We start from the raw sequence: 56,086 nt of genomic DNA, 5'->3' as shown, positions 1-56,086 counted from the left end.
ATCCCCTTCGCGGCCAGAGCGGCCGCGAGCAGCGGATACGCTCCGGCGAGGGTGAGGGAGAACACGAGCAGACGCTCCAGAGGGCCGATCAGGCGGCCGCCACGGAACACCTCGTCGACGCGTTCCGGCTCTGACGCCGGTGCGGCCCGCCTGGCCCGGATGCCCCATCGCCGGCGCGGCTCGGGGACAAGCGCCGGAGCCCACTGCTCGTCCGGCTCTTCCATGGCCCCGCGCAATGCAGCGCGCACCACCACGTTGCCGGATTCCAGCAGGAACAGGACGCCGCCGACGACCAGCACCGCCACCGGGAGACCGATCTCGCCGAACGGAGACGGCAACCGCCATCCCGCTCCCAGGATGCCGCCGTCGCCGCCGGTCCACGGGGCGACGGCCGGGCTCATCACCGCGATGCCGCAGACGACCGCGAGCACGATGATCGGCCAGAATCCCACCCGTGCCGGATCGTCCCGGGGGAAGAGCGCGATCCATGCCGCCGCAACAGCGAGCGCGATGAGGGCGGGGACGATCGCGTCCGACAGTGCGCCGACGGCCAGTATCGCGAGCGCCGCAGCGACGAAGAGCGGGAGTCGCATCGACCGTGCAGCGAACTGCCGGACGAGATCGGCCAGGCCGATCGCGGCAAGAGTCAACCCGGCGAGGATCATCTGGCCTCACCCCGCAGCAGCTGCCAGCCCTCCACGATCGCCGCGGATCCCGCCCCGGCGAGCGCCTGCGAGACGGCAGACTGCGTGATGCCCTCCTCCTCGGCCAACGCGCGCTGCGACCGGCCGAGACAGCGGCCGTAGGTGAGGCGTCGCTCGCGGTCGCTCATCACCGTGACCAGGCGGTCCCGCGCGAGAAGGTAGGCGTTCGCCATACGGATGATGTCCCCCATACCGGCATTCTGCTCTCCTCCCCCGACATCGCCGGGGTCCGCCACGACGACCCAGGACCGGATGCCCGGAATCGCACGTTGCTGCCGCTCGTGGACGTGATCGATCGCCTCCCGCGCCGCCCACCACCCCGGCCCGTCGGGAATCGGGCCGCCCACGGAGGGCACATGCCCGACCGCGCCGACACCGATGCCGAATCGGCACTCGATCGGATCGGGCAGGGCAAGCTGCAGCAGCAGCAGCGATGCGAGAGCCGCGTCGAGCGACGGGTAGACGCCCTGCAGCTCATCGCCCACCGTCGCCCGCAGCGACTCGTCGGCGAGCGGCATGTCACGCTCGATCCGGGAAACGGCATTCTCGATCGCCTCCTGCGCCTCGCCACGACGTGGCAGACGCCGGGATCCGACGATATCGGCGATCACCGCAGCGGTCATGAGATAAGTGTATGGCTTATATTCGCAAGTTATAAGCGTTTACCTCATATTTTTTCGAGGAATTACTCGATGCCGAGGGCCCGGGCGGCCTGCTGCGCGCGTTCGACGAGCTCGGCACGCTGCTCGGCCACCCGTACCGGTGCCGTTCCGCCTGTGCCGGTGCGGCTCGCCACCGACCCGTCGACCGTGAGCACCGTACGCACTTCCGGCGTGAGGTGCGCCGATACCCCAGCGAGCAGCGCATCGTCGGCGTCCTCCAGACCGATGCCCCGTTCCTCGCACGCACGCACGAGGGCGCCGGAGATCTCGTGCGCATCGCGGAAAGGCACCCGCCGCTTGACGAGCCACTCCGCGACGTCCGTGGCGAGAGAGAACCCTTCGGGGGCGAGCGCGCGCATCCGCTCGGTGTCGAAACGCAGCGTGGCGACCATCCCGGTGAACGCCGGCAGCACGACCTCCAGGGTCTGCACCGAGTCGAACACCGGCTCCTTGTCTTCCTGAAGGTCGCGATTGTAGGCCAGCGGCAAGCCCTTGAGCGTGGCCAGGAGGCCGGTGAGGTTGCCGATGAGGCGGCCGGACTTGCCCCGCGCGAGCTCCGCGATGTCGGGGTTCTTCTTCTGCGGCATGATGCTCGAACCCGTCGAGTACGCGTCGTCGAGCGTGACGAAGCCGAACTCCCGCGTGTTCCAGAGGATGATCTCCTCGCTGAATCGCGACAGGTCGACGCCGATCATCGCCGTGATGAACGCGAACTCCGCCACGACGTCACGCGCCGCCGTGCCGTCCAGGGAGTTCTCTGCCGGGCGGTCGAGGCCGAGCTCGCGGGCGACGAGGTCGGGATCCAGGCCCAGGGTCGAACCGGCGAGGGCTCCGCCGCCATATGGCGAGACGCCGGCGCGGACGCGCCAGTCGACCAGGCGCTCGAGTTCGCGAACGAGCGGCCAGGCATGAGCCTGCAGGTGGTGTGCCAGCAGCACCGGCTGCGCGTGCTGCAAATGGGTGCGCCCCGGCAGGACCGCATCGGGATGAGCCTCGGCCTGGGCGACGAGAGCGTCGATGAGCCGGAGGATGCCGCGGGCGATCACCCGCGCATGGTCGATGAGATACATCCGGACGAGCGTGGCGATCTGGTCGTTCCTGCTGCGGCCGGCGCGCAGGCGCCCGCCGAGCTCGGGACCGAGTTCGGCGATGAGCGCCGCTTCGAGCGCGCCGTGCACGTCTTCGTCACTCGGCGACGGCAGCAGGGTGCCATCCGCAGCGGCACGGGCGACCGCATCAAGACCCTCGTGCATGCGCTCGAGCTCAGCGGGCTCGAGATAGCCGGCCGCGGCGAGGGCCGTGGCGTGGGCATGGGAACCCGCAATGTCATAGGGCGCGAGAATCCAGTCGAAGTGCGTGGAACGGCTCAGCTCCGCCAGCTCCGGCGACGGGCCCCCCGCGAAACGGGCGCCCCACAGCGCGCCCTCGTTGGTCCCACGTGCTCCGCTGCCCTCGGCGTTCGTCTCGCTCACCGCACCAGCCTATCGAGGGGCGCGGGGCTGCTTCGCCTCACATCGCCCTGCACCCTGCGGTCGGTCGCCGTCGCAAGCGCCCCCTTCCCACGCCCGGGCCCGCCCACGAAAACGCATCCGTCCCTCCCGTGCCGAGCCTGGTGGCCCCGCACGGGAGGGACGGATGATGTCTGCGGCGTGCGGTGATCAGGGCTGGCGCAGAAGCCAGACCAGCAGCGCCTTCTGCGCGTGCAGACGGTTCTCCGCCTCATCCCAGACCACGCTCTGGGCGCCGTCGATCACCTCGGAGTCGACCTCATAGCCCCGATCGGCGGGCAGGCAGTGGATGAAAATCGCCTCGGGGTCGGCCAGCGCCATCGTGTCCGTCGTGACCTTGTAGCCGCCCAGCTCGCGGAGACGCTGGATCTTCTCCTCTTCCTTGCCCATCGACACCCAGGTGTCGGTGACGATCACATCGGCACCAGCGGCGGCCTCCGCCGGATCGGTCACGATGACGATCGACCCGCCGGTCTCCGCGGCACGACGACGGGCGTCTTCGACGACGTCGGGACGCGGCGCGTAGGCCTTCGGGGAGGCGATGCGCACGTGCATGCCCGCGGTCACCCCGGCCAGCGCATAGGAATGCGCCATGTTGCTGCGGCCGTCACCGAAGAATGACAGCGTGAGCCCCTTCAGCTCGCCCTTGTGCTCGCGGATCGTGAGCAGGTCCGCCAGCAGCTGACACGGGTGGAAGTCGTCGGAGAGGGCGTTGACGACCGGGACACGGGTGCCCTCAGCCATCTCTTCCAGGCCCCGCTGCGCATAGGTGCGCCACACGATCGCCGCCACCTGCCGCTCCAGCACGCGCGCGGTGTCTGCGGGGGTCTCCTTGCCGCCGAGCTGGCTACTGGCAGTCGAGATGATCAGCGGAGACCCGCCGAGATCGGCGATGCCGACGGCGAAGGACACCCGCGTCCTGGTGGAGGACTTGTCGAAGATCACCGCGACGGTCTGCGGGCCCGCGAGGCTCTTGTCGGCGAAGCGATCCTTCTTCAGCTCGACGGCGAGATCGAGGATCTCGGCCTGTTCGGCCGGGGTCAGGTCGTCGTCGCGCAGCAGATGGCGGGTCACTCGGGGGCCTCCTGGGTCGGGTTCTGGTCGTTCCGGGTTGCAGCGACCGCGGCCAGCGACGCCGCGAACAGCTCCGTGAAGGCCGCCACCTCGTCATCGCCGATCGTGTACGCCGGCGCGATGCGCACCACGTCGTCGGTCGGTGCATTGACGATGAGTCCGCGGCGATGGGCCTCGGCCCGCACCTGCGCGGCGACCGGTGCGGTCAGCACGACGCCGATGAGCAGGCCCGCTCCCCGCGTGCCCGCGACGAGCGGCATCTGCTCGATGGCCGCACGCAGTTCCGCGCCGCGCGCGGTGACATTGCGCAGCAGGCCGCCGCCGGCGACCTCGCGGATCACCGCGGACGCGACAGCGGTGGCCAGCGGATTGCCGCCGAATGTGGAGTTATGGGTTCCCGGGCTGAACAGCGCGCTCGCCCCGCCGAAGGTCACCAGAGCACCGAGCGGGAAGCCCGCGGCGATGCCCTTCGCCAGGGTCACGGCGTCCGGCACGATGCCATCGCGCTGGAAGGCGAACCACTCCCCCGTCCGCCCGACACCGGTCTGCACCTCGTCGAGGATCAGCAGCGCATCGTGGGCGGCGGTGAGCTCGCGGGCCCGGACCAAGAAGCCCTCCGGCAGTTCGACCACACCGGCCTCACCCTGGATCGGCTCGGCGATCACCGCCGCGATCCGGTCGCCCTCCGCCGCGAACACGGCCTCAAGCGCATCGAGAGTCGCATCGATCGCGCGCACACCGGGCAGCAGCGGCTGGAACGGCTCCTGATAGGCCTGCTTCGGCGTGACCGACAGCGCACCGATGGTGCGGCCATGGAACGCGCCGTTCAGGCACACGATGAGATCGCGACCGCGAGGGTTGCCGTGGAGACGCGCGAGCTTGAGCGCCGCCTCGTTCGCCTCGGTGCCGGAGTTCGCGAAGAACACCCGCCCCTCGTCCCCGGTGCCGGCGAGCTCCTTGAGAGTCGCCGCGAGCTCGAGCTGCTGCGGGGTGGCGAAGTAGTTCGACACGTGCGCGAGGCGGCCCGCCTGCTCAGACACCGCCGCGACGAAAACCGGGTGCGCGTGGCCCAGGCAGTTCACCGCGATGCCGCCGAGGAAGTCGAGGTACTTCGTGTCCTCGTCGTCCCACACCCACGAGCCCTCGCCACGGGTGAGCAGCGCCAGGCGTCCGCCCAGTCCCATCAGGTCGCGGCCGGCGTCATCCTGCCAGGTCGGAGTCTCCACGTTCATCCCTTCACAACCTCCGTGCCGATCCCCTCGGTGGTGAACAGCTCGACGAGCACCGAGTGCGGCACCCGGCCGTCGATGATCGCCGCCGCGTCCACGCCGGACTCGACGGCGTCGAGGCAGGCCTTCATCTTCGGAATCATTCCCGACTGGAGTTTCGGCAGCAGACCGCTGAGCTCGGTGGTGGTGAGATGCGAGATCAGCGAGTCGCGGTTCGGCCAGTCTGCGTACATTCCCGGCACATCGGTGAGCACGACGAGCTTCGCCGCGCCGAGCGCCGTGGCCAGAGCGGATGCCGCGGCATCCGCGTTGACGTTGAGCGAGTGCCCCGGATGGTCGAGGTCCGGGGCGATGCTCGACACGACCGGCACACGGCCGGCGGCGAGCTGATCGAGCACGGGCTGCGGATCCACCTCGACGACGTCGCCCACGCGGCCGAGATCGACTTCCTCGCCGTCGACGAGGACGCCCCGACGGCGTCCGCCGAAGAGCCCGGCATCCTCCCCGCTCAGCCCGGTCGCGATCGGGCCGTGCGAGTTGATCTTCGCCACGAGCGACGGATTGACCTGCCCGGTGAGCACCATGCGGACGACACTGATCGCCTCGGTACTGGTGACGCGGTAGCCGCCGCGGAACTCGCTGGGGATGTCGAGCCGGTCCAGCATCTGCGAGATCTGCGGTCCGCCGCCGTGCACCACCACCGGCTGAACGCCGACGTAGCGGAGGTACGCGATGTCCTGGGCGAACGCGTCCTGCAGCTCTTCGGACACCATCGCGTTTCCGCCGTACTTGACGACGACGATGCGATCACGGAACCGCTGCAGCCAGGGCAGGGAATCGATGAGGGTCTGTGCCCGCTGGGCGGCGATCGTGGGCTCCGGCGCGTGATATTCGGTCATGAGGCGTAGGCGCTGTTCTCGTGCACGTAGTCGTGGGTGAGGTCGTTGGTGAGGATCGTCGCCGTCGCCTCGCCGACCTTCAGGTCGATCAGCAGGTGTGTGGCGCGCGGGGTGAGGTCGACCTCGTCGCGCGGGCGATCCGGGCCGCCCGCCGTACACACGCGCACCCCGTTCATCCACACATCGACGTCGTAGGGGTCGAACTGCGCCGTCGTCGTGCCGATCGCCGCGAGCACCCGCCCCCAGTTGGGATCGTTGCCGAAGATCGCCGCCTTGAACAGGTTGTTGCGGGCGACGGACCGGCCGACGTCGACGGCCTCGTCCTCGGAGGCGGCGTGGGAGACCTCGATGGTGATGTCGTGGCTGGCTCCCTCGGCGTCCGCCTGCAGTTTGCGTGCGAGCTCCTCGCAGACCTCCGCGAGCGTCTCGGCGAAGACGTCCAGATCGGGGCGGATGCCGCTCGCGCCGTTGGCGAGGAGAGTGACCTGGTCGTTGGTCGACATGCAGCCGTCGGAGTCGAGACGGTCGAAGCTGACCCTGGTCGCACGCCGGAGCACAGCGTCGGCCTCCGCCGGGTCCAGGTCCGCATCGGTCGTCAGCACGACGAGCATCGTGGCCAGGCCAGGAGCCAGCATTCCCGCCCCCTTGGCCATGCCACCGATCGTCCAGCCGTCCCGGCTGATCGACACGGTCTTCGCAACGGTGTCGGTGGTCATGATGGCCTCCGCGGCGAGCTGTCCTGCCTCATCGGAGAGGACCGAGACGGCCTGCTCGACCCCCGCGAGGACCCTCCCCCGGAAGACCTCGTCTCCGGTGCCGATGAGCCCGGTCGAGCACACCAGCACGTCGCCCGCGCTCACGCCGAGGAGCTCGGCGAGCCGTTCGGCCGTCTGGTGGGAGGTCTGGAAGCCGAAGGAGCCGGTGAAGCAGTTCGCTCCGCCGGAGTTGAGCACGATCGCCTCGACGTTGCCGTCCTTGATGACCTCCTGCGACCACAGGATCGGGTTGGCCTTGGCCCGGTTGGAGGTGAACACTGCGGCCCCCACCTTGCGCGGGCCGCGATTGACCACGACGGCGACGTCGGGCTTGCCGGTGCTCTTGAGGCCGGCTGCGACGCCGGCCGCCTCGAATCCCTGGGGGGCGGTGACGCTCACGGCGCTACTCCGTTCGTGGTGAGGCCGGTGGTCTCGGGGAGGCCGAGGGCGAGGTTCATCGATTGGATCGCGGCACCCGCGGTGCCCTTGACGAGGTTGTCGACCGCCGCGACGACCACGACGCGGTTCGCGGACCGGTCGATCGCGAGGCCGAGGAGGGCGGTGTTGGCGCCGAGCACGTCGGCGGTTCGCGGCACCTGCCCCTCCGGCAGCAGCTGCACGAATGGCTCGTCCGCGTATGCCCGCTCCCACGCCTCGCGAATCTCCGCGTCCGTCGCATCGCCCGCGATCGGCGCGGTCGATGTGGCGAGGATTCCGCGTGCCATCGGCACGATCACCGGCGTGAAGGAGATCCGGATGCCCGGATCGGCCGGATCGGTTCCCTGGGCGGCGGCGAGCGCCTGCCGGATCTCCGGGATGTGCCGGTGGGTGCCGCCGACGGCGTAGGGGTTCGCGGTGCCGAGGATCTCACTGCCGAGGAGGTGCGTCTTCGCGCTCTTGCCTGCGCCCGAGGGACCGACGGCGAGGACGCTGACGATGTCACCGGGATCGATGACACCGGCGGCGACCCCGGGCGCGAGACTCAGCGCCACGGTGGAGGCATTGCAGCCGGGGGCGGCGATGCGCGTCGCGCTGCGCAGATCGTCGCGCAGCTTCCCGCCATCGGAGACGAGCTCGGGCACGCCGTAGGACCACGGCTCGTGGAAGGCGCCGCCGTAGAAGGCGTCCCAGGCGCTCTCCGAGACGAGCCGGTGATCCGCACCCGCATCGATCACGAGCGGTGCATCCCCGAGCGCCGTGGTGTACTGCCCCGACTGCCCGTGGGGCAGGGCGAGGAAGACCACATCGTGTCCGGCGAGGATCTCGGGGGTGGTGTCCTCGAGGACGAGGTGCTGCAGCGAGCGCAGGTGCGGCTGGTGCTGGATGAGCGGCTGGCCGGCGTTGGAGTGCGCCGTGACGGTGCGGATCTCGACGTCCGGGTGGCTGGCGAGCAGGCGCAGGATTTCGCCGCCCGCGTAGCCGGATGCGCCGGAGACGGCGACGGAATACGACATGGGTTCTAGCCTAACGGTCAGGGGTCGGTGAGCCGGGGCGGCGACACCGCTGTCCTCCTGCCGCACGGCAGCGAACGCGGGGTCGCCTAGAGTCGGCGGCCGCCCTGACGGCGTCGGCGCGCGGGAGCGACGCTCGGGACGAGCGAGGCGATGAGCGCGGACGACGGCATGTCGCGACGATATCGGCCACCCCCCGCCCTCCGCAAGTCCGCCCCTGACCTCGCTGGGCGCACGCACGGGGCGGACCCGGCGATGGCGGAGAGACGGTTAGCGGTGGCGCCAGCGGGTGATGACAAGCGGCGAGCCGGACTCGGGATCCGGGATGATGCGGGCATCCAGCCCGAACACGTCGGCGACGAGTTCCTCGGTGATCACCTCATGCGGACTCCCGGCCGCCACGATCCGGCCCTCCTTCATCGCCACGATGTGGTCGCCGTACCGGGCGGCCTGGTTGAGGTCGTGGAGCACCGCGACCAGGGTGTGACCCTGCTCGCGGTTGAGACCGCGGCACAGCTCGAGCAGCTCGATCTGATGGCTCACGTCGAGATAGGTCGTCGGTTCGTCCAGGAGCAGGATCGGGGTCTGCTGGGCGAGGGCGACCGCCATCCACACGCGCTGGCGCTGCCCGCCGGAGAGCTCATCGACCAGCCGGCCGGAGAGGTCGCCGATCCCGGTGGCCGCCATCGCCTGCGCGACGATGCGTTCGTCCTCCGGAGACCACGGTTGGAACAGCCGCTGGTGGGGATAGCGCCCCCGCGACACCAGATCGACGACCCGAATGCCGTCGGGCGCCGTCGGCCCCTGCGGCAGGAGGCCGACGTTGCGGGCGACCTGCCGGGTGGGCAGCTCATGCAGGGCCCTCCCGTCGAGCAGGACCGACCCTGCGCTGGGCGTGATGAGGCGGGTGAGGCTCTTCAGCAGCGTCGATTTGCCGCACGCGTTGGGCCCGACGATGACCGTGAACCGGCCGTCGGGGATCTCCAGGCTCACCCCCGAGCAGATCGTGCGGTCCGGGTAGCCGAGATCGGCGTTGTCCACCGCGAGTCTGGTCATGAGCGTCGGCCTTCCCTGAACAGCAGCCACAAGAAGTAGAGCCCTCCGATCGACACCGTGACGATACCGACGGGGAGCGGGGAGTCCGGGTTGATGCGCTGAGCGACCACGTCGGCCAGCAGCAGGAGGAACGCACCGGTCGCCGCCGTGGGCAGCAGGGCGAGGCCGTCGGTGCGCGCCAGCCGACGGGCGATCTGCGGAGCGGCGAGCGCGATGAACGAGATCGGTCCTGCCGTGGATGTGGCCAGCGCCGTGAGCCCCACACCGACGACGATCGCGCAGATCTGGACGGTGCGCACCGTGAGCCCGAGCCCGGTGGCGAACGGCACGCCGATCTGGAGCACCCGCATCGGCCGGGCCAGCATTCCCGCCGCGACCAGCAGCACCGCCAGGAACGGGAGGATGAACAGCAGCGTCTCCCCCTGGGTGCCGGAGAGGTTGCCGGCACCCCACAGGCTCGCCATGATGGCGTCCTCCACGGTCGAGGTCAGGAGGATCCAGACGTTGACGGAAGCGAGCATCGCGCTCACCCCGATCCCCACGATGATCAGCCGCACACCCCGCGCGACGCCCCGGCGCGATGCCAGGAAGAACACCAGGAAGGCCGTGACGATCCCCCCGACCAGCGCGCCGAGCATCGTCTCCGCCGAACCGCCTCTGAGCAGCAGCATCACCACGATCGCCCCGGTGTATGAGCCGGTCTGGAAGCCGATCACATCCGGGGAGCCGAGCGGGTTGGCGGTGAGATTCTGGAAGATGGCGCCGCTGAGGGCGAGCGCGATCCCCAGCAGGACGGCCATCACCAGGCGGGGCAGGCGCCACTCCACCACGATCATCGTGGTGAAGTCGTCTCCGCGTCCGAGGAGCGCGGCAATGGTCTCGGCGGCGGTGACGTCGGCCGAGCCGTCGAAGATGCCGTAGACCAGCAGGCCGACGGTGAGGAGCGCGAACGCCCCGGAGACCAGAAGCGCGCGCAGGTCGAGCATCGCCAGCGGGCGCCCGGCGGGACCGACGCGAAGGACCCTGCGGCCGAAGTCGATCCCCGGGAGCGCGGCCGTGCTGTCTGTGTGCATGCGGTATCAGACCTCGGAGACGCGGAAGCGGCGGACCATCGCGATGAGCAGCGGCGCGCCGACGAACGCCGTGACGACGCCGACGGGCACCTCGCCGGCGGTGATCACGCGGCCCAGCACATCGCTGAACCCGAGGATCGCGGGGGCCGCCAGGATCGAGTACGCCATGATCCAGCCCTGGTGCGGGCCGACCAGCATGCGCGACAGGTGCGGCGCGAGCAGCCCGATGAAGCCGATCGGGCCGGCGGCCGCTGTCGCCCCTCCCGCGAGGAGGGCGATGGCCACCAACGCGATCATCCGGGTGCGGTTGGGGTTGGCCCCCAGCGCCACGGCCGATGCCTCGCCGAGGGAGAGCACATCGAGGGCCCGGGTGCTGGCGAGCGCGATCACCAGCCCCACCAGGATGAAGGGCGCGATCGCCAGCGCGGCGTCCAACGGCTGGGAAGCGGTGGTCCCGGCCGACCAGCCGCGCATGCGCTCGAACACGCTCGAATGGGTGAGCAGAACGGCGGCGGTGAAGCCCGAGAGCACCGCCCCCAGTGCGACCCCGGAGAGCGTCATCCGCACCGGATTGCCGCGCATCGGTCCGCTGTTGCCCAGCGCAAAGACCACCAGCGATGTCACCACAGCCCCGGCGAAGGACCACCACATGTACTCCCGGATGCCCACGACCCCGAAGAACGCCAGCCCGAGCACAACGGCCAGGGATGCTCCGGCGTTGACACCGAGGATCCCCGGGTCGGTCATCGGGTTGCGCGTGACCGCCTGCATCAGACCGCCGGCGACGCCGAGACCCGCCCCGCAGAGGAGCACCAGCACGGTCCGGGGCACCCGCGACTGCCACACCACCTGCGAGACGGCGTCGTCCGGGTCGGGGCGGAGCAGGAAGTGGAGGACGTCGGCCGGCGGGATCGTCCGTGAGCCCACCAGCATGCTCAGCGTCAGGGCGGCGAGGCACACCACCGCGAGGGGCAGCAGCCCCGCCGCCCTGAGCGATGCCCGGGGGCGGGCCCGCTCGGCGGCGTGGGTGACGGTCATGGGTGGGTCAGGAGAGCTTCTGTGCCTTCTCGACCACCGTGGTGACGCTGTCGAGCCAGTCCGCGTAGGAGCGGGCGGTCATCGCGCCCTTGGAGTACCAGGCGCCGATCTGGCCTGCCGAGACGGCGGGGAGGGAGTCCCAGAGCTCGGTCGTGAAGGCGTTCTCCGGGTGGGCGGCGTCGTAGCCCTCGACGAGGAACACGTCGGCCGGATAGGTCGACGCCTCCTCCCAGGCGATCTGCCCCCAGGGGTTGCCCTGCTCGGGCTTCGGTGCTCCCACGATGGTCGCACCGAGCTCCTCCAGGAGGTCGGCCTGCGCGAAACCGACCGCCGAGTACAGCATCTCCTTCACCGGGCTGACGAGCATGAAGCGAAGGTCCTTGCCGGCGATGGCGGCCCGGAACGCCTCTTCCGCGGCAGCGAGGTCGGCATCAGCAGCCGCGATGGCGTCTGACGAGGTCTCTCCGCCGAGGAACGCGGCGATCGCTCGCGTGTCCGCGATGCCCTGCGCGATGGTGTCGCCGGACGGCAGCGGGATGAACGGGGCGACCCGCGTGAGCTGGCCGTTGACATCCTCGTCGAACCACGACCAGCCCTCGGCCGAACCGTGCCCGACGATCGCGTCCGGCCGGATCTCGGCGAGCTTCTCGACGTTGATCTCACCGTCCGTTCCGACGAACGTGATGCCAGAGGTGTCGACGTCGCCCATCACGTTGGGGTTCTCGCAGTCATACCCGAACAGGGCCGCCGGCTTCACGGCATAGTCGGCGAGCGAGCTGTAGGCGTAGCAGTCCATCACGATGACCTCGGGCTGGGCGTCGAAGTCGATCGTCAGGCCGTCGATCGAGGGATGGGTCAGGCTCACCGCACCGGACGACGCACCGTCATGGGCTGGCGCGTCCCCCGCGGTCTCGGAGTCTGCGCCCGGAGAGCACGCGGACAGCAGCAGGACGGCAGAGAGGGCGGCGGGGACGAGGATACGGCGAGTCACGGATGCTCCTGGTTCGTGGTCGGACAGCGAGTCGAAGTTAGGCGAGGGTAACCTAATTTGTCAACCACGCATGCTTCCTCACCGACGCTCAGGATGCGGCGGGCATAATGGATGAGGCCTGCCTCGTCATTCGTGCCGAGAGGTCGGAGAGATCGGTCCCCGAGCGTGCCGATGGGGAGCGTGCACCGCTCTCCCCGCTCGATACGGCGCGGGGTCCCCACCTCACTGCGGGGACTCTCAACACGGAGGAGAAGACATGACCGAGGCCGGCGAAACCCGGCACGGTGCACGCGCGGCGTGCGCCGGCTCCAGCGCGACCTCCGGCGCGGCGACCGGCTCCTCCGCGCCCGCTCTTTCGCGTTCCTCCCGTCCGTCCTTCCCCCGGCACGCGTCGACGGCGTGACGACCACCGTGCCGGGCCTGATCGGCCCCTCCGACCCCGCGCGTGCCAGCGGCGCCGGTCGCGCACACGCCAAGGCGATCCTGTTCGGCGAGCACGCCGTGGTCTACGGTGCACCGGCGATCGCCCTGCCGGTGCACGCTCTCACCGCCGATGCGACGGCGACGCAGCACCCGCGCGGAGTGCACATCGACAGCGTCCTGTACTCCGGTCCGCACGAGGACGCCCCGCAGCGCCTCCTCCCGGTGATCGAGGCCGTTCATGCGTCTCTCCGCCACGCCGGAGCACCCGATGCCGGCGTGCGCGTCCGGGTGAGCAGCACGATCCCGCCGGAGCGCGGGCTCGGGTCGAGCGCGGCCGTGGCCGCTGCCATCGCGGAAGCCGTCACCGACCTGCTGGGGCTGCGGCTGGACGCGTCGGCACGGCACGAGATCGTACAGGCGGCGGAGGGCATCGCCCACGGCACGCCGTCCGGCCTCGACGCGCATGCCGTCGTCGCAGACCAGCCGCTGCTGTTCGCGCCGGGCTCTTTTCCGCTTCCCGTGCCGATCGGCGCCCCGCTGTTCTTCGTGGTCGCAGACTCTGGCACGGCCGGATCCACGGCCGAAGCCGTCGGCGGAGTCCGCGCGCGACGCGCGACGCATCCTGCCGACACCGATGCGCTCATCGAGGGACTCGCGGCGTGCGCCGACGACGCACTCCCCCTGCTGGCTCGGGGTGACCGCACCGGCATCGGAGCACAGATGCGGCGAGCGCACAGCCTCCTCACAGACCTCGGTGTGAGCACACGGCAGCTGAATACGCTCGTCGCAGCCGCCGAGGCCGCCGGCGCCCACGGCGCGAAGCTGACCGGCGGCGGTCTCGGCGGCTGCGTGATCGCCCTCGCAGACTCGGGCGAGCACGCCGAGCACCTGGCGGTGGCCCTCACCGCTGCCGGCGCACCCCGCACCTGGACCACGACGACGGGAGTCGCATGACCTTGGCAACAGCAATGGCCCACCCCAACATCGCCCTGGTGAAGTACTGGGGCAAGAAGGATGAGGCCCTGATGCTGCCCGTGGCGGGGAGCATGTCGATGACCCTCGACGTCTTCCCCACCACCACCACGGTCACGATCGACCCCGAGGCCACCGCCGACGTCTTCGCGTTGAACGGCGCCGCCGCCGCGCCGGAACAGCTGCGGCGGGTCACGCGCTTCCTCGACATTGTGCGCACGATGGCCGGTTCGCCGGCGTATGCGCATGTCCGCTCGCACAACGAGGCTCCCACCGGCGCGGGCCTTGCCTCCTCGGCGGCGGGCTTCGCCGCCCTCGCGGTCGCCGCTTCCGCCGCGTACGGGCTGGACCTCGATGCCCGCGGGCTCAGCAGGCTCGCCCGGCGCGGGTCGGGTTCCGCCGCGCGCTCGATCGTGCCGGGCTACGCGGTGTGGCGGGCGGGCGACGATGAGGGCTCGGTCGCCGAGCCCGTCGCCGCACCGGAGGCGCGGCTGGTGGTCGTCTCGGTCGACGACGGCCAGAAGGCCGTCTCGAGCCGGGAGGCGATGCGGCGCACCGCGCTGACGTCCCCGTTCTACAGCGCCTGGATCTCCTCGACGGAGCAGAGCCTGGAGGCGATGCTGGAGGCCTGCGCCGCAGACGACTTCACCCGGATGGGCAGGATCACCGAGTCGCACGCCCTGCGGATGCACGCGGTCATCCAGTCCTGCGACCCGCCGATCCGCTACCTGAGCCCCGCCAGCGTCGCCGTCTTCGACGCCGTGGCTGCGCTGCGCGACAGCGGCGTCGAGGCCTATGCCACCGCCGATGCCGGCCCCAACGTGACCGTGCTCGTTCGTCCGGACGACGCTGAGGCCGTCGCGACGGCCCTCGCTCCGCTGGGCCGCACGCGGATCGCGGGACCAGGACCGGGCGCCGCTCTGCTCACCCCCGCGGAGGCGCTCCGGTGATCGAGACCCGCGCCCCCGGCAAGCTCTTCATCGTGGGCGAATACGCCGTCGTCGAGCCGGGCCAGCCGGCCGTGCTCGTGGCGGTCGACCGGTATCTCACGGTGCGCCTCACGGAGAGCGCCGATGTGGGCCGGGTGCACTCCAGCGAGTACGGGCGTCTCCCGCTGGTCTGGACCCGCGACGGCGAGGGGATCGTGCTCGATCACGCGCCCTACGATTTCGTGATGTCGGCCATCGCCGCGGTCGAGCAGCTGCGTGCCGCGCTGCGGTTGCCGCCGCGCTACTTCGACCTGCACATCTCGAGCGAGCTCGACGACGCGAGCGGCCGTAAGTTCGGTCTCGGCTCGTCGGCGGCTGTGACGGTCGCCGTCATCGCCGCTCTGGACGAGTTCTATGGCTTGGGGCTGACGCGGGCCGAGCGCTTCCGTCTGGCACTGCTCGCCACCATCGAGGTCGCACCGACCGCGTCGTGCGGCGATGTCGCCGCCAGCACCTTCGGCGGCTGGATCCGTTACACCGCCCCCGACCGCGGAGCCCTGCGCACCCATCGGGCCGTGCACGGGGTGGCCGCCACCCTGACCGACGGCCCGTGGGGGCCGTGCAGCGTGCGGAGACTCCCCCAGCCGGAGCGGCTGCAGCTGCTGGTGGGCTGGACCGGTTCCCCCGCATCGACCGAGCGGCTCGTCGAGCGTGTGCGACACTCCGGGCATCCCATCCAGCCCGCGTACGACGCTTTCCTCGATGAGAGCCGCGCGTGCGTCGACGCATTCGTGGATCTGCTGGAACAGGACGGCGACGATGCACTCCCGGTTGTCCGTCGCGCACGCCACCTGCTGCAGCGACTGGGCGACACCACCGGCAACCTCATCGAGACCGAGCAGCTGCGGGCACTGTGCGACATCGCAGAGCGGCACGGCGCGGCCGCGAAGCCGTCCGGTGCGGGCGGCGGTGACTGCGGCATCGTGCTGGCAGGGCCTGACTCGGAGATCCCGGCGATCCTGCGCGCGTGGGAGGCCCATGACATCCGGCGCCTGAGCCTGTCCATCCATCCCCCGGAGGGGAGCACCGATGGCCTCTGAGCGGATGACCGATGCCGGGATGCGAGGGTCGCGCAAGGACGACCACGTCCGCCTGGCGACGCAGCAGAACGCCGAGCGTGCCGCGCGCACCGAGTTCGACGACCTGGAGTTCCTCCACCATGCCCTCGACGGGACCGATGCGGCGGCGGTCGATCTCGCCGTCACGGTCGACGAGTGGTCCTGGCAGACTCCGCTCTACATCAACGGCATGACGGGCGGCACGGAGCGCACCACCCGGATCAACCGGGACCTCGCGATCACCGCCAGGGAGACGGGGCTGCCGATCGCCACCGGCTCGGTGTCGATCGCCCTCGACGATCCTGCGACGGCTGCGGGGTTCTCCGTGATCCGCGAGGAGAACCCGGACGGGTTCGTGATCGCCAACATCGGCGCCGGTCGCAGCGCGGACGACGCGGTGCGCGCGGTCGAGCTGCTCAGCGCCGACGCGCTCCACGTGCACCTCAATGCCGTGCAGGAGACGGCGATGGCCGAGGGAACCCGCGACTTCTCCCGCTGGCCCCGGTCGATCGAGCGCATCGTCGCCGCCAGTCCGGTGCCGGTGATCGTCAAGGAAGTGGGCTTCGGCCTGAGCCGGCGCACCCTCTCGCGCCTCGCCGACATCGGTGTGCGCGTCGCCGACGTGAGCGGACGCGGAGGCACCGACTTCCTGCGCATCGAGAACGACCGGCGCCCGGACGGCGGATATCCCTATCTGACGGGCTTCGGGCAGAGCGCGCCGGCATGCCTGCTCGATGCTCCCCCGCGTCGTCCGGCGCTCCTGGCCTCCGGAGGCGTGCGCCATCCGCTCGATGTCGTCAAAGCGCTCGCCCTCGGTGCACAGGCCGTCGGAGTCGCCGGCTCCTTCCTGCCGACCGTCATCGATGGCGGGGCAGACGCGCTCGTGCCGGTCGTACGCGGTTGGCTCGACGAGATCCGTGCGCTGCTGGCTCTGCTCGGCGCGACCACGCCGGCCGGGCTCGCCGGAACGGATCTGCTCGTGCGCGGCCGGCTGCGCGAGTTCTGCGATCTGCGCGGCATCGACGCGGCGGCCCTCGCACGGCGATCCGAGCAGACCCCGCATCACGAAGACGACACCGCCGGGCGCCCGCCGGCCCTTCCCCGGAGGACACCATGAGCCACACCGAGACCACCCCGATCCCCACCAGCTGGGTCGGCCCGATCCGCGTCACCGGCGCCTCCGGCGAGGAAGAGATCTCGGTGCCGCTCGCGACCTATGAGACGCCGCTGTGGCCGTCTGTGGGCCGCGGCGCACGCGTGAGCCGGATGGTGCCCGGCGGCATCCGCACGGTCGTCGTCGGCGAACGCATGACGCGCTCCGTGCTGTTCACCGCCCCGGGAGCGGTCGCCGCGCATCGGGCTGCCCTGACGATCGAGGAACGCCTCGGCGAGCTGCGCGAGGTGGTCTCCGCCGGCAGCAGGCACGCTGCGCTCATCGAGGCCCACACCGAGATCGTCGGCGATCTGCTGTTCGTCCGCTTCGCATTCACCACCGGCGACGCCTCGGGGCACAACATGGTCACCAACGCCTCTGATGCCCTGATGGAGCGCATCCTCTCGTGGGATCTCGGACTCGGCTACGGATCGATCTCCGGCAACTACTGCTCCGACAAGAAGGCGACAGCGGTCAACGGCATCCTCGGTCGGGGGCGCAGCGTCGTCGCCGAGATCCTGCTCCCGCACGAGGTGGTGCGCGACGGTCTGCGCACCGACGCACGGCGTCTGGCGGATCTGGTGGTGCGCAAGAACCTCGTCGGGAGCACGATCGCCGGAGCGCTGCGGTCGTCCAACGCGCACTATGCGAACATGCTCCTGGCCTTCTATCTCGCCACCGGCCAGGATGCGGCGAACATCGTCGAGGGATCGCAGGGCATCACCTACGCCGACGTGCGAGACGACGGCCTGTACTTCTCGTGCACCCTGCCGCATCTGATCGTCGGAACCGTCGGCAACGGCAAGCACCTGCCGCAGGTCGAGCACGCTCTGCAGCGGCTCGGCTGCCGTGAGGAGCGCGAGCCGGGAGCGAACGCCCGTCGTCTGGCCGAGCTGATCGCGGCCGCCGTCCTGTGCGGCGAACTCTCCCTGCTCGCAGCGCAGACCAATCCGGGCGAGCTCATGGCCGCCCACCTGAAGATGGAGCGCTCATCATGACCGCGATCGGCATCCACGATCTCCGCATCACCACCTCTCACCATGTGCTCGACCTCGGAGACCTGGCCGATGCCCGCGGCGTCGACCCGGCGAAGTTCCGCATCGGCCTCGGCCAGGATGAGATGAGCATCCCGGCGCCAGACGAGGACGCCGTGACGATGGGCGCCGCCGCCGCCCTGCCGCTGATCGAACGTCACGGTGCGGATGGCATCGGCACCGTCCTGTTCGCCACCGAGTCCAGCGTGGACCAGTCCAAATCGACCGCCGTCTACGCGCACCGCCTGCTCGGTCTGCCCTCCGGCGTGCGCGCCGTCGAGCTCAAGCAGGCCTGCTACGCCGGCACCGCGGGCCTCCAGGCCGCCATCGGGCTCGTCGCGCGGAACCCCGCGGAGAGCGTGCTCGTGATCGCCTCCGACATCGCCCGCTACGCGCTCGACTCCCCCGGGGAGCCGACGCAGGGCGCCGGTGCCGCGGCGATGCTGGTGCGCGCAGACCCGGAGCTGATGGAGATCGAGCCGGCGTCGGGCCTGCACACCGCCGATATCGACGACTTCTGGCGGCCCAACGGCTCCTCGACGGCGCTGGTGGACGGACAGCTGTCGATGACCGCCTATCTGGACGGCCTGATCGGCGCCTGGGACGATCTGGTGCGCCGCGGCGCACCGACAGAGGACATCCACCGTCTGGCGTGCCATCAGCCGTTCACCAAGATGGCCGTCAAAGCGCAGCGTCACCTGACGGAGCACCGCGACGTGGAGCTGGACGATGCCGCCCTGCGCGATTCCACCGCCTACAACCGCCGCACGGGCAACAGCTACACGGCGTCGCTGTTCCTCGCCCTGGCCGCTCTGCTGGACCACGAGCCCGGGCTCACCGGAGAGCGCGTGGGACTGTTCAGCTACGGCTCTGGCAGCGTCTCCGAGCTCCTCACCGGTGTGGTGCGCCGCGTCGCGCCGGGCGGGGCGGAGCGGACCAGCGCGCTGCTCAGTGCGCGCGTACCGCTGACCGTCGACGCGTACGAGCAGCTGCACACCGCCGCGGCCGAGCAGACCACCGACCACGAGACCCCGCGCGTGACGGCCGGTCCGTTCCGTTTCGCGGGGGTGGCCGGCGGCGCACGGCGCTACGAGCGCGTCTGAGCCGCCGGTGCGCCCGGCGCACCGGGTCAGCAGGATCGGACGGGGCGGCTGCGGATCCGCAGCCGCCCCGTCGGTGACCGCCGTTCAGCCCGCGGAGGAGGCCGCCCCCGGCCACGCCGCGAAGAATGCCAGCTCGTGCTGCGCGGAGACCTCGAAGGCGCGCAGCATCCGCTCGCGCTGAGCCGGCGAGGCCCGCCGCGCCGCCGCGACCACGTATCCGATCGCGCGCTCGGTGGCCGCGGCGAACACCGGATCGGCATAGGTCGCCAACCAGGACGCGTAAGGGTGCCGCGGGTCGCGGGCGTACGACCCGAAGGCGCCGGCGTGCAGCCGCTCTCCGAGATCGGTGTAGAGCCAGTAACAGGGCAGCACCGCGGCGATCAGCACGCCGTAATCGCCCGTGAACGCCGCCGCGCGCAGGTGATCGAGATACGCGGTGGTGGCGGGTCCCGGCGACGCGGCGAAGGTCTCGACGCCGATGCCGGTGAGCGGGGTCAGCCAGGAGGCATGCAGCTCCAGCTCTCCCGCGATCGAGTTCTGCGCACCCTCGGCCCATGCCGCCTGCTCCGCGGTGGTCGGTGCCAGGCGCGACGCCTCCGCGAGCACACGGGAGTACTCGCGGAGGTACAGCGCGTCCTGCGCGAGATACGACAGGAACGACTCCTGCGGCAGCGTGCCGTCCGCGAGGGCCTGGATGAACGGCAGCCGGTCGATCTCCGCCCGGATGCCGGCGATGCGCTCCCACCACGCGCGACGGACGTCGAGGTCGTCGCCCGCCGCGTGTACGCCGCCGCGTTCCCAGAGCCCGGCGAAGTGACTGATCGGCCCGTTTCCGCGCCCGACGCGCAGCCCCGCCCCCGCGCGCAGGGATTCGCGCAGCCACCGACGCGCCGAGTCCAGCGCCTCCGGCCACGCCTCGCCGCGCGCACGGCAGGTGGCCAGCGCAGAGGACAGCGAACAGCCGGTGCCGTGCGTGCTCGTCGTGTCGATCCGCGGGCTGCTCTGCTCGGCGAGCACGCCGCCCGCGTCGACCAGGGCGTCCGGTGCGTCATCGCCGCCGAGGTGGCCGCCCTTGACGAGCACGATCGTGTCGAGCGCCCCCGCGACCTCTCGACCGGCGTCGAGAGCGTCTGCCCAGCCGTCGATGGCGCGCCCGGCGAGGACCGCGAGCTCCGCGAGATTCGGGGTGACGAGATCGGCGTGCGCCGCCAGCTCCCGCAGCGCGGTCTCGGCCGCTGCGTCGAGCAGCCGGTCACCGCTGGTCGCGACCATGACGGGGTCGAGCACGACGACGGGAGGACGCACCTCGGCCAGCCAACCGGCCACGGCCCTGGCCACGTCGGCGTTGGCGAGCATCCCGATCTTGACCGCGTCGATCTCGACGTCGTCAGACACCGCGTCCAGCTGTGCGCGGACGACGTCTGCGGGCGGCACGTGCACGTCTCGCACGCCCCGGGTGTTCTGCACGGTGAGCGCGGTGATGGCCGCCATCCCGTAGCCGCCGTTCGCGGCGATCGCCTTGAGGTCGGCCTGAATGCCCGCCCCGCCCGATGGGTCGCTCCCCGCGATGCTCAGCACCCGCGGCACCGGCCGGTCTGTGCTCCCCCGCCAGCGGCGGACGAACGCCGCGGCGGCCGCACGGGGGTCCGCGGCGCCGCACAGCGCGGAGACGACGGCGACACCGGCGGCGCCGGCCGCGCGCAGCGGTGCCACGTCCGCGATGCCGACGCCGCCGATCGCGACCGCGGGCACGGGGCTCACCGCGGCGAGCGCGCGGAAGCCGTCGACCCCGAGGGCCGGCGGATGGTCCGGCTTCGTCGCCGTCGGGTGGATCACGCCGACGCCCACGTAGTCGACCGTCCCGGCGGGAAGCGCGCGGACGGCATCGAGGTGCTGCGGCGTGTTGGCGGTGAGTCCGACGATCGCCTCCGGGCCGAGAGCCGCACGTGCGCGTTCGACCCCGGCGTCGCCCTGGCCGACGTGCACGCCGTCGACGCGGGCTCCCCGCCGCCGCGCCTCGACGGCCGCGTCGAGACGGTCGTTGACCACGAGCAGCGCGCGTCCGTCGATCGCATGCGACAGCTCGATGAGCAGATCGACGGTCTCGGCGTCGGTGGCGTCCTTGTCGCGCAGCTGCACGACACGCACGCCGCCGGCGACGGCCTGCCGCACGGTCTCCACCACGCCCCGTTCCCCGCACAGCGCGGCATCGGTGACGAGGTACACCGAGAGGTCGAGGCTCATGGTTCGACCTCCGTCACGCAGGCGACCGGCACGATGTCGTCCGGCTCCACCGCCGCGAGCGCGTCGAGGAAAGCCACGGCGAAACTGCCGGGCCCCAATGCCCGGGCCGCGGCCCGCTCCGCCGCGATCGTGTAGACCAGGGTGGCGGCGGACACCGCGGCCAGCGGCCCGGCATCCGACGTGCGTGCCGCGCCGAGGAAGGCGGCCATCACCGCACCGAGCGCGCACCCGCCGCCTGTCACCCGGGTGAGCAGCGCATCGCCGTTCGCGATCCGTACCGTCCTGGTGCCGTCGGTGATGAGGTCGACGGGACCGGAGACGGCGACGACGCTGCCGTGCGCCGCGGCGAGGGCGTGCGCCGCGGCCTCCGCGGCGTCCGGGGTGTCCGTGGCGTCGACCCCGCGCCCGCCGGCGCTGAGCCCGGCCAGCGCGAGGATCTCCGACGCGTTCCCGCGGATCGCCGTGGGCCTCCGCGCCGCCAGCTCATGGGCCAGTGCGGTGCGCACCGGCAGCGCGCCGATCGCGACGGGGTCGAGCACCCACGGGGTGCCGGACGCCAGCGCGCCCGTCACGGCCTCCCGGCTCGCGGCGCGCTGCTCGGGCGAGGGCGTGCCGAGATTGATCAGGACCCCCGACGCGACGCCGGCGAACAGCTCGCTCTCGTCGACGATGTCGACCATCGCCGGGGCCGCTCCGAGGGCCAGCAGCACGTTGGCGGTGAAACCGGTGACGACCGCGTTCGTGATGCAGTGGGTCAGCGGCGGCGCTTCGCGCAAGCGGGTGAGGAGATCGGCGGCGATCGCCGCGATATCGATGGACGGGCGCACAGGATCGCTCATTTGCGACATCCCTTCGCTAGTACGAACTAGATCAGGTTCGACGGGTCTCATCTCAGCCGCGGATGCGGCACCCCGTGTCACTGACCAGGAGTCTACGCGGACGGACCGCCGACGGTCACGCCCGATCTGCGGACCTTTTCCCGATCTGCGTCGGTAACCACCGTGGGTGCCCCGAGGATCGGGACAAACCCCGCAGATCGGGCGCGCGCGGCCGCGCGGCGCTAGCGTGGAGGCATGACGGTGTCCGTGACGATCGACGCGCACGACGCGCATCCGCCGTTCGAGCAGCTGCGTCGGCAGCTCGCCGCGCAGATCATGGACCGCACGCTGCCCGCCGGCACGCGGCTGCCGGCGGTGCGCGCCCTTGCCGCCGAGCTCGGCCTCGCCGCCAACACCGTCGCGCGGTCGTACAAGGAGCTCGAGGCGGAGGGATACGTCGTCACGGCCGGCCGCAACGGAACGGTCGTGGCGCCGATCGCCGCGGTCGACGATGACGCCGTCCGCAGCGCGGATGCGGCGGCGGACGCCTGCGTCGCCGCGCTGCGCGCGCATGGATTCGGTGACGATGCCGTCATCGCCACGGTGCGCAGAGCGCTCGATCGCCAGCGCGCCTGAGCCGCGGCGACGGCGGATGCCCCGGCGCCGCGAACCGCGCCGCCCCGTCGGTCGACGCCGAAATTTATCTCGATATCAAGATAAATCCTTGACATCCGGGCAGATCTGATCTGTACTACTTATTAGGCAAGCCTTACCTAAGCGATCGCGTTCTCGTCTTCTGGAAAGGACGCTCTCATGAGCACGGAAGTCTCCCGACTGGCTGCATTCGTCGCAGCCGCAACCTTCGACGACCTCAGCGCAGATGCGCAGGAACAGCTGAAGATCCGGGTCCTCGACACCCTCGGCGTCGCCATCGGCGCCCTCGACGCCGAGCCCATCGTGGCCATCCGCGGGCTGCTCGACGACCTCGGCGGCACACCGTCCGCGACCCTCATCGGCGGCGGCAAGACCGCGCCGGACCGCGCGGCGTTCTACAACAGCGCCCTGAGTCGATACCTCGACTTCATGGACTCCTACCTGGCAAAGGGCGAGACCAACCACCCCTCCGACAACCTCGGCGCAGTTCTGGCCGCCGCGGAATCCGTCGGGGCGAGCGGGCGCGAACTGCTCACGGCCTTCGCCGTCGCCTATCAGGTGCACGCACGGCTCTCCGATGTCGCCCCGGTGCGCGCCCGCGGCTTCGATCACACCACGCAGGGGGCGTACGCCGCCGCAGCCGCAGCCGCGAAGGCGCTGCGACTGCCCGAGGAGCAGATCGCGAACGCGATCGCGATCGCCGGGACGGCGAACAACGCCCTCCGTGTGACCCGCACCGGAAACCTCTCGCACTGGAAGGGCCTCGCCTACCCGCAGGTCGCGAAGGAAGGCACCTTCGCCGCTCTCCTCGCGTCGCGCGGCATCACCGGCCCCGAGGCGGTCTTCGAGGGCAACAAGGGCTTCAAGGAGTCCGTTGCCGGCCCCTTCGAACTCGACTGGTCGGCAGAGGACCTCGAGCGGGTGCGTCGCTCGATCATCAAGAAGCACAACGCCGAGATCCACTCGCAGTCGGCCCTCGACGCGGCACAGGACATCCGCTCCCAGGCCGGATTCGACGCGTCGGCGATCCGGAGCGTGCGCCTGCGCACCTTCGACGTGGCGTTCTCGATCATCGGGGGCGGCGAAGAGGGCGACAAGCGCACGATCCGCACCAAGGAGGAGGCCGATCACTCGCTCCCCTGGATGCTCGCCGTCGTGCTGCTCGACGGCGAGCTCAACCCCGCGCAGTACGCACCGGAGCGCATCGTCGCCGACGACGTGCAGGAGCTGATGGGCAAGGTGCAGATCACCCCGGACGACACCTTCTCGGCACGTTTCCCCGACGAGATGCCCGCAGACCTGGAGGTCGAGCTCACCGACGGCACGGTCCTGCGCTCGGTGCAGAGCTCCTATGAGGGGTTCCACGACAACCCGCTGAGCTGGGACGGCGCGCGCCGCAAGTTCGACGCGCTGACGACCCCGTTCACCACGCCAGAGCTGCGCGACGAGATCGCCGGCATCGTGGCAGACCTCGACCGCCGCTCGGTCGCCGAGCTCACCGCAGCACTGGCCCGCGTCAGCACGACACGCGCCTGAGACATCGCACGAGGAAAAGGAGCACAACCATGAGCAACGCCATCCCCTTCGACACCGCCTTCAACTTCGTCCCCCGCGCCTTCCGACCGGAGAAGCCGCGCCGCTTCGGCATCACCGAGATCCGCGCGCCCTACTACGCCACCTTCGGCACTCGCCACCTGCAGGACGTCTTCGACGTGGCGGGCAACTGGGTCGACGGCATCAAGTGGGCGGGGGGCTCGTTCTCCCTCGTTCCGCCGGAGCAGGTGCGCGCGATGAGCGACATCGCCCACGAGAACAACGCCTACGTCTCGTCCGGCGGCTGGATCGAGACCGTCCTCCGTTACGGCCCGGATGCCGTCGACCAGTACCTGAAGGAGGCCAAGGAGTCCGGCTTCGACGTCATCGAGATCTCGACCGGGTTCATCATGCTCCCCACCTCCGGTCTGCTCCGTCTGGTGGAGAAGGTCGTCAAGGCCGGCCTGAAGGCCAAGCCGGAACTGGGCATCCAGATCGGCTCAGGGGGTGACTCCGGTGAGGCGGAGCTCGCCGCCGAGACCAAGAAGGACGTCGGCGATCTGATCGACCGTGCCCGGCAGGCGCTCGACGCCGGCGCGGAGATCATCATGATCGAGTCGGAGGGCATCACCGAGAACGTCACCGAGTGGAACACCGCTGCGGCAGCCGCGATCATCAACGGCGTCGGCCTGGAGAACGTCATGTTCGAGGCCGCGGACGGCCCGGTCTTCGAGTGGTACGTGAAGAACTACGGCAACGAGGTGAACCTGTTCGTCGACCACTCGCAGATCCTCCAGCTCGAGGGTCTCCGCCAGAACATCTGGGGAAACAAGTCCACCTGGGGCCGGGTCATCAACCCCGCCTGATCACGACCCCGGAGGGAGGCCGGCGGATGCCGGCCTCCCTCCGGGCGAGAAGACGCAGCACCGCTCGGAAGGATCCCATGCCGAACACGACCGCCCCGGTCATCCGCTGGAACGGAGCACTGCAGGACGAGGCCATCGACCTGCTCCGCACCGGGGGAAAAATCGTCGTCAGCCCCACCAAGGTGGGCTACATCATCGTCACCACGGACGCCGCCGGCCTGGAACGCAAGTTCGCGGTGAAGAACCGTCCGCGCAGTAAACCCGGCGTCGTACTGTGCGGGTCGATGGACGAGCTGGTCACGCTCGCCCGTCTCACCGACGAGATCGAGGACTTCTATCGGGCGCACTGGCGTCACGACGTCCTTCTGGGCTGCATCCTGCCCTGGACGCCGCACGGCCGCGCCCACATCCCCCCCGGCGCGGAGGACTTCGTCATGGACGAGCGTGCGACCAGCTGCTTCGTCGTGCGCTTCGGCACCCCGGGCGAACGCATCGCGCGGGCCCTGTGGGATCACGACCACACCCTGCTCTTCGCGAGTTCCGCCAATCCGTCCGGGCAGGGCAACCGGGGTCGTGTCGATGGCATCGGCGAGCGCATCGCGAGCGGAGCCGACCTCGTGATCGAGGCCGACGACTACGTGCGCTCGATCCAGACCGATACCGCCGATCGTTACGAGCAGGGCGTGATGGTGTCGTTCGTCGACGAGGATGGCGATCTCGTGCCGGAGCAGAACGGAAGACGGGGCATCCACCCCGCCCCGACGCTGATCCGCGGCGGGCTCTCGCAAGACCGCATCGTCGCGGAAATGGCCGCACGGTTCCCCACCTGGGACTACCGGCACGGGCAGTACTACTGAGCACAGGAGACGGACCATGCGCGCGGATGCGGTGATCATCGGCGGCGGACCGGCGGGGTTGTCCGCTGCACTCAACCTCGGCCGCGCCCGGATGTCGGTGGCCCTCATCGACGCCTCACGCCCGCGGAACTCCGCGGCGCTCCGATCACACGGCTTCCTCACCCGGGACGGCATCTCGCCGCTCGAACTGCGTCGCGTCGCTCGCGCGGAGCTCACCGCGTATCCGCGGGTACGCATCATGGATCGCACGACGGTCGTGTCGGTGCGCGCGGGCGAGAGCACGCGCTTCGAGGTGTCGTTCCAGCGCCGCGCGTCCGACCCGCCGGATTCGCTGAGCACCGACATCGTGCTGCTGGCCGGAGGGCTCCGCGAGGAGCTCCCTGCCGTGCCGGACCTGGCCGCGTTCTACGGCATGAGCGTCTTCAGCTGCGTCGTGTGCGACGGATGGGACCTGCAGGACCAACCGCTGGCGCTCTTCGGCGAGACCGCTGATATTCCCCGCTGGGCCATGCTGATCTCGCGCTGGACCGCGCGCCTGACGGTGCTCACCCTCGGGTCTTCTGCCGTGGATGCCGCGGAGGAAGAGCAACTCGCCGCCCGAGGCGTCCGCGTCGAACGTGCGCCGATCTCGGCGCTCGAGGGTGACCGCGGCGATCTCCAGGCCGTTGTCCTCGCCGACGGGACACGGCTGCGGACGCGCGGGGGCTTCGTCCGACCGGTGTGGCGGCCGGCGCTGGACGACGTCGTCGCCGACCTGCACGTTGCACGCGATGCCGCCGGTCTGATCCTCGCCGATGCCGACGGCCGGACTCCGCTGCCCGGCCTGTACGCGGCGGGAGACGCCACCGCCCCCGGTCCGCAGCAGCTCATCGTGGCAGCGGGGCACGGCGCGAGGGCCGCGGCGGCGATCGTGCACGACACGATCTGACACCCGGCTGGTGCTTCCCGGAACGATGCCCGTCGGTGGCTCCCGGTGACCGGAAGCCCCCGACGGGCACCGCACGGCGTTTAGTCGCGCAGCACCGCTCCGAACCGCGCCGTTGCGACCGCCACGCCGGCGAGCTTCGCCTCGGTCGCCTCCGCGGCGGTCAGTGTGCGGTCCGCAGCACGGAAGCGCAGCGCGAAGGTCAGGCTCTTCTCACCCGCCGCGATGCCGTCGCCACGGTAGTCGTCGACCAGGCGCAGCGATTCCAGCAGTTCCCCTGCACCCTCGACGAGCGCGGCACGGACGGCCGCCGCGGGTGTCTCGACCGGCACCACGAGCGACACGTCCTGCGTGGCGGCCGGGTAGGTCGACAGGGATGCCGCGACGACACGAGAGCCGGCGAGGTCGAGGACCCGATCGAGGTCGATCTCGGCGACGATCGCGCGACCGGGGAGGTCGGCATCGGCCGCCACCTCCGGATGCAGCTCACCGACGTAGCCGATCTCCTCGCCCGCGGCGCGCAGCACACCGGTGCGCCCCGGGTGCAGGGCGGCTCGCACCGACTGCTCGACGTCGATCTCGACGCCGGCGCCCGCGGCGATCACCCGCACTGCGTCGAGAGCACCGCCCAGCGACACCGGCTCGGCGGCCCGGCCCGGCTGACGCGGTGCGAGGCTGCCGGTCAGCAGCACCGCCACGTGACGCCGCTGCGGCGGGATCGACGCATCGAGGGCCGCGAGGGTGGCATCGTCCGGTCGCTGGCCGAGGGCAGGCACCTCGTCTGTGCCGTAGCGCACGCCCTCCTCCGGGAGGAAGACCGCGCCGGACTCGAAGAGGGCGAGGTCGACGATGCCGCGCGCGATGTTGCGGTGCGCGGTCTGCAGCAGGCCGGGGACGAGCGACCGGCGCAGGAACGGCGCCTGGCCGTCGAGCGCGTTCGCGAGGCGCACGCTCGGGAGGTGCTCCCCGGACGCGCTGCCGTGCAGGTCGTTCTGCGCCTCGGTCGTGAAGGGGAACGACGGGGTCTCGACGAAGCCCGCCGCGGCCAGCGCATCGGAGATACGCCGACGCCCCTGCTGCGCCGCCGTCAGGCCGCGTCCGGCGGGCGGGGTGGGCAGCACTGAGGGGATGCGGTCGAGCCCGTGGATGCGGGCGACCTCTTCGGCGAGCGTCCACTTGTCGGTGAGGTCGGGGCGCCAGCTCGGAGGGATGACCTCCCAGCCGTTCGGGCCCTCCGCACCCGTCGCATCGGCGCCGAGCACCTCTGCGCCGATCGTCTCGAGCGCTCCGATCACCTCATCGTCGGTGTAGTCCACGCCGACGAGGCCCTGCACGAAGCCCGTCGGCAGGTGCACAGCGGCGATCTCGACATCGGCGAACAGCGCGCCGCCCTCGTCGGCGATGGTGCCGCCGGCGAGTTCGACCATGAGGTCGGCGACCCGGCGGGCCGCGACGAACGGGATCAGGGGGTCGACACCGCGCTCGAATCGCTTCGACGCCTCACTGGGCAGCTTGTGACGGCGGGCGGTGCGCGCGATCGTGACGCTGTCGAACACGGCAGCCTCGATGAGCACGTTGCGGGTGCGCGCGGTCATCTCGGTGGTGGTCCCGCCCATGACGCCGGCGAGGCCGATCGGTCCGGACTCGTCTGTGATGAGCAGGTCTTCCGGGTGGAGTGTGCGTTCCTGGCCATCGAGTGTCGTGAGCGTCTCACCCTGCTCCGCGCGCCGCACGGTGATCCCCCCGGTGAGCGCGTCGAGGTCATAGCCGTGGATCGGGTTGCCGAGCTCGAGCATCACATAGTTGGTGATGTCGATGAGGATTCCCAGCGACCGCTGGCCCGCGAGCGCGAGCCGAGCGATCATCCACGGCGGGGTGGGACGCGCGGGGTCGACGTCGCGGACGACGCGCACGACGAACTCGCTCGCACCCACACGCCCGCGGATGGGCGCGCTGTCGGCGACGGCGACCGCATAGCCGGAGACCGGCTGCGCCAGCTCTTCCCACGCGCGCTCGCCCGGATCGCGGAAGGCGGCGCCGGTCGCGTGCGCGTACTCGCGCGCCGCGCCGCGCAACGACATGGCGTAGCCGCGGTCGGGCGTGACATTGATGTCGACCGCCGCGTCGTCGAGCCCGAGGAGCGCGATCGCGTCGGTCCCGACGGGCGCGTCGACGCCGATCTCCGACAGGATCAGGATGCCGTTGTGCTCATCGCCGAGGCCCAGCTCGCGCGCCGAGGCGATCATGCCGTCCGACACGTGGCCGTAGGTCTTGCGCGCCGCGATCGGGAACGGCCCCGGCAGCACCGCGCCGGGCAGGGTCGCGACGATCCGGTCGCCCGCGACGAAGTTGCTCGCGCCGCACACGATGCCGCGCACGCCGCCGTTCGCCTCACCGACGTCGACCTGGCACCAGCGGATGGTCTTGCCGTTCTTCTGCGGCTCCTCGTCGAAGGACACCACCTCGCCGACGACCACGGGCCCCGAGATATCGAAGCCGTGGACCTCTTCCTCCTCGAAGCCGACCGAGACGAACGCCGCCAGCACGTCCTCGGGTGTCGCATCCGGCGCCACATCCACGTACTCGCGCAGCCAGGAGAGCGGAACGCGCATCACACCACCATCCCGAACTGCTCGCTGAAGCGCACATCACCCTCGGCCATGTCGCGCATATCCTTCACATCGCTGCGGAACATCAGCGCCCTCTCGACGCCGATGCCGAACGCGAATCCGCTGTACTCCTCCGGGTCGATCCCCGCCGCGCGCAGCACGTTGGGGTTGACCATCCCGCACCCGCCCCACTCGATCCAGCGCGCTCCGCCCGTGAAGGTGGGATGCCACAGGTCGAACTCGGCCGACGGCTCGGTGAAGGGGAAGAAGTTGGTGCGCAGCCGGGTCTTCGCCTCGGCGCCGAAGAGCTGGCGCGCGAGGTGGTCGAGCGTGCCCTTGAGGTGGGCCATCGTGATGCCCTTGTCGACGACGAGCCCCTCCACCTGGGTGAAGACCGGCAGGTGCGTCGCATCGAACTCGTCGGTGCGGTACACCCGGCCGGGGCAGAGCACGTAGATCGGCACCTCACGGTCGAGCATCGAGCGCACCTGCACGGGACTCGTGTGCGTGCGCATCACCAGGTGGCGCGAGGTCGGATCGACGTAGAAGGTGTCCTGCTCCTGGCGGGCCGGGTGGTCCTCGTCGAAGTTGAGCGCGTCGAAGTTGAACCACTCGTGCTCGAGCTCCGGCCCCTCCGCGATCTCCCAGCCCATGCCGACGAAGATGTCGGAGATCTGATCCTGCATCAGGCCGAGCGGGTGCCGGGCGCCCACGCGCGAGCGCGAGGCGACCGCCGTGATGTCGACGCGCTCGGCTTCGAGGCGTGCGGCGGTCTCGGCGGCGGCGAGATCGGCCTCGCGCGCGGCGAGGGCCTGCGTGACCCGGCCGCGGGCCTGACCGATGAGCTTGCCGAACGCCGCCTTGTCCTCGGGCGCCACCCGGCGCATCGACGCGTTGAGGGTCGCCAGCGGCGACCCCTCGGCGACATGCGCGGCGCGCGCGGCTTTGAGCTCTGCGGTGTCGGCAGCGGTGGTGATCGCCGTCAGCGCAGCGACGACCGCGGACTCCACCGCCTCGGGCGTGATCTGAAGGGAATCGGACACGAGAACCGAGTCTACCGGGGCAGCTCCTCCGGGGAGAGACACAGAAGACCCCCGGCATCGGCGCCGGGGGTCTTCTCGTTCGCGGGGCGGGGCGCTAGTGTCGCGCCCGTCCGCCGCGGGAGCGTCGCGTCGTGCCCTGCAGGGCGATCGCCTCGGTGAGGGTGCCCTCGTCGTCGGCGGCGGTGTTGCCCGCGGTGCCCCCGGGGCCCTTGGCGATGGCCTGCACCTTCGGGGAGTGCCGGGTGCGGATCTCCAGCCAGCGGGCGACGCCGGAGAGCACGAGGCACATCGCCACATAGATCGCGCCGATCACGAACGCGGACTGCAGGATCGGACGCCCCTGCTGCGAGCTCAGCAGCTTGGCGTAGTGGATCAGCTCGGGATACGTGATGATGAAGCCGAGCGCGGTGTCCTTCAGGGTGACCACGAGCTGCGCCACGATCACCGGCAGCATCGCACGCACCGCCTGCGGCAGCAGGACCAGGCTCATCACACCGCTCTTGCGGAGGCCGATCGCGAAGCCCGCCTCCTTCTGCCCCCGCGGCAGAGACTCGATGCCGGCACGGAGCACCTCGGCGAGCACGGACCCGTTGTAGGCCATGAGCGCGAGCACCACCGCCCAGTACGGCTCCATCTTGATGCCCAGCACCGGGAGGCCGTAATACAGCAGCATCATGAGCACGAGGACCGGAACAGCGCGGAACGCCTCGGTGACCACGGTCACGGGGATGCGCACCCAGGCATGGTCGGAGAGCCGGCCGATCGCCAGCACGAAGCCGAGCAGCACGCTGAGCACCGCAGCGAGGGCGAACGCCGCGAGCGTGTTCAGCAGCGCTCGGAAGATCGACTCCCACACCGCGGAGAACGTGAACACGTGCCAGCGCGAGGCATCGAACTGCCCAGACACCCAGAAGCGGTAGAGCACGAACCCCACCGTCCCGGCGATCACCAGGACCGTGACGATGCCCAGGAGCCGGTTGCGCAGGATCGCGCGGGGGCCGGGAACGTCGTACAGAACGGAAGTCATCGTGCGATCCTCCACTTGTTCTCGAGGTACCGCTGCACGCCGCTGAGCAGCATCACGAGGACCACGAAGATCACCGCGACCCACAGGAGCACCACCAGGGCGTTCTCTCCGCGCTCACTCATGTAGGAGCGCACCGCGCCGAGTTCGAGCACCGAGAAGCCCGCGGCCACGGTGGTGTTCTTCAGCAGCGCGATGAAGACGCTCATCATCGGCGGAACGACGGAACGGAACGCCTGCGGGAGCACCACCAGGCTCATCACCTGGCCGAACGGCAGGCCGATGGCACGGGCTGCCTCCGCCTGCCCGACCGGGACGGTGTTGATGCCGGCGCGGAGCACTTCGGCCACGTAGCACGCGGTGTAGATGCCGATCGCGAGGATCGCGAGCGTCATCGGCTGCAGCCGGGGCAGCCCCAGCTGCGGGTAGCCGAAGAGAAAGAAGAAGAACACCAGGGTCAGCGGGGTGTTCCGGACGATGTTGACGTAGAGCGTGCCGACGCCTCGGGCGATCGGAATCGGCGAGACGCGCATCGCGCCCACCACCACGCCGAGGACGAGGGCCAGCAGACCGCCGAAGACGAACAGCTGCAGCGTGTTGCCCAGCGCGACGCCCCACAGGTCTGTGTTGTCGAAGATGACGCCCAATTCCTCGCCCCTCCCTTGCTAGGTATGTGGTGGCGGCGGGGGCCCGATGGCCCCCGCCGCGCGCCGATCAGTACGCGTCGACCGCGGGCTGCTCGACGACCGTGCCAGAGGAACCGAGGTTCTTGTCGAAGATCGCCTGCCAGATGTCGCCGTTGTCGGTGAACAGATCGTTGATGTGCGTGCGCAGCACGTCGTCGCCCTTGGCCAGGCCGACGCCGTACTTCTCGACGCTGAACGGCTCGCCGACGACCTTGATGTCGTCGGGGTACTGCGCCGCGTAGCCGATCAGGATCGCCTGGTCGGTCGTGACGGCCTGCACCGTGCCGTTGATGAGCTCCTCGACGCACGCCGAGTACAGGTCGAATTCGCGCGTGGGAACACCCGGGAAATTGTCGCGGATGTTCTGGATCGGGGTGGAGCCGGTCGCCGAGCACACCGTGGTGTTCTCGTTCAGGTCGGCCTCGCTCGTGATGTCGCTGTCCTTCTTGACGAGCAGACCCTGCCCGGTGACGAAGTACGGACCGGCGAAGTCGATCTGCTCCTTGCGCTTGTCGGTGATCGAGTAGGTGCCGACGTAGTAGTCGATGTCACCGTTGACGATCGCCTGCTCGCGGTTGGCGGAGGCGATCGGCTTGAAGTCGATGTCGTCCTCGCCGTAGCCGAGCGACGCGGCGATCCAGCGAGCGATATCCACATCGAAGCCGGTGCGCTCACCCGAGGTGACATCGAGGAAGCCGAGGTTCGGCTGGTCTTCCTTGACGCCCACGACGACGCCGCCGCGCTTGGTGATCGCGTCGAACGTGGGGCTGCCGTCGAGCTGCACGTCGGTGGCGACCTCGAACAGGGCGCCGTCCGAGGTGGAGCCGGTGCCGGTCTCGTCGTCGCTGCCGCCCGGGTTGGACGGGCTGCCGCTGTTGCAGCCGGTCAGGGCGATCAGTGCTGCGGTCGCCAGGCCGACGCCGGCGAGGACGCGGGAACGTCGCATCTTCATGGATTTCTCCTTCTCTCTTGGTGTGGAGGCCGCGCGGGTCTGGTGGACCGCGATGCGGACGAACGTCAGTGCGTGATGAGCTTGGACAGGAAGTCCTTGGCGCGATCGCTCTTCGGGCTCGTGAAGAACTCCTCGGGCGTCGCCTCCTCGACGATCTTCCCGTCGGCCATGAACACCACACGGTTGGCGGCCTTGCGGGCGAAGCCCATCTCGTGTGTCACGACGATCATCGTCATGCCCTCATGAGCGAGCTCGATCATGACGTCGAGCACCTCGTTGATCATCTCCGGGTCGAGCGCGCTGGTGGGCTCGTCGAACAGCATGACCTTGGGGTGCATCGCCAGGGCACGGGCGATCGCGACGCGCTGCTGCTGGCCGCCGGACAGCTGCGCCGGCAGCTTGCCGGCCTGCGCGGCGACGCCCACGCGCTCCAGGAGCGCGGTGGCCTCCTTCTCGGCCTCCGCCTTCTTCATGCCGCGCACCTTGATGGGGCCGAGCGTGACGTTGTCGAGAATCGTGAGGTGGGCGAAGAGGTTGAAGGACTGGAAGACCATCCCCACCTCTGCGCGCAGGTTCGCCAGGGCACGACCCTCGGCCGGCACCTTCTTGCCGTCGATGGTGATCGAGCCGCTGGTGATGGTCTCCAGACGGTTGATCGTCCGGCACAGGGTCGACTTTCCGGACCCGGACGGCCCGATGACCACGACGACCTCGCCCCGCTTGACGCGGAGGTTGATGTCGGTCAGCGCCTGAAAATCGCCGTAGTGCTTCTGGACGTTCTCGATCACCACGAGGGCGTCATCGCTCTGTGACATGTCGGCTAGCCTACTGGGCCGCCCCGCCTTCGCGGGGACTGGTTACCGAGTTGTGACGGAGTTCCGCTCCGCCGGGACTGAGTTTCAGCCGCGCGGGGTGGAGCCTCTGCGCGGCGTGCCCTCAGTCCGCGCTGCCGCGCTGTGCGAACGCGCTCTCATACAGGCAGACGCTCGCCGCCGTGGCGAGGTTCAGCGACTCCGCTCGGCCGAAGATCGGCAGACGCAGCGCACGGTCGGCCTGCGCGAGCGCCTCCTCCTCCAGACCGCGGGCCTCGTTTCCGAACAGCCAGGCGGTCGGCCCGGCGAGGGTCCCGTCTGAGCGGGCCTCCAGGAAGGCTCCCCCCTTGACGTCGGCGGCGATGACGACCAGACCGGCGCCGTGAGCGTGCACCACGGCGTCCTCCAGCCGTCCGCCCACCGCGACCGGCAGGTGGAAGAGGGATCCGGTCGTGGCCCGCACGACCTTGGGGTTGTAGAGGTCCACGGTGCGGCCGGTGAGCACGACCGCATCGGCGCCCGCGGCATCGGCCGCGCGGATGATCGCACCGAGGTTGCCGGGGTCTCGCACCTCTTCGCAGATCGCCACCAGGCGCGGGGAGCCGGCGAAGATGTCCTTCATCGCGGTCGGGGTCTGCCGTGCCGCCGCGACGAGACCCTGCGGTGTGACCGTGTCGGCCATCGCCTGCAGCACCTCCTCGGTGACGTACTCCACCTCCACGCCGGCCTCCGCGGCGTGCTGGCGGATGTCAGCGTGCTTTTCCCAGCCGGTGGGCGTCGCGAAGAGATCGACGATCGCATCGGCACGATGGATCAGCGCCTCACGGACGGCCTGCGGACCCTCCAGGAGGAACATGCCGGTGTCGACGCGCGCACTGCGCTTGGCGAGCTTGGCGACGGTGCGGACACGGGAAGAGCGGGGGTTCTCCAGCACGCCCCCAGTCTAGGCTCCCGCGGGACACCGGCCGTCCCTCGCTGCGGCCGGAACGACGAAGAGGGCGCCCTCCCGCAGGAGAGCGCCCTCTTCGCACCCCGGCGCGGGGCGTGGAACCGTGGCTCAGACAGCCGCCTTGGGGGCGTTGACGTCCGACGGCAGAGCCTTCTTCGCCGTCTCGACGAGCTTGGCGAAGGTCGCGGCGTCGTTCACCGCGAGCTCGGCGAGCATGCGGCGGTCGACCTGGACGCCGGCGAGACCGAGACCCTGGATGAAGCGGTTGTAGGTGATGCCGTTCTGGCGGGCAGCGGCGTTGATGCGCTGGATCCACAGACGACGGAAGTCGCCCTTGCGCTTGCGACGGTCACGGTAGGCGTAGACGAGCGAGTGCGTGACCTGCTCCTTGGCCTTCCGGTACAGACGCGAACGCTGGCCGCGGTAGCCGGAGGCGCGCTCCAGGGTGACGCGACGCTTCTTGTGCGCATTGACGGCGCGCTTGACTCTTGCCATGAGTGTGTATTCCTATTCGTACGAGATCGGGCGCGTCAGCGGCCGAGGAGCTTCTTGGCGACCTTGGTGTCCGCGGCAGACAGGACCTGGTCCTGGTTCAGGCGGCGGGTGCGGCGGCTCGACTTGTGCTCGAGGTTGTGGCGCATGTTCGCCTGCTGCTTCTTCAGCTTTCCGCTGCCGGTGATCTTGAAGCGCTTCTTGGCCCCGGAGTGGGTCTTCTGCTTCGGCATCTTCTCTTCCTTCGTTGGGCGCGCCTCTTCAGGCGACGTTGTACACCCGCGCATGCGGGGAGTCGGTGCGGGGGCTACTCCGCGGGGGCTTCCGCCTCCGGGCCATCGGAGTGCTTGGCGTCGCGCGCGGCCTGCTTGTTCGCCGCGCGGACGGCGTTCTGCTCCGCCTTGGCCTCTGACTTGTTCTTCAGAGGAGCGATGACCATCACCATGTTGCGACCGTCGATGGTGGGGTTGGACTCGACGCTGCCGAACTCGGCGACGTCTTCGGCGAACTTCTTCAGCAGGCGCACACCCTGATCCGGGCGCGACTGCTCGCGGCCGCGGAAGAGGATCATCGCCTTCACCTTGTCGCCGGCCTTGAGGAAGTTCTCGGCGCGCTTGAGCTTGGTCGTGTAGTCGTGGGCCTCGATCTTCAGACGGAAGCGGACCTCCTTCAGGACCGTGTTCGCCTGGTTGCGTCGGGCTTCCTTGGCCTTCTGCGCGGCCTCGTACTTGAACTTCCCGTAGTCCATGATCTTGACAACGGGAGGCTTCGAGTTCGGGGCGACCTCGACGAGGTCGAGATCGGCTTCCTGGGCGAGGCGCAGCGCTGCCTCGATGCGGACGACGCCGATCTGCTCACCCGCGGGACCGACGAGGCGGACCTCGGGGACGCGGATGCGCTCATTGGTGCGGGGATCGCTGATGCGGAACTCCTTCGACGGTGTGGGAGCCACCGCGACACGGACGCATCGCGGGCGAGTTCGGAAATACACCCCACCCGGCCGACGATCAGACGCCGGCTCACGCCCTGTCTACCGACTCCCGTCGGCGGAGCGCTGGACCCGGTAGCCTGGAGCGGCAAGCGCGGGTGGGAAGTGAATCCTCTTTCGTGCCGGAGCAAATGCCCCGGAGCCCGGTAAATACTAGCAGAAGGCGAGCCCCGGTGACGATTCCCGAGAACCCCCCGGCCCCGAGCGATCGTGCCGAGAGCGAACGACAGGCACGCTGGGAGGAGCAGGAGGCCGCTGCCGCGGCGGCCACCCGCGATATCGCCGACGTTCCGGCTGTCGAGGTGATCACCACGGCCGCCGTGCATCTGATGAGCGCCGCCGCGGTCAAGCTCGGCCTCGCGGACGACCCCGACGCCCAGACCGACCTCGACGAGGCACGCAAGCTCATCAACGCTCTCGCCGGGCTCATCACCGCCGGCGCCCCGGAGATCAGCGATATGCACGCCCGGTCGCTGCGAGACGGCCTGCGGTCCCTGCAGCTGGGTTTCCGGGAGGCCTCGGCCATCCCTGACCCGGTGGGCAAGGGCCCCGGCGAGAAGTGGACCGGCCCGGTCACCTGAGCTCCGCGCCGTCGGCAGCGCACCGCATCGCCGCCGGGCGCCGTCCACCATCCGAGGCGTTCCGCCGGCCCGCTGATGACCGCGTGTGACGCGCTCGATATCGTTCCGGTCACGGTCCGCCCGGGATTCCCTGAGTTCGCGTCTGTGAGCGCGCGGTGAGGGGCGGCGACGCGCAAGACTCGGAGACGTCCGCACAACTCCGGCTCCGAGGGCGCTCCCCTCGTCGGCCGAGTTCGACGAAAGCGAAAGAACATGCGAACCATCACACGCCCCCGCCGCCTCACCGGCGTCGCCGCCCTCGCCGCGACCGCCGCCCTCGCCCTGGCCGCCTGCTCCCCGGAGGCACCGGCAGACGATGCCGCGACCCCGGCCGCTGAAGGAACCGGGACCACAGAGGTCACCCAGGAGACCATCGTCGCCGACGGCCCCGTCGCCGACGACGCCGCCGTCGAGGCCAACGCCTGGGCGAGCTCCATCCGCGACGCCGGCGTTCTCAAGATCGGCGGCACCGAGACCAGCGAGCTGTTCTCCCTGCTCGACCCGACGACGGGCGTGGCCAAGGGCTTCGACGCCGGCATCTCGCAGCTGCTCAGCAACTACATCCTCGGCGAGAACAACGTCGAGCTCCAGCAGGTCACCGTGGACACCCGCGAGTCGCTGCTCGAGTCCAACACCGTCGACGCCGTGATCGCGACCTACTCGATCACCCCGCAGCGCGCCGAGCGCATCGCCTTCGCCGGGCCGTACTACGGCTCCCAGGCGGCGATCCTGGTCAAGGCCGACAACGACGACATCACGAGCCTGGCCGACCTCGACGGCAAGACCGTCACCACCCAGGCCAACTCGACCGGCGTGACGCTGCTCGAGGCCGAGGCGCCTGGCGCGATCATCAATGCCCTCCCCGACCACCAGCAGGCGCTCTCGGCCCTGCAGCAGGGCAGCGTCGACGCCTACGTCATCGATCAGTCGCTGCTCATGAACGCCGTCGTGACCAACGACGACGTCAAGATCGTCGGCGAGCCCTTCGGCCCGAAGGACCTCTACGGCATCGGCGTGAACAAGGACAGCGACGCCGTCGCGTTCATCAACACCTTCCTCGACACGATCATCGAGGACGGCACATGGGCCAAGCTCTGGACCCTGACCATCGGCGACCGCACCGGCCTCGACACCGTGCCCACCCCGCCGACCCCGGGCGACACCGGCCTGTGATCCCTGTTCCCGCCTGAGCGGGCGGATCCTCGACACGCGAGGTTCCGGTCTTCTCCGCAGGAGAGACCGGAACCTCGTTCGTTTCTGACAGGCTGGACCCCGTCCCTGTCGCCGAAGACACGAGAGGAGGCGCGATGGGCGTCCTGCTGACCACGTATCTGCCCGACATCCTCGCCGGCCTCTGGATCACGATCCAGATCACCGCCGTCGCCTTCGCCGGCGCTGTGCTGTTCGGCTCGATCCTGGCCATGTTCCGCATCAGCCCGATCGCACCGCTGCGCATCGTCGCGACGGTGTACGTGGAGATCTTCCGCAACGTCCCCCTCGTCGCCCTGGTCGTCCTCGTCGTGTACGGACTGCCGAAGATCGACATCAACCCCGGCTTCCTCCCGGGCGTGATGATGGCCACCACGGCGGTCGGGACCGCGTTCGCGTGCGAGACCATCCGCACCGGCGTCAATGCCGTCGGCGCCGATCAGGTGGAGGCCGCCCGATCGATCGGTCTCGGATTCGGCGGCATCATCCGGCATGTGCTCCTCCCCCAGGCCGCGCGCTCGGTGATCGGCCCGATGACGACGCTGTTCATCGGCATCCTGCTGAGCTCCTCGCTCGCCGCCGTGGTCGGCATCCCCGACCTGACCTACACGTCGTCGCTGATCAACTCCAAGGAGGCGCTGGGGCTGACGACGTTCGCCGTCGCCGCCGTGATCTACGCGACCATGTCGCTGGGCGCCGCCGGGGTCGGCTCCTGGCTCGAGCGGAAGCTGAGGGTCCAGCGGTGATCGGACACGCCATCTTCGATGCCCCCGGCCCCCGGGCGCGCCGCCGCATCCGCGTGGTCACCTGGGTGAGCATCGTCGTCATCGTCGCGCTTCTCGCGCTCGGCTACTACCGCTTCTACGCCTCCGGTGCGCTCGCACCCTCGAAGTGGCTCACGTTCATCCAGCCGGCCACGCTCGGCTACCTCTGGCAGGCACTGCTGAACACCCTGGCCGCGGCCGGGGTCGCCGGCGCCGCAGCCCTGCCCCTGGGCCTGCTCCTCGCGGTGGGGCGCCTCTCACGGGTGAAGGTCATCAGCTGGCCGTGCACGGCCATCATCGAGCTGCTGCGAGCCATCCCGGTGCTGCTGCTGATCTACGCGTTCATGTTCGCCCTGCCGGCGTACGGGCTCAATGTCAGCACGTTCTCCAAGCTCGTCATCCCGGTGACCCTGTGTGCTGCCGCGACGATCGCCGAGGTCTTCCGTGCCGGCGTGCTGGCGCTCCCGAAGGGACAGCGCGAAGCCGGTCTCGCGGTCGGGCTCACCGAGGGACGCGCCTTCCGCCTGATCGTGTTCCCCCAGGCGCTGCGCATCGTGGTGCCGGCGCTGGTGGCGCAGCTGACGATCGTGGTGAAGGACACCGCGTTCGGCTATGTGGTGTCCTATCCGGAGCTGCTGCAGAGCGGCCGCGTGCTCATCGCCAACACCGGCGACCTCGTGCAGACCTACATCGTCGTGACGGTGATCTACATCCTCGTCAACATGCTGATCTCCGCCGGAGCCCGCGGCCTCGACCGACGCATGTCGCGCCGGACCGGTCGCCGCAGCACGCTCACGCTGGGCGCGCGCGGCGGCCGGCTCACCTGACGCGGCGCCACGGCGGATGTCGGAGCGCTCGGCCGTCGAAACCCAACTCAGGCAGACCTGCGCGGAGGCGCCGAACAACGGCGCCTCCGGGGCCTGCCCGTCAACTCCTCCTGAGTTGGGGCAGGGCTCAGGAGGCCGCGCGGGCCAGCTTCACGGCGAGCGAGTCGACCAGGACCGCAATGCGGTCGTCAGCCGCCCAGCGCTGCGCAAGCCGCTGCAGCACGGCGTCCAGCTCCTGCTGATCGAGGCCGTCGATGAGCTCGAGCCGCACGATGAGCTCCGGGCCACGCAGGCGCCCGGTGGGGTCGCCCGGCTCCACAGACAGGTCGATCACGGCCAGCTCGCTGCCGATGCTCTCCTGAAGGCCCGCATAGACCTCCGGTGAGAGATGGGCAGGGTCCCAATCCTGCCCCTGACCGATCGCCCACACCGCGGGGCGGCGCAGCACGAACTCGGTCTCCGAGGCGGGGTCGATCACGATCAGGTCGGTGTCGTCGTGCGCGGCGGCCAGGGCCGTGCGCACGCCGTCCGCGGGCACCGGACGCGCCTGGGGGTCCCAGCGAAGCATGGTCTCGACGCTCGTGAAGACCGGGAGCACCTTGCGGCCGTCCGGCGCCGCGACCGTCACGATGGACAGCTCCTGGGTCTTATCGACGACCAGACCGGTCGGGCCGACCCCCTCCTCGCCCTTCTCCGCGATCAGGGGGATCAGCAGGCGCGCGGAACGATACGCCGCGACGATGCCAGACGCGTCCGCCTCTCCCGCGCGAAACGCGGTGATGGCGGCATGCAGGGCCGGGTCGGCCGACCCGTCGTCTCCGGCATGCGGATTGGGCTGAAAGCTGCGTCCCTCCCAGGGGACACCGGCCGAGTCGCCGGGGCGGCAGGGATCGCCGGCCCCGTGGCCGTGCGGACCGTGACTCTGCGGCTCAGGACCCTGCGACATCGAGCGCCTCAGCGAGCGTGAAGGCGCCGGCGTAGAGGGCCTTGCCCACGATCGCGCCCTCGACGCCCAGCGGCACGAGGTCGCGGAGCGCGGCGATGTCGTCGAGGCTCGAGATACCGCCGGAGGCGATCACCGGCTTGTCGGTGCGTTCGGCGACATCACGCAGGAGCTCGAGGTTCGGCCCCCGCAGCGTGCCGTCCTTGGTGACGTCGGTGACGACGTACCGGCTGCAACCGGCGCGCTCGAGGCGTTCGAGCACCTCCCAGAGGTCGCCGCCCTCCTCCGTCCAACCGCGCGCGGCCAGCGTGGTGCCGCGCACGTCGAGACCCACCGCGACCGCGTCGCCGTACCGTCCGATCACGTCGGCGGCCCATTCCGGGTTCTCCAGCGCCGCGGTGCCGAGGTTGATGCGTGCCGCCCCGGTCTCCAGGGCCGCTTCGAGGGAGGCATCGTCGCGGATGCCGCCGGACAGCTCCACGTTCACGTGGCGGAACTGCCGGATGACCTTCCGCAGGATCGGGGCATTGCTGCCGCGGCCGAAGGCCGCATCGAGGTCGACCAGGTGGATCCACTGCGCCCCCTGCTCGACCCACTCCGCTGCGGCGTCGATGGGGTCGCCGTAGCTGGTCTCGGAGCCGGCCTCGCCCTGCGTGAGGCGGACCGCCTTCCCGCCAGCAACGTCGACGGCGGGAAGAAGAATGAGCTCGGGGCTCGACGCGAAGTCGTTCATGTCGTCCTTATCAGGGAATCCGACGCCCGCAGACTCCGGCGGGATCCGCCGACGGGCACAAGACCCGAGACTAGCCTTCACGCGCGCGCGGTTCAAAGCGTGCCCCGGACTCCCCTCCCCGGCACCGGCCCCACCACCCCGCTTCCCGTCGTCCCGGCGCGCACCCGGTAGGCTTTCCCCCGATGTCAGGCGCAGTAGAAGACCCCAACCCGATCTCCGGCGGACTCCGACGCTCCGGAGCCGATCGGGCGGCCAGCACCGCCCCCACCGACCTCACCGGTCCGATCGTGCACGCCAGCCCCGCACCATCGGCACTCCCGGCCGACCTCGCCGGTTCGGCACCGGTCGCGGCGTCCGCGGCCGCTGCCACCGCGGCGGCTCCGGCTCCAGCCGCTCCGATCGCGGCCGTCCCCGTCGCGACAGCCCCGGGGCCTGCTCAGCCCACCGCCCGCCGCCAGGCGCCCCCGGCCGCGGGCTCCGATGACCCATCGTCACGGCCGGACCTCGCCGAAGACACCGCCGCAGACCCCGCCCCGGCACCGCAGACCCGTCGCTCGACGCGCCAGTCGTTCCTCCAGGAGGACCGCCGCGTCGAGCCCGCGCGCGAAGGCCTCCGCGGGTCGTTGAACCGCTGGGGTTTCAAGCTGGGCCCTGGCAAGGCGGAACAGGCGACGCGTGACGATGAGCAGGCCGTGGGAAGCCGCTGGCCGGGGCCGCGCACGATCGCGGTCGTCAACGGCAAGGGCGGCGCGGGAAAGACCCCCACCACCGTGCTGCTCTCCGCGGCCTTCGCCCGGTTCGGCGGCTCCGGGGTGCTCGCCTGGGACAACAACCAGACGCGGGGCACGCTCGGCTGGCGCACCGACGAGGGTCCGCACGATCGCACCCTCCTGGAACTGCTGCCAGACGTCGACCGCCTCCTCGGCACCGGCGCCCAGTCGGTCGATCTCGCGCAGTATGTGCACCACCAGCCGCGCGAGAAGTACGACGTGCTGCGTTCCAAGCCGATCCGCCTGGCCCATGAGAACCGGTTGAGCCCCGAGGACGTCGACGCGATCCACGCCGTCGCCGCGAAGTTCTACCGCCTGATCATCATCGACTCCGGCAACGACGAGTCCGACCCGATGTGGCTGCGCATGGTCGACCACGCCGACCAGATCGTGGTGGCCACCACCACGCGCGACGACCACGCCGAGGCGGGCGCCCTGCTCCTGGAGGCGCTGGAGTCGCGGGACGAGCACTCCGCGCGTCTGGCCCAGCGGTCCGTCGTGGTGGTCTCGCAGGCCGATCCCAAGGCGAAGCGCTCCGACATCGACCACGTCGTCTCGGGGTACCGTTCGCTCGCGCGCGAGGTGGTCAGCATCCCCTTCGATCACCAGATGGTCGACGGACACCTCTACTACGGCGGACTCGCCCAGGAGACGCAGCGCGCCTGGCTCGCCGCCGCGGCGGCCGTGGCGCGCGGCCTCTGAGGCTCTCGCGCGTTCGCGCAGCGCTGCAGAACCCGGGTCAGAGTGACGCGATCCAGTTGCGCAGCATTCTGATGCCGGCCTCCCCCGACTTCTCGGGGTGGAACTGGGTCGCAGAGAGCGGGCCGTTCTCGACGGCGGCGAGGAAGGGCGTCCCGTGCGTCGCCCAGCTCAGCACGGGCTGGGGGAACGGCGGGATCACATCCAGCTCCCAATGGCACGCGGCATAGGAGTGGACGAAGTAGAACCGCTCGTCCTCGAGGCCGCGGAAGAGCACGCTCCCCTCCCCGGGGTCGACGGTGCTCCAGCCCATGTGCGGGAGAACGGGCGCATCCAGCTCGATGACCGTCCCCGGCCACTCGCCGAGCCCCTCGACGTCCTGGCCGCGCTCGACGCCGTGCGCGAACAGCACCTGCATGCCGACACAGATGCCCAGCACAGGGCGGGACCCCGCGAGCCGGCGTCCGATGATCTCGTCCCCGCGGCTGGCACGCAACGCTTCGACCACCGCGGCGAACGCTCCGACACCGGGGACGACCAGGCCGTCGGCCTCGATCGCCTCGGTGCGATCGGAGGTCAGCACCGCATCCGCCCCGGCCTCGGCGAGCGCCTTGACCGCGGAGTGGACGTTGCCGGAGCCGTAGTCCAGCACGGCTACCCGAGGCGCGGAGGTCATAGCGCTCCCTTGGTCGACGGAACACCGGTGATCAGCGGATCGAGCGCCTTCGCCTGACGGAATGCCCGCGCGAAGGCCTTGAACTCCGCCTCGGCGATGTGGTGCGGGTCCCGGCCGGAGAGCACCCGCACGTGCACGGTGAGACCGGCGTGGAAGGAGATGGCCTCGAACACGTGCCGCACCAGCGAACCGGTGAAGTGCCCGCCGATCAGGTGATGCACGAACGCGTCCGACTCGCCGTCGTGCACCAGGAACGGCCGTCCGCTGATGTCCACGACGGCCTGCGCCAGCGCCTCGTCGAGGGGCACGAGCGCGTCGCCATACCGCGAGATGCCGCGCTTGTCGCCGAGCGCCTCCCGGATCGCATCGCCGAGGACGATCGCGACGTCCTCCACGGTGTGGTGGGCGTCGATATGGGTGTCTCCCGTGGCCCGCACCGTGAGGTCGGTGAGCGAGTGCCGCGCGAAAGCCGTGAGCATATGGTCGTAGAACGGCACGCCGGTCTCGATCGTGCTCTCTCCCGTGCCGTCGAGGTTCAGCTCGAGTTCGACGGAGGACTCGCTCGTCGTGCGGGTGCGGCGGGCGGTGCGGGGCGCGGTCATGCGACCGATCCTACCGACGCCAGGGCGTCGAGGAACGCCGTGGTCTCGGCCTCGCTGCCGGCGCTCACCCGGAGGTGGCCGGGGATGCCGACATCGCGCACCAGGACTCCGCGGTCACGGAGTGCCTCCCACGTCGCCGCGGGGTCTGCCACGCCGCCGAAGAGCACGAAGTTCGTCCACGACGGCGCCGGAGCGTACCCCAGGGCCTCGAGAGTCGCGGTGATGCGATCGCGCTGCTCCACGATGTCGTCCACCATGCGCAGCATCGTCGGGGCGTTCCGGAGCGCGGCGACGGCAGCCGCCTGCGTCAGCGCACTCAGGTGGTACGGCAGGCGCACGAGTCGCAGGGCGTCGATGAATGCAGGATCGGCGGCGAGGTAGCCGACCCGGGCACCCGCGAACGCGAAGGCCTTGCTCATCGTGCGGGACACGGCCACGCGTGGCCGGCCGGCGAGCAACGTGATCGCCGAGGGGGCGTCCTGGGGAGCGAACTCCATATAGGCCTCATCGACGATCACGATCCCGCGCGCGGCGTCCGCCACGGCCTCGATCACGTCGAGGGGAAGCGGCGTACCGGTGGGGTTGTTCGGCGAGCAGAGCACGACGACATCGGGGTCCGCCGCGCGCAGCTGAGCGACCGCCTCGTCTGCGGTCAGCGTGTAGTCGGGGTGGCGGGTGCCTTCGATCCACCGGGCTCCCGTGCCGCGCGCGAGCAGCGGATACATCGAGTACGTTGGCCCGAACCCGAAGACCGTGCGGCCCGGCCCGGCGAACGCCTGAAAGACATGCTGGAGCACCTCATTCGAGCCGTTGCCCGCCCAGATCTGCTCCCGGCTCAGCCCGCCGCCGAGGTAGGCGGCGAGGGCGTCACGCAACTCGGTGAACTCGCGATCGGGGTAGCGGTTGACATCGCGCAGGGCCTTGGCGATGGCATCGAGGATGTCACCGGCGACCTCCTCGGGCACCGGATGCGTGTTCTCATTCACGTTGAGCGCGACCGGTACCGCTGCCTGCGGTGCGCCGTAGGGCTTCTGACCGCGCAGGTCGTCGCGAATGGGGAGGTCTTCGAAAGAAACAGCCACGCTGCAATCGTAGGACGTACCGCGCACCGACCGCCGCGGCGGTCATCGCGCGGCACGGCGCTCAGCGCTGCGCGTACTCCGCGGGGATCGCCAGCTCCTGGCCGATCATGATCGACCCGCCGTCGAGCTGGTTGAGCCGGATGATCGCGTCCACCACATCGCGAGGGTCGGCTGCCGGGGCAAGCTCCTCTGCGAGCGTCCAGAGCGTGTCGCCCGGCAGGACGACGACCGTCGCGAAGGACGCTGTGCTGGTTTCATCCGACGACGACGCCGCCGTCGCCCCGCCCAGGACCAGGCCGGCGGCGAGGGCAGCCACGACCGGCGCTGCGGCAAGACCCGCGAGCACGCGGCGCCCGCGGGTCGTGATGCGCAGACGGGTCGCGGGCGCGGTACGCGCGAACGCGGGCGCGCTCAGGGCCGGTGCGGTGATGCCGATGCTGCTCATGGGATGCTCCTTCGTCGAAGTCCGCGGGGCGGATGCCGTCTGACGAGACCGTGGTGCAGAGACGTCAGTTCGAGTGCCGAACTTCTGTTCCGAAGATATCTTCGATTTCGAACATCTGTCAAGGCTTCTGCCCACCCGGGCGCACCGGATAGCCAGACACGCTCGAACAGATATTCCGAAAGCACCGATGTCTTCGATACGGTTTCGATGAACGAAGCACACCACGGACCTCAGACATCGGGCCCGGCAGCCGCGAAGGACAGCGATGAGCGACACCGAAGACCTCCCCGTCGAGGCGGATCGATCCGCGGCTGCCGAGCAGGCGCCCACCCGGCGGCGGAAGACCCTGAGCCCCAAGCAGATGGCGATCCTCGAGGTCATCCAGCGCTCGATCGCCCTTCAGGGCTATCCGCCCAGCATGCGCGAGATCGGCGACGCGGTGGGCCTGAAGTCGCTCTCCAGCGTGACCCATCAGCTCGGTCAGCTCGAGCTGAGCGGCTATCTGCGCCGCGACCCCGGCAAGACCCGCGCGATGGAGGTGCTGATCGACCTCCCCGGCAGCGCGACCGAGAACCCGGCGGACTCCGCCCCGCCCGTGGGCGATGCGGCGCTCGTTCCGCTCGTGGGCCGCATCGCCGCCGGCGTGCCGATCACCGCGGAGCAGCAGGTGGAGGAGGTGTTCCCGCTCCCCCGGCAGCTCGTGGGCAAGGGCGACCTGTTCATGCTCAAGGTCTCCGGCGACTCGATGATCGACGCGGCCATCTGCGACGGCGACTGGGTGGTCGTGCGCTCGCAGAACACAGCCGAGAACGGCGATATCGTCGCGGCGATGCTCGACGACGAGGCGACCGTCAAGACCTTCCGCCAGCGCGACGGACACACGTGGCTGCTCCCCCGCAACTCCGCCTTCGAGCCGATCCTCGGCGATGACGCGACCGTGCTCGGCAAGGTCGTCGCGATCCTGCGCGCCGTCTGAGCACCGCAGGAACGGCGCACCGGAAACAGGCAGACAGCACCAGAACAGGCGGCTTTCGCCGGCATGTGCCTGTTCTGGTGCTGTCTGCCTGTTGTGGTGCGGCCGGGATCAGGCCGGCAGGTCCTCCCGGACGCGCCGGGTGGCCTCGACGATGTTGCGCAGCGATGCCGTGGTCTCGTCATAGCCGCGGGTCTTGAGGCCGCAGTCGGGGTTGACCCACAGCTGGCGCGTGGGGATCTCCGCCACCGCACGGCGCAGCAGCTCCTCCACCTCGTCTGTCGAGGGCACGCGCGGCGAGTGGATGTCGTACACCCCGGGGCCGATGCCGTGGTCGAAGCCCGCCTCCGAGATGTCGGAGACGACCTCCATGCGGCTGCGGGCCGCCTCGATCGAGGTCACATCGGCGTCGAGGGCGCGGATCGCATCGATCACCACGCCGAACTCCGAATAGCACAGGTGGGTGTGCACCTGCGTGGCCGCCGCAGCACCACCGGTGGCCAGGCGGAAGGAGTTCACCGACCAGTCCAGGTACGCCGGCTGGTCGGCCTTCTTCAGCGGCAGCAGCTCGCGCAGCGCCGGCTCGTCGACCTGGATCACGGCGATCCCGGCGGTCTCGAGGTCGGCGATCTCGTCGCGCAGCGCGAGGGCCACCTGGTTGGCGGTCTCGCCGAGCGGCTGGTCGTCACGCACGAACGACCAGGCGAGGATCGTGACCGGCCCGGTGAGCATCCCCTTGACAGGCCGCGGGGTGAGCGACTGCGCGTAAGACGACCACGCCACCGTCATCGGAGCAGGACGCGACACGTCGCCCCACAGGATCGACGGGCGCGTCGCGCGCGAGCCATACGACTGGACCCAGCCGTTCTCGGTGACCGCGAAGCCGTCCAGCAGCTCGGCGAAGTACTGCACCATGTCGTTGCGCTCCGGCTCCCCGTGCACGAGAACGTCGAGGTCGAGGCCCTCCTGCAGGCGGATGACCTGTTCGATCTCCTGCTTGAGGAAGCCGTCGTAGGCGTCGTTGTCGATCTCGCCGCGCGTGAAGCGCGCGCGGGCACGGCGGATCTCGCCGGTCTGCGGGAAGGAGCCGATCGTGGTGAGCGGCAGCGCGGGGAGGGCGAGCGCCTCCTCCTGCGCGGCGACGCGGGCGGCGTAGTCACCGCGGGCGAAGTCGTCTGCGGTGAGCGCTGCGGCGCGGTCCCGCACGGCACCGTCGCGCACCCCTGGTGCGCTCAGCCGGTCGGCCAGAGCGGCCGATGCGGCCTCCAGCTCCGCGGCGATCTCATCGCGCCCGGCGGCGAGACCGCGAGCGAGGCCGACCACCTGCACGACCTTCTGATCGGCGAACGCCAGCCAGGACGCCAGCCGCGGATCGAGCGACGGCTCGTCCTCGACGTCGTGGGGCACGTGCAGGAGAGAGGTCGAGGTGGCCGCCGCGACCGCGGCCGCGCCCAGGCCGCGCAGCGCCTCCAGCCGATCGAAGGCAGCGGAGAGGTCGCCGCGCCAGATGTTGTGCCCGTCGACGACGCCACCCACGAGCGTCTTGCCTGCCAGGCCGGGGGCGGGTGCCGGCACGTCTCCGCGGACGAGGTCGACCGCGATCGCCTCGATCGGCGCGGCGGCGAGCACGGCGAAGGTGTCGCCCAGCGCTGCGTACGGTGCTGCCACCAGGATCTCCGGGCGATCGGAGACGCCGCCCAGCACGGCGTAGGCGCGCTCTGCGGCGGCGGCGAGGGCGGCACGCGAAGCCGGCAGCGACTCACTGACCAGCGCGGGCTCGTCGAGCTGCACCCACGCCGCTCCGGCGGCGCGCAGGCGGCCGAGCAGCTCGGTGTAGACCGGCAGCAGATCGTCGAGGCGGGTGAGCGGGTCAAAGCCGGCGGGCGCGTCGTCCGACGCCTTGGCCAGAGCCAGCAGCGTGACAGGGCCGACGATGACCGGGCGCGTCACGTACCCGGCCTCTGCGGCCTCGACCACCTGGCGGACGATGCGGTCGTTCGAGAGCGAGAACGCCGTCTCCGGGCCGATCTCCGGAACGAGGTAGTGGTAGTTGGAGTCGAACCACTTGGTCATCTCCAGAGGAGCCCGGTCCCCCTCGCCGCGCGCGATCGTGAAGTACGCGGGGAGGCCGATCGAACCGTCCTCCGCGCGCAGATCGGCGAACCGGGTCGGGATCGCCCCGACGGTCACCGCGGCGTCGAGCACCTGGTCGTAGAAGGAGAACGACTCCGGCACGGCCGAGTCTGTCGCGCCGAGGCCGAGCTCGACCAGACGTGCCCGGGTGGCCGCGCGCAGGTCTGCCGCGGTGCCCTCCAGCTCTGCCTCATCGATCTTGCCGGCCCAGAACGCCTCGACGGCACGCTTGAGCTCGCGGCGCCGCCCGATGCGGGGGTAGCCGAGGATGGTTCCGGCGGGGAACGCGGTCATGGTGTTTCCTTTCACGTGCGACGGGCAGCCCGCGGGGCTGGCACGTCTGCGCGATGTTGCGGTCTGGCTGGGGTCTACGGGGCTGCGGGGACCGGCGTCACGCCGGCCTCGGCGAGAACGGCGAGCACCGTCTCGTGCTGGTTGAAGGCATACAGGTGCACGCCGGGCGCGCCGCCGTCGACCAGCTCGCGTGCGAGCCGGGCGGCGTGCCCGATGCCGATCTCGGTGCGGCCCTGGACGGTCGGCTCGACCTCGAGGGCGATGGAAAGCTCAGCGGGGCTTTCCTCACCGCTCAGCTCCAGCACCCGTGTGAGGCGCTGGGGCGAGGTGATCGGCATGATGCCGGGGAGGATCGGGATGGTGACCCCCGCGGCACGCGAACGATCCACGAACGAGAAGTAGTCGTCAGCGTGGAAGAACAGCTGGGTGATGGCGAAGGTGGCGCCGGCGGCCTGTTTGGCCAGGAGCGCCTCGATGTCCTGGTGGCGGTGGACCGAACGCGGGTGCCCGTTGGGGAAGGCCGCGACGGAGATGTTGACGCGGCGGCCCGGGGCGATGCGTGCCGCGTCCGGATGCCCCGGAACCGGTGATTCCTCGTAGGGCTCGCGCTCCGCCTGCACGCGGTCGATCAGCTGCACGAGCTGCGCTGCGCTCTCGAGATCGCCGAGGAAGGGCTCGTCCTGCCCCGTCGGGGGATCGCCGCGCAACGCGAGGAAGTTCAGGATGCCGGCATCGAGGAACTCCCGGATCAGGGCGGTGGCACCCGCGTAGGTGTTGCCGACGCAGGTGAGGTGGGCCAGGGGCTCGACGTCGGTGTGCTCACGGATGAAGCGCAGCACCTCGAGGGAGCGCCCCCCGGTCGAGCCTCCGGCGCCATAGGTGACGGAGATGAACCGGGGACCGGCGGCCGCGAGCCGCCGCACGGTCTCGTGCAGCGCGTCGCGGCTGGACGGCGATCGCGGCGGATAGAGCTCGAAAGAGAACGGGACGACGCCGTCACCGGCGGGGGTGTCGAAGGACATCTCGTCTCCTGTGGACAGTTCGGAACGGGCAACCGCGTACACGCGTGCAACGCGTGTCGACGGCGCGGATGCCGGGCTCGGCTGTCGCACCGCATCCGGCCTGACCGGATGCTTGCGTCTCACCGTAGAGCACGCCTTCCGCGGCCCGCACGTCCGTGACGCTCTGTGTCATCCACGCCGTTCCGGGGCGCCCGGCGGGCACGCCGAAGGCCGCAGCGGGCGTCGGTACGCCCGCTGCGGCCTGGCGGAAGAGGCCTACTCCCCCGTGCGGGTGGTGCTGGCGATCGGGATCACCATCGGGGAGCCGAACACCGGGTTCACCAGCACCTGCGCGGTGAGGCCGAAGACCCGGTCCAGCAGCTCGGCCGTCACGACGTCGGCCGGGCGCCCGGCCGCTGCCAGCTCTCCGTCCTTGAGCACGACGAGATGATCGGCGTACTGGGCGGCCTGGTTGAGGTCGTGCAGCACGAGGACCATCGTGCGCCCCTCCTCGCGGTTGAGGCGGCGGCACAGCTCGAGCACGTCGATCTGGTGCGCGATGTCGAGGTACGTGGTCGGCTCGTCGAGCAGCATGACCGGGGTGTCCTGCGCCAGCAGCATCGCGATCCACACCCGCTGGCGCTGGCCGCCCGAGAGCTCCTCGACGCTGCGGTCGGCGAGCTCGGTGACGCCGGTGGCCGCCATCGCCTGCTGGACGGCCCTCTCGTCGTCGACCGACCACTGCTGCAGCATGCGCTGATGGGGGAAGCGTCCGCGACCGACGAGGTCGGCGACGGTGATGCCGAACGGCGCCACCGACGATTGCGGCAGCAGGCCGAGGCGGCGCGCGAGCTCCTTGGGCGGCAGCTTGCGCACATCCTCCCCGTTGAGCAGCACGGTGCCCGTCTGCGGCGCCAGCAGACGCGAGAGGGCACGCAGCAGCGTCGACTTCCCGCAGGCATTGGGGCCGATGATCGCGGTGACCTCGCCGTGCGGGATCTCCACGGTGAGGTCCTCTGCCACCCGGCGGGCGTCGTAGGAGAGCGTCACGGACTGCGCGTGCAGCGCGGGAGTCGTCATGTCAGACCTGCTTCGAACGGGTGAGGAGCCAGATGAGGTAGAGACCGCCGATGATGCCGGTCATCCGGCCGATCGGGACGGTCGCGTCGAACGGCAGGATCTGCGAGATCACGTCGGCGACGACGAGGATGCACGCGCCCATGGCGGCGGCGCTGAGGACGGGCATCCCGCGGCTGCGGGTGAGCCGGGAGGTGAGCTGGGGAGCGGCGAGGGCCACGAACGCGATGGGCCCCGCTGCGCCGACGGCGAGGCCGGCGAGGAGCACGGCGAGGATCATCATCCACACACGGGTGCGTTCCACCCGAACGCCGAGTTGCTGGGCGAGGTCGTCGCCCATCTCCATGAGCGACGTGCGCCGGGCCAGGAGCGCGACCAGCGGGATGATCAACAGCGTCCCCACCATCACCGGGAGCGCATGCCCCCAGTTGCGGGCCGAGAGAGAGCCGGCCAGCCACAGATTGGCGGCGATGGCGTTGTCGAGGTTTCCCAGCACCAGCATCAGGCCGTTGAGCGCTCCGAGGATCGCGCCGACGCCGATGCCGACGAGGATCAGACGGTACCCGCCGGTGACCCCGCCCTTGATCGACAGGAGGTAGACGATCAGCGCGGTGCCCAGGCCCCCGCCGATCGCACCGAGGGAGACCTGCACGGGCTCGGCCTGATACAGCACGATCTGCGCGATCGCGCCCGTGGCGGCGCCGGTCGTGAAGCCGATCACATCCGGCGACCCCAGCGCGTTGCGCGACACCGACTGGAAGACAGCACCGGAGACGCCGAGCGCCGCACCGCAGAAGATCGCCGTGATGATGCGAGGCAGCCGGATGTCGCGCACGATCATGGTGTGCTTGGGATCCGGATCCGCGCCGGCGATCGCCGCGAGCACCTCGCCGAAGCCGAGCGGCACGGTGCCGATCTGCATCGCCACGACCCCGAGCACGAAGACGAGGGCGAGGAGGACGGCGGTCACCACGACGACGCGCGGCGAGACGATGAGCGACACCGGGCCGCTGCGCCAGACGAAGCCGCGCGGATGCGGTGCCCGGTTCGTGCTCCGGGAGGACGGGGGTGCTGCGGTCATAGCTGCGCGATCCTGCGGGTGCGGACGAGATAGACGAAGAACGGCCCGCCGATGAGAGCGACCATGATGCCGACGCTGACCTCGCCCTTGGGCGGGATCACCCGGCCGAGAGTGTCTGCGACGACGATGATGAGCGCGGCCAGAAGGCCAGAGTACGGCAGCACCCAGCGGTGGTCGACGCCGGCGATCAGGCGGGCGAGGTGCGGGGCTGCCAGGCCGAGGAACGCGATCGGACCGGCGGCCGCGGTCGCCGCGCCGGCGAGGATGATCACCGCGATGCCGGCGAGGGCCCAGACGCGGTTGGGACTGCCGCCGAGCGAACGGCTGAGGTCCTCCCCCAGCATCGCCGAGTCGAGCGGGCGGGCGAGCGCGATGGCGAGGACGAGACCGACAGCGGCGAGCAGCCCCACCGGGACGAGCACCTCGTAGCCGCGTCCGGCGACCGAGCCGACCATCCAGTGCCGGTACCGATCGAAGACCTCCTCGAGGCCGTTGATGATGATGAGCTGCGTGAGCGCACCCAGCACGACGGTCAGCGCCGCACCGGCGAGCACGAGGCGCACCGGGTTCGTGCCCTGACGGACGCCGCCGAGCAGGTAGACGGCGACGCCGGCGAGTGCCGCGCCGACGAGCCCGAGCCACATGTAGTGCACCGGCTCGGTGAGAGAAAAGAACGCGATGCCGCAGGCGATGAGCACGGCGGCACCGGCGTTCACGCCCAGGATGCCCGGCTCGGCGAGCGGGTTGCGGGTGAGCGCCTGCATCACGGCGCCGGCGACGCCGAGGCACAGGCCGACCAGGACCGAGACGAGGGCACGAGGGATGCGCTGGTTGACGACCAGCAGGTGCTCCGAGCTCTCCGGGTCGAAGTGGAAGATCGCGTCCCACGTGGTCGAGAGCGGGATGTCGCGTGTGCCGAAGCAGGCGCTGACGAACGTGGCGACGATGAGGAGCGCGATGAGGACGACGATGCCGATACGGCGTCGCGCGAACCGTGCGGGAGCGGGGGTCATGAGGTGCGTGAGGGTGCCAGCCGGGACGGACCGCGGGCGGCGCCGGGATGATGGCCCGGCGCCGCCCGATCGTTGTCCGTCGGACTACTTGGTTCCGAAGAGCTCGACGATGTGATCGACGATCTGCTCGGCGCTGAAGCGGTCGATGCGGAACGAGTTCTTGCCGAGGCCGTAGACCTGGCCGGCCTTGACCGAGGGCACGTTGGCCATCGTCGGGTCCTGCGCGAAGGCCTGTGCGCCTGCGTCGTCCTGGGCGAGGATGAAGGTGGTCTCGCCGGTGAGCTCGGTGAGGTTCTCGTAGGTCGCGAAGACGAAGTCGCTGCGCTCCTCGTCGATGGTGTGCCAGTCCAGCGGCGGGTCCTCGACGGTGAAGCCCAGCGAGGTCAGCACGTCGGCGTGAACGCCGCCCGCGCGGGCGATGTTGTTGTGCTCGCCGGGGCCGTTGAAGCTGAAGATGTTGGCCGTGCCGGCGGGAACGGTGATCTTCGCGGCGGCGTCGGCGACGTACTGGTCGTAGTCCGCGATCGCGTCAGCGGTCTGCTCCTCGAGGCCGGTGGCCTCGCCCAGCTGCTCTGCCAGTCCCTGCCAGGTGACCACGCCGTAGTCGACGACGATGGTCGGGGCGATGGCCTGAAGCTCTGCCAGGTTGTCGATGAGCGAATCGGCGCCGCCCCGGGCGACGACGATCAGGTCGGGGTCCTGCGCGATGATCGCCTCGAGGTCGACCTCGCCGACCGGGAAGATGTTCTCGACGCCCTTCTCGGCGGCGATGTCGGCCCACTGACCGAAGAACTGGCCGTTCGCCGCCGAGCCAGACGCCACGACCGGCGCATCGATCGCGAGGAGCGTGCCCGTGGTGGTGACGGTGGTCGAGACGATCCGCTCGGGCTGCTCGGGGATCTCGGTGACCGTGCCGTCGGAGTTCTCGAACGTGCGGGGCCACTCGGCGGAGGACTCCCCCGCCGCGGTGGTCTCGGTCGGCTCTGCGGTGGGCGTCTCGGCGGACGAGCAGCCGACCAGCGCCAGGGCGCCGGCGACGAGCACGGCGAGACCGCCGGTCCATCGGGTTCGCGTGGTCTGGGCGAACGACATGGGTGTTCCTTTCGGGGATGGCACTCGGCGCACGCACACGGGGCGCACCGAGAGATCGAGCGCGAGGCGACGAGCATGCCAGATGGCCCGATCACGGATACTCTCGGTATGGTGACCCTAGCCTAACCCATCCCTGGTTAGGCATGTCTAACCTCAGCGACCGACAGGCCTCGATTCCCGGGAGATATCCGTGCCGCGCAACCTCCGCCCCCTCGATGTGTTCCCGATCACCACGCGCGTCCTCCGGGTGCTCCGGGTCGCAGACGTCACCCCCGGCATGCGCCGCGTGACGCTCGGCGGCGAGCAGCTGGCCGCCCACACCGCGGAGAACGGATTCCCGGTCGCGGCGTTCCGGTCTGACGGCTTCGACGACGAGTTCAAGGTCCTGCTGAAGCACCCGGAGGCCGAGAAGGCGGTCGGACCGGCGCAGGCGGACGGCGTCCTCGACTGGCCCCGCGAGGACCCGCACCTCGTGATGCGCACCTACACCGTGCGGCGCTGGGATCCGGAGAGCGGCGAGATCGATGTCGACTTCGTCCGGCACGGCGTCGGCCCCGCCACCAGCTGGGCGACCCGCGTGGAGCCGGGCGAGGAGGTGCAGATCGCCGGCCCCAAGATGTCGATGGCACACCCGGAAGGGGCTGACGCCGTGGTCATCGCCGGGGATGAGACGGCGCTTCCCGCAATCGGGCGCTGGCTCGAAGAGTGGCCGGTGGGACAGCCGGCCCAGGTGTTCATCGAGGTCGCCGAGGCGGAGCACCGTCAGGATCTGCCGACCCCTCCCGGCGTGGAGATCACCTGGCTGAGCCGCGACGGCGCGGAACCGGGCACCACGACGCTCCTGCTCGATGCCCTGCGCGCCGCCGCGTGGCCGGAGGGCACGGTCTTCGCCTGGGTCGCCGGGGAGGCTCTGACCCTCACCCCCATCCGCCGCTGGCTGCGCCAGGAGAAGGGGTTGCCCAAGGAGCAGGTCGAGGTGACCGGATACTGGCGCAGACAGGAGGTCGTCGTCTCAGAAGACGACGCTTCGATGCCCGACCTCGACGCGACCGAGGACGATGCGGACCGTCTGCACGAGCTGAGCGAGATCGCCCCGGGATTCGCCCTGCGCGTGGCCGCCACCATCGGACTGGGACCAGCCTTCGGCGACGACGAGCGCTCCGCCGCCGAGATCGCCGCGGCCACCGGCACGGACGTCGCCGCGATCGCGCGGCTGTTGCGCTACCTCGGCGCCATCGGCGTCGCGGAGTCCACCGGGGACGACCGCTGGCGGCTCACCGGCCTCGGGCGCCTTCTCGACGACGACCACGTCGCTGCCGACCTCGACCTCACCGGCCCCACAGCACACCGGGAGCTCGGCGGGATGCTGTCGCTCCTCTCGGTGGTGCAGACCGGTGCGGGCGACTACGCACGCTGGTTCGGTGCGCC

Annotated in this window: 54 protein-coding genes and 1 riboswitch (2 of these 55 only partly in view); of the genes, 18 read left to right on the top strand and 36 right to left on the bottom strand. The window is 70.5% G+C overall.

Features of this window, described 5'->3' with window-relative positions; all coding sequences use genetic code 11:
• The 12 genes from AC3RXY_RS11045 to AC3RXY_RS10990 all read right to left on the bottom strand — a co-directional run.
• Positions 1 to 650, bottom strand: partial view of a hypothetical protein gene (locus AC3RXY_RS11045; RefSeq protein ID WP_491510966.1) — the 5' portion only. Its footprint begins 136 nt before the window's first position; 650 of the gene's 786 nt are visible here — the first part of the coding sequence; its start codon is at positions 648 to 650; the stop codon falls past the left edge of the window.
• An 11-nt stretch (positions 651 to 661) separates the two neighbouring features.
• Positions 662 to 1,327 (bottom strand): SatD family protein, encoded by a 666-nt coding sequence (locus tag AC3RXY_RS11040; RefSeq protein ID WP_491510965.1) that lies wholly within the window; start codon positions 1,325 to 1,327, stop codon positions 662 to 664.
• Positions 1,328 to 1,389: 62 nt separating this feature from the next.
• The gene (gene argH, locus AC3RXY_RS11035; protein ID WP_491510964.1) at positions 1,390 to 2,838 is read right to left on the bottom strand and encodes an argininosuccinate lyase; all 1,449 of its coding nucleotides are present in this window, start codon (positions 2,836 to 2,838) and stop codon (positions 1,390 to 1,392) included.
• 186 nt (positions 2,839 to 3,024) lie between these two features.
• Positions 3,025 to 3,948: an ornithine carbamoyltransferase gene (gene argF, locus AC3RXY_RS11030; protein ID WP_491510963.1), complete on the bottom strand. Its 924-nt coding sequence runs from the start codon at positions 3,946 to 3,948 to the stop codon at positions 3,025 to 3,027.
• Positions 3,945 to 5,180 carry an acetylornithine transaminase gene (locus tag AC3RXY_RS11025; protein WP_491510962.1) on the bottom strand — a complete coding sequence of 412 codons (1,236 nt, stop codon included), beginning with the start codon at positions 5,178 to 5,180 and terminating at the stop codon, positions 3,945 to 3,947. The genes argF and AC3RXY_RS11025 overlap by 4 nt, the downstream gene beginning before the upstream one ends.
• The gene (gene argB / locus AC3RXY_RS11020; protein WP_491510961.1) at positions 5,177 to 6,076 is read right to left on the bottom strand and encodes an acetylglutamate kinase; all 900 of its coding nucleotides are present in this window, start codon (positions 6,074 to 6,076) and stop codon (positions 5,177 to 5,179) included. Before argB ends, AC3RXY_RS11025 begins: the two co-directional genes overlap by 4 nt.
• The gene (gene argJ / locus AC3RXY_RS11015; protein WP_491510960.1) at positions 6,073 to 7,230 is read right to left on the bottom strand and encodes a bifunctional glutamate N-acetyltransferase/amino-acid acetyltransferase ArgJ; all 1,158 of its coding nucleotides are present in this window, start codon (positions 7,228 to 7,230) and stop codon (positions 6,073 to 6,075) included. The genes argB and argJ overlap by 4 nt, the downstream gene beginning before the upstream one ends.
• On the bottom strand, positions 7,227 to 8,285 hold the full coding sequence (gene argC / locus AC3RXY_RS11010) for an N-acetyl-gamma-glutamyl-phosphate reductase (protein WP_491510959.1): 1,059 nt from the start codon (positions 8,283 to 8,285) through the stop codon (positions 7,227 to 7,229). Before argC ends, argJ begins: the two co-directional genes overlap by 4 nt.
• Positions 8,286 to 8,552: 267 nt before the next feature.
• A complete protein-coding gene (locus AC3RXY_RS11005; RefSeq protein ID WP_491510958.1) occupies positions 8,553 to 9,338 on the bottom strand; it encodes an ABC transporter ATP-binding protein in 786 nt (261 codons plus the stop codon).
• On the bottom strand, positions 9,335 to 10,411 hold the full coding sequence (locus AC3RXY_RS11000) for a FecCD family ABC transporter permease (protein WP_491510957.1): 1,077 nt from the start codon (positions 10,409 to 10,411) through the stop codon (positions 9,335 to 9,337). Before AC3RXY_RS11000 ends, AC3RXY_RS11005 begins: the two co-directional genes overlap by 4 nt.
• A gap of 6 nt (positions 10,412 to 10,417) precedes the next feature.
• Positions 10,418 to 11,449 carry an iron chelate uptake ABC transporter family permease subunit gene (locus tag AC3RXY_RS10995; RefSeq protein WP_491510956.1) on the bottom strand — a complete coding sequence of 344 codons (1,032 nt, stop codon included), beginning with the start codon at positions 11,447 to 11,449 and terminating at the stop codon, positions 10,418 to 10,420.
• A 7-nt stretch (positions 11,450 to 11,456) separates the two neighbouring features.
• Positions 11,457 to 12,440 (bottom strand): ABC transporter substrate-binding protein, encoded by a 984-nt coding sequence (locus AC3RXY_RS10990; RefSeq protein ID WP_491510955.1) that lies wholly within the window; start codon positions 12,438 to 12,440, stop codon positions 11,457 to 11,459.
• A gap of 297 nt (positions 12,441 to 12,737) precedes the next feature.
• Between AC3RXY_RS10990 and mvk the strand changes: the two genes are divergently transcribed.
• From mvk to AC3RXY_RS10960, 6 genes are read left to right on the top strand one after another with little or no spacing between them, the layout of a single operon-like run.
• Positions 12,738 to 13,817, top strand: coding sequence for a mevalonate kinase (gene mvk / locus AC3RXY_RS10985; RefSeq protein WP_491510954.1), 1,080 nt, complete (start codon positions 12,738 to 12,740; stop codon positions 13,815 to 13,817).
• Positions 13,814 to 14,785, top strand: coding sequence for a diphosphomevalonate decarboxylase (gene mvaD, locus AC3RXY_RS10980; protein ID WP_491510953.1), 972 nt, complete (start codon positions 13,814 to 13,816; stop codon positions 14,783 to 14,785). Before mvk ends, mvaD begins: the two co-directional genes overlap by 4 nt.
• Positions 14,782 to 15,864 carry a phosphomevalonate kinase gene (locus AC3RXY_RS10975; RefSeq protein ID WP_491510952.1) on the top strand — a complete coding sequence of 361 codons (1,083 nt, stop codon included), beginning with the start codon at positions 14,782 to 14,784 and terminating at the stop codon, positions 15,862 to 15,864. The genes mvaD and AC3RXY_RS10975 overlap by 4 nt, the downstream gene beginning before the upstream one ends.
• Positions 15,854 to 16,999 carry a type 2 isopentenyl-diphosphate Delta-isomerase gene (gene fni / locus AC3RXY_RS10970; protein ID WP_491510951.1) on the top strand — a complete coding sequence of 382 codons (1,146 nt, stop codon included), beginning with the start codon at positions 15,854 to 15,856 and terminating at the stop codon, positions 16,997 to 16,999. The genes AC3RXY_RS10975 and fni overlap by 11 nt, the downstream gene beginning before the upstream one ends.
• The gene (locus AC3RXY_RS10965) at positions 16,996 to 18,033 is read left to right on the top strand and encodes a hydroxymethylglutaryl-coenzyme A reductase family protein (protein WP_491510950.1); all 1,038 of its coding nucleotides are present in this window, start codon (positions 16,996 to 16,998) and stop codon (positions 18,031 to 18,033) included. Before fni ends, AC3RXY_RS10965 begins: the two co-directional genes overlap by 4 nt.
• Entirely contained in the window at positions 18,030 to 19,172 is a 1,143-nt protein-coding gene (locus tag AC3RXY_RS10960) for a hydroxymethylglutaryl-CoA synthase (RefSeq protein WP_491510949.1), read from the top strand. Before AC3RXY_RS10965 ends, AC3RXY_RS10960 begins: the two co-directional genes overlap by 4 nt.
• An 84-nt stretch (positions 19,173 to 19,256) precedes the next feature.
• On the opposite strand, the gene AC3RXY_RS10955 is transcribed toward AC3RXY_RS10960, so the two are convergent.
• Positions 19,257 to 21,416 carry a bifunctional hydroxymethylpyrimidine kinase/phosphomethylpyrimidine kinase gene (locus AC3RXY_RS10955; protein WP_491510948.1) on the bottom strand — a complete coding sequence of 720 codons (2,160 nt, stop codon included), beginning with the start codon at positions 21,414 to 21,416 and terminating at the stop codon, positions 19,257 to 19,259.
• Positions 21,413 to 22,255 carry a hydroxyethylthiazole kinase gene (gene thiM / locus AC3RXY_RS10950; RefSeq protein WP_491510947.1) on the bottom strand — a complete coding sequence of 281 codons (843 nt, stop codon included), beginning with the start codon at positions 22,253 to 22,255 and terminating at the stop codon, positions 21,413 to 21,415. The genes AC3RXY_RS10955 and thiM overlap by 4 nt, the downstream gene beginning before the upstream one ends.
• A riboswitch (TPP riboswitch) is annotated at positions 22,247 to 22,340 on the bottom strand. Its footprint overlaps the gene before it by 9 nt.
• A gap of 149 nt (positions 22,341 to 22,489) precedes the next feature.
• Here thiM and AC3RXY_RS10945 point away from each other — a divergent pair.
• The 5 genes from AC3RXY_RS10945 to AC3RXY_RS10925 all read left to right on the top strand — a co-directional run bounded on the left by AC3RXY_RS10945 (position 22,490) and on the right by AC3RXY_RS10925 (position 27,072).
• Positions 22,490 to 22,870 (top strand): GntR family transcriptional regulator, encoded by a 381-nt coding sequence (locus AC3RXY_RS10945; RefSeq protein WP_491510946.1) that lies wholly within the window; start codon positions 22,490 to 22,492, stop codon positions 22,868 to 22,870.
• Between the two features lie 177 nt (positions 22,871 to 23,047).
• A complete protein-coding gene (locus tag AC3RXY_RS10940) occupies positions 23,048 to 24,424 on the top strand; it encodes an MmgE/PrpD family protein (protein ID WP_491510945.1) in 1,377 nt (458 codons plus the stop codon).
• Between the two features lie 29 nt (positions 24,425 to 24,453).
• Positions 24,454 to 25,287: a phosphosulfolactate synthase gene (locus AC3RXY_RS10935; RefSeq protein ID WP_491510944.1), complete on the top strand. Its 834-nt coding sequence runs from the start codon at positions 24,454 to 24,456 to the stop codon at positions 25,285 to 25,287.
• A 77-nt stretch (positions 25,288 to 25,364) separates the two neighbouring features.
• Positions 25,365 to 26,144: an L-threonylcarbamoyladenylate synthase gene (locus AC3RXY_RS10930; protein ID WP_491510943.1), complete on the top strand. Its 780-nt coding sequence runs from the start codon at positions 25,365 to 25,367 to the stop codon at positions 26,142 to 26,144.
• A 16-nt stretch (positions 26,145 to 26,160) separates the two neighbouring features.
• On the top strand, positions 26,161 to 27,072 hold the full coding sequence (locus tag AC3RXY_RS10925) for an NAD(P)/FAD-dependent oxidoreductase (RefSeq protein ID WP_491510942.1): 912 nt from the start codon (positions 26,161 to 26,163) through the stop codon (positions 27,070 to 27,072).
• 80 nt (positions 27,073 to 27,152) lie between these two features.
• On the opposite strand, the gene pheT is transcribed toward AC3RXY_RS10925, so the two are convergent.
• From pheT to infC, 10 genes are all read right to left on the bottom strand, one after another.
• Positions 27,153 to 29,681: a phenylalanine--tRNA ligase subunit beta gene (pheT, locus tag AC3RXY_RS10920; RefSeq protein WP_491510941.1), complete on the bottom strand. Its 2,529-nt coding sequence runs from the start codon at positions 29,679 to 29,681 to the stop codon at positions 27,153 to 27,155.
• Positions 29,681 to 30,721 (bottom strand): phenylalanine--tRNA ligase subunit alpha, encoded by a 1,041-nt coding sequence (pheS, locus tag AC3RXY_RS10915; protein ID WP_491510940.1) that lies wholly within the window; start codon positions 30,719 to 30,721, stop codon positions 29,681 to 29,683. Before pheS ends, pheT begins: the two co-directional genes overlap by 1 nt.
• A gap of 94 nt (positions 30,722 to 30,815) precedes the next feature.
• Entirely contained in the window at positions 30,816 to 31,748 is a 933-nt protein-coding gene (locus AC3RXY_RS10910; protein ID WP_491510939.1) for an amino acid ABC transporter permease, read from the bottom strand.
• The gene (locus AC3RXY_RS10905) at positions 31,745 to 32,392 is read right to left on the bottom strand and encodes an amino acid ABC transporter permease (protein ID WP_491510938.1); all 648 of its coding nucleotides are present in this window, start codon (positions 32,390 to 32,392) and stop codon (positions 31,745 to 31,747) included. Before AC3RXY_RS10905 ends, AC3RXY_RS10910 begins: the two co-directional genes overlap by 4 nt.
• Positions 32,393 to 32,459: 67 nt before the next feature.
• A complete protein-coding gene (locus AC3RXY_RS10900; RefSeq protein WP_491510978.1) occupies positions 32,460 to 33,377 on the bottom strand; it encodes a glutamate ABC transporter substrate-binding protein in 918 nt (305 codons plus the stop codon).
• Between the two features lie 71 nt (positions 33,378 to 33,448).
• Positions 33,449 to 34,198, bottom strand: a complete 750-nt coding sequence (locus tag AC3RXY_RS10895; RefSeq protein ID WP_491510937.1) for an amino acid ABC transporter ATP-binding protein — start codon at positions 34,196 to 34,198, stop codon at positions 33,449 to 33,451.
• Between the two features lie 121 nt (positions 34,199 to 34,319).
• A complete protein-coding gene (locus AC3RXY_RS10890; protein ID WP_491510936.1) occupies positions 34,320 to 35,129 on the bottom strand; it encodes a TrmH family RNA methyltransferase in 810 nt (269 codons plus the stop codon).
• A 123-nt stretch (positions 35,130 to 35,252) separates the two neighbouring features.
• Positions 35,253 to 35,639: a 50S ribosomal protein L20 gene (gene rplT / locus AC3RXY_RS10885; protein WP_491510935.1), complete on the bottom strand. Its 387-nt coding sequence runs from the start codon at positions 35,637 to 35,639 to the stop codon at positions 35,253 to 35,255.
• 35 nt (positions 35,640 to 35,674) lie between these two features.
• Positions 35,675 to 35,869 (bottom strand): 50S ribosomal protein L35, encoded by a 195-nt coding sequence (rpmI, locus tag AC3RXY_RS10880; RefSeq protein WP_353115799.1) that lies wholly within the window; start codon positions 35,867 to 35,869, stop codon positions 35,675 to 35,677.
• Positions 35,870 to 35,943: 74 nt separating this feature from the next.
• The gene (gene infC, locus AC3RXY_RS10875; protein ID WP_491510934.1) at positions 35,944 to 36,588 is read right to left on the bottom strand and encodes a translation initiation factor IF-3; all 645 of its coding nucleotides are present in this window, start codon (positions 36,586 to 36,588) and stop codon (positions 35,944 to 35,946) included.
• A gap of 215 nt (positions 36,589 to 36,803) precedes the next feature.
• On the opposite strand from infC, the gene AC3RXY_RS10870 reads away from it, so the two are divergent.
• From AC3RXY_RS10870 to AC3RXY_RS10855, 4 genes are all read left to right on the top strand, one after another.
• On the top strand, positions 36,804 to 37,205 hold the full coding sequence (locus tag AC3RXY_RS10870; RefSeq protein ID WP_491510977.1) for a DUF1844 domain-containing protein: 402 nt from the start codon (positions 36,804 to 36,806) through the stop codon (positions 37,203 to 37,205).
• A 252-nt stretch (positions 37,206 to 37,457) separates the two neighbouring features.
• Complete coding sequence (locus AC3RXY_RS10865; RefSeq protein WP_491510933.1) at positions 37,458 to 38,417, top strand: glutamate ABC transporter substrate-binding protein; 960 nt, start codon at positions 37,458 to 37,460, stop codon at positions 38,415 to 38,417.
• A gap of 134 nt (positions 38,418 to 38,551) precedes the next feature.
• A complete protein-coding gene (locus tag AC3RXY_RS10860) occupies positions 38,552 to 39,199 on the top strand; it encodes an amino acid ABC transporter permease (RefSeq protein ID WP_491510932.1) in 648 nt (215 codons plus the stop codon).
• Positions 39,196 to 40,044 (top strand): amino acid ABC transporter permease, encoded by an 849-nt coding sequence (locus tag AC3RXY_RS10855; protein WP_491510931.1) that lies wholly within the window; start codon positions 39,196 to 39,198, stop codon positions 40,042 to 40,044. Before AC3RXY_RS10860 ends, AC3RXY_RS10855 begins: the two co-directional genes overlap by 4 nt.
• 127 nt (positions 40,045 to 40,171) lie before the next feature.
• Here the strand turns inward: AC3RXY_RS10855 and AC3RXY_RS10850 are convergent, their stop codons facing one another.
• On the bottom strand, positions 40,172 to 40,990 hold the full coding sequence (locus AC3RXY_RS10850; RefSeq protein WP_491510930.1) for an SseB family protein: 819 nt from the start codon (positions 40,988 to 40,990) through the stop codon (positions 40,172 to 40,174).
• A complete protein-coding gene (priA, locus tag AC3RXY_RS10845; protein ID WP_491510929.1) occupies positions 40,974 to 41,720 on the bottom strand; it encodes a bifunctional 1-(5-phosphoribosyl)-5-((5-phosphoribosylamino)methylideneamino)imidazole-4-carboxamide isomerase/phosphoribosylanthranilate isomerase PriA in 747 nt (248 codons plus the stop codon). The genes AC3RXY_RS10850 and priA overlap by 17 nt, the downstream gene beginning before the upstream one ends.
• Before the next feature lie 182 nt (positions 41,721 to 41,902).
• Here priA and AC3RXY_RS10840 point away from each other — a divergent pair, with 182 nt between their 5' ends.
• Positions 41,903 to 43,192, top strand: coding sequence for a MinD/ParA family ATP-binding protein (locus AC3RXY_RS10840; RefSeq protein WP_491510928.1), 1,290 nt, complete (start codon positions 41,903 to 41,905; stop codon positions 43,190 to 43,192).
• Between the two features lie 37 nt (positions 43,193 to 43,229).
• On the opposite strand, the gene hisH is transcribed toward AC3RXY_RS10840, so the two are convergent.
• The 4 genes from hisH to AC3RXY_RS10820 form a co-directional block, all read right to left on the bottom strand.
• Positions 43,230 to 43,865 carry an imidazole glycerol phosphate synthase subunit HisH gene (gene hisH, locus AC3RXY_RS10835; RefSeq protein ID WP_491510927.1) on the bottom strand — a complete coding sequence of 212 codons (636 nt, stop codon included), beginning with the start codon at positions 43,863 to 43,865 and terminating at the stop codon, positions 43,230 to 43,232.
• The gene (hisB, locus tag AC3RXY_RS10830) at positions 43,862 to 44,467 is read right to left on the bottom strand and encodes an imidazoleglycerol-phosphate dehydratase HisB (protein ID WP_491510926.1); all 606 of its coding nucleotides are present in this window, start codon (positions 44,465 to 44,467) and stop codon (positions 43,862 to 43,864) included. The genes hisH and hisB overlap by 4 nt, the downstream gene beginning before the upstream one ends.
• Entirely contained in the window at positions 44,464 to 45,549 is a 1,086-nt protein-coding gene (locus tag AC3RXY_RS10825; protein WP_491510925.1) for a histidinol-phosphate transaminase, read from the bottom strand. The genes hisB and AC3RXY_RS10825 overlap by 4 nt, the downstream gene beginning before the upstream one ends.
• A 61-nt stretch (positions 45,550 to 45,610) precedes the next feature.
• A complete protein-coding gene (locus AC3RXY_RS10820) occupies positions 45,611 to 45,994 on the bottom strand; it encodes a LysM peptidoglycan-binding domain-containing protein (RefSeq protein WP_491510924.1) in 384 nt (127 codons plus the stop codon).
• A 265-nt stretch (positions 45,995 to 46,259) separates the two neighbouring features.
• Here AC3RXY_RS10820 and lexA point away from each other — a divergent pair, with 265 nt between their 5' ends.
• Entirely contained in the window at positions 46,260 to 46,970 is a 711-nt protein-coding gene (gene lexA / locus AC3RXY_RS10815) for a transcriptional repressor LexA (RefSeq protein WP_491510923.1), read from the top strand.
• A gap of 108 nt (positions 46,971 to 47,078) precedes the next feature.
• Here lexA and metE read toward each other — a convergent pair whose 3' ends face one another.
• From metE to fepB, 6 genes are all read right to left on the bottom strand, one after another.
• Complete coding sequence (gene metE / locus AC3RXY_RS10810; protein ID WP_491510922.1) at positions 47,079 to 49,394, bottom strand: 5-methyltetrahydropteroyltriglutamate--homocysteine S-methyltransferase; 2,316 nt, start codon at positions 49,392 to 49,394, stop codon at positions 47,079 to 47,081.
• A gap of 74 nt (positions 49,395 to 49,468) precedes the next feature.
• Entirely contained in the window at positions 49,469 to 50,416 is a 948-nt protein-coding gene (locus AC3RXY_RS10805; RefSeq protein WP_491510921.1) for a methylenetetrahydrofolate reductase, read from the bottom strand.
• Positions 50,417 to 50,671: 255 nt separating this feature from the next.
• Entirely contained in the window at positions 50,672 to 51,475 is an 804-nt protein-coding gene (locus AC3RXY_RS10800) for an ABC transporter ATP-binding protein (RefSeq protein WP_491510920.1), read from the bottom strand.
• A 1-nt stretch (position 51,476) separates the two neighbouring features.
• Positions 51,477 to 52,553: a FecCD family ABC transporter permease gene (locus AC3RXY_RS10795; protein ID WP_491510919.1), complete on the bottom strand. Its 1,077-nt coding sequence runs from the start codon at positions 52,551 to 52,553 to the stop codon at positions 51,477 to 51,479.
• Positions 52,550 to 53,566, bottom strand: a complete 1,017-nt coding sequence (locus tag AC3RXY_RS10790) for a FecCD family ABC transporter permease (protein WP_491510918.1) — start codon at positions 53,564 to 53,566, stop codon at positions 52,550 to 52,552. The genes AC3RXY_RS10795 and AC3RXY_RS10790 overlap by 4 nt, the downstream gene beginning before the upstream one ends.
• An 84-nt stretch (positions 53,567 to 53,650) precedes the next feature.
• A complete protein-coding gene (gene fepB / locus AC3RXY_RS10785) occupies positions 53,651 to 54,658 on the bottom strand; it encodes a Fe2+-enterobactin ABC transporter substrate-binding protein (protein ID WP_491510917.1) in 1,008 nt (335 codons plus the stop codon).
• 190 nt (positions 54,659 to 54,848) lie between these two features.
• Here fepB and AC3RXY_RS10780 point away from each other — a divergent pair, with 190 nt between their 5' ends.
• On the top strand, positions 54,849 to 56,086 hold the 5' portion of the coding sequence (locus tag AC3RXY_RS10780; RefSeq protein ID WP_491510916.1) for a siderophore-interacting protein. It continues 583 nt past the right edge of the window; only the first 1,238 of its 1,821 coding nucleotides appear in the window; its start codon is at positions 54,849 to 54,851; its stop codon lies off the right edge, out of view.

The sequence above is a fragment of the Microbacterium longlingense genome (genome assembly GCF_058349825.2).
This window is presented reverse-complemented; position numbering and strand designations above follow the sequence as displayed.

What these genes read in the sequence shown, in the direction of transcription:
- AC3RXY_RS11040 (WP_491510965.1), bottom strand. Translation starts at nt 1,327, where the DNA reads ATGACCGCTGCGGTGATCGCCGATATCGTCGGATCCCGGCGTCTGCCA.
- AC3RXY_RS11025 (WP_491510962.1), bottom strand. Translation starts at nt 5,180, where the DNA reads ATGAACGTGGAGACTCCGACCTGGCAGGATGACGCCGGCCGCGACCTG.
- argB (WP_491510961.1), bottom strand. Translation starts at nt 6,076, where the DNA reads ATGACCGAATATCACGCGCCGGAGCCCACGATCGCCGCCCAGCGGGCA.
- argC (WP_491510959.1), bottom strand. Translation starts at nt 8,285, where the DNA reads ATGTCGTATTCCGTCGCCGTCTCCGGCGCATCCGGCTACGCGGGCGGC.
- AC3RXY_RS11005 (WP_491510958.1), bottom strand. Translation starts at nt 9,338, where the DNA reads ATGACCAGACTCGCGGTGGACAACGCCGATCTCGGCTACCCGGACCGC.
- AC3RXY_RS11000 (WP_491510957.1), bottom strand. Translation starts at nt 10,411, where the DNA reads ATGCACACAGACAGCACGGCCGCGCTCCCGGGGATCGACTTCGGCCGC.
- AC3RXY_RS10995 (WP_491510956.1), bottom strand. Translation starts at nt 11,449, where the DNA reads ATGACCGTCACCCACGCCGCCGAGCGGGCCCGCCCCCGGGCATCGCTC.
- mvaD (WP_491510953.1), top strand. Translation starts at nt 13,814, where the DNA reads ATGACCTTGGCAACAGCAATGGCCCACCCCAACATCGCCCTGGTGAAG.
- fni (WP_491510951.1), top strand. Translation starts at nt 15,854, where the DNA reads ATGGCCTCTGAGCGGATGACCGATGCCGGGATGCGAGGGTCGCGCAAG.
- AC3RXY_RS10965 (WP_491510950.1), top strand. Translation starts at nt 16,996, where the DNA reads ATGAGCCACACCGAGACCACCCCGATCCCCACCAGCTGGGTCGGCCCG.
- AC3RXY_RS10960 (WP_491510949.1), top strand. Translation starts at nt 18,030, where the DNA reads ATGACCGCGATCGGCATCCACGATCTCCGCATCACCACCTCTCACCAT.
- AC3RXY_RS10955 (WP_491510948.1), bottom strand. Translation starts at nt 21,416, where the DNA reads ATGAGCCTCGACCTCTCGGTGTACCTCGTCACCGATGCCGCGCTGTGC.
- thiM (WP_491510947.1), bottom strand. Translation starts at nt 22,255, where the DNA reads ATGAGCGATCCTGTGCGCCCGTCCATCGATATCGCGGCGATCGCCGCC.
- AC3RXY_RS10945 (WP_491510946.1), top strand. Translation starts at nt 22,490, where the DNA reads ATGACGGTGTCCGTGACGATCGACGCGCACGACGCGCATCCGCCGTTC.
- AC3RXY_RS10940 (WP_491510945.1), top strand. Translation starts at nt 23,048, where the DNA reads ATGAGCACGGAAGTCTCCCGACTGGCTGCATTCGTCGCAGCCGCAACC.
- AC3RXY_RS10935 (WP_491510944.1), top strand. Translation starts at nt 24,454, where the DNA reads ATGAGCAACGCCATCCCCTTCGACACCGCCTTCAACTTCGTCCCCCGC.
- AC3RXY_RS10930 (WP_491510943.1), top strand. Translation starts at nt 25,365, where the DNA reads ATGCCGAACACGACCGCCCCGGTCATCCGCTGGAACGGAGCACTGCAG.
- AC3RXY_RS10925 (WP_491510942.1), top strand. Translation starts at nt 26,161, where the DNA reads ATGCGCGCGGATGCGGTGATCATCGGCGGCGGACCGGCGGGGTTGTCC.
- pheT (WP_491510941.1), bottom strand. Translation starts at nt 29,681, where the DNA reads ATGCGCGTTCCGCTCTCCTGGCTGCGCGAGTACGTGGATGTGGCGCCG.
- AC3RXY_RS10910 (WP_491510939.1), bottom strand. Translation starts at nt 31,748, where the DNA reads ATGACTTCCGTTCTGTACGACGTTCCCGGCCCCCGCGCGATCCTGCGC.
- AC3RXY_RS10900 (WP_491510978.1), bottom strand. Translation starts at nt 33,377, where the DNA reads ATGCGACGTTCCCGCGTCCTCGCCGGCGTCGGCCTGGCGACCGCAGCA.
- AC3RXY_RS10895 (WP_491510937.1), bottom strand. Translation starts at nt 34,198, where the DNA reads ATGTCACAGAGCGATGACGCCCTCGTGGTGATCGAGAACGTCCAGAAG.
- rplT (WP_491510935.1), bottom strand. Translation starts at nt 35,639, where the DNA reads ATGGCAAGAGTCAAGCGCGCCGTCAATGCGCACAAGAAGCGTCGCGTC.
- rpmI (WP_353115799.1), bottom strand. Translation starts at nt 35,869, where the DNA reads ATGCCGAAGCAGAAGACCCACTCCGGGGCCAAGAAGCGCTTCAAGATC.
- AC3RXY_RS10865 (WP_491510933.1), top strand. Translation starts at nt 37,458, where the DNA reads ATGCGAACCATCACACGCCCCCGCCGCCTCACCGGCGTCGCCGCCCTC.
- AC3RXY_RS10860 (WP_491510932.1), top strand. Translation starts at nt 38,552, where the DNA reads ATGGGCGTCCTGCTGACCACGTATCTGCCCGACATCCTCGCCGGCCTC.
- AC3RXY_RS10850 (WP_491510930.1), bottom strand. Translation starts at nt 40,990, where the DNA reads ATGTCGCAGGGTCCTGAGCCGCAGAGTCACGGTCCGCACGGCCACGGG.
- priA (WP_491510929.1), bottom strand. Translation starts at nt 41,720, where the DNA reads ATGAACGACTTCGCGTCGAGCCCCGAGCTCATTCTTCTTCCCGCCGTC.
- AC3RXY_RS10840 (WP_491510928.1), top strand. Translation starts at nt 41,903, where the DNA reads ATGTCAGGCGCAGTAGAAGACCCCAACCCGATCTCCGGCGGACTCCGA.
- hisH (WP_491510927.1), bottom strand. Translation starts at nt 43,865, where the DNA reads ATGACCTCCGCGCCTCGGGTAGCCGTGCTGGACTACGGCTCCGGCAAC.
- hisB (WP_491510926.1), bottom strand. Translation starts at nt 44,467, where the DNA reads ATGACCGCGCCCCGCACCGCCCGCCGCACCCGCACGACGAGCGAGTCC.
- AC3RXY_RS10820 (WP_491510924.1), bottom strand. Translation starts at nt 45,994, where the DNA reads ATGAGCAGCATCGGCATCACCGCACCGGCCCTGAGCGCGCCCGCGTTC.
- lexA (WP_491510923.1), top strand. Translation starts at nt 46,260, where the DNA reads ATGAGCGACACCGAAGACCTCCCCGTCGAGGCGGATCGATCCGCGGCT.
- metE (WP_491510922.1), bottom strand. Translation starts at nt 49,394, where the DNA reads ATGACCGCGTTCCCCGCCGGAACCATCCTCGGCTACCCCCGCATCGGG.
- AC3RXY_RS10805 (WP_491510921.1), bottom strand. Translation starts at nt 50,416, where the DNA reads ATGTCCTTCGACACCCCCGCCGGTGACGGCGTCGTCCCGTTCTCTTTC.
- AC3RXY_RS10800 (WP_491510920.1), bottom strand. Translation starts at nt 51,475, where the DNA reads ATGACGACTCCCGCGCTGCACGCGCAGTCCGTGACGCTCTCCTACGAC.
- AC3RXY_RS10795 (WP_491510919.1), bottom strand. Translation starts at nt 52,553, where the DNA reads ATGACCGCAGCACCCCCGTCCTCCCGGAGCACGAACCGGGCACCGCAT.
- AC3RXY_RS10790 (WP_491510918.1), bottom strand. Translation starts at nt 53,566, where the DNA reads ATGACCCCCGCTCCCGCACGGTTCGCGCGACGCCGTATCGGCATCGTC.
- fepB (WP_491510917.1), bottom strand. Translation starts at nt 54,658, where the DNA reads ATGTCGTTCGCCCAGACCACGCGAACCCGATGGACCGGCGGTCTCGCC.